Annotated in this window: 51 protein-coding genes and 4 tRNA genes (1 of these 55 running past the window's edge); 32 read left to right on the forward strand and 23 right to left on the reverse strand. The window is 60.8% G+C overall.

The genetic code is table 11. The features are described from left to right. Window positions 1–179: 179 nt before the first annotated feature. The 3 genes from HX790_RS01225 (at window position 180) to HX790_RS01235 (ending at window position 3,512) form a co-directional block, all read left to right on the forward strand. Entirely contained in the window at window positions 180–1,055 is an 876-nt protein-coding gene (locus tag HX790_RS01225) for an alpha/beta fold hydrolase (protein WP_099547890.1), read from the forward strand. A 96-nt stretch (window positions 1,056–1,151) separates the two neighbouring features. Continuing rightward, entirely contained in the window at window positions 1,152–2,456 is a 1,305-nt protein-coding gene (locus tag HX790_RS01230) for a dicarboxylate/amino acid:cation symporter (protein WP_099547889.1), read from the forward strand. A 141-nt stretch (window positions 2,457–2,597) separates the two neighbouring features. Further along, on the forward strand, window positions 2,598–3,512 hold the full coding sequence (locus tag HX790_RS01235) for a LysR substrate-binding domain-containing protein (protein ID WP_017136351.1): 915 nt from the start codon (window positions 2,598–2,600) through the stop codon (window positions 3,510–3,512). Here the strand turns inward: HX790_RS01235 and HX790_RS01240 are convergent. From HX790_RS01240 to leuC, 6 genes are all read right to left on the reverse strand, one after another. Further along, window positions 3,493–4,725: an MFS transporter gene (locus tag HX790_RS01240; RefSeq protein WP_176991148.1), complete on the reverse strand. Its 1,233-nt coding sequence runs from the start codon at window positions 4,723–4,725 to the stop codon at window positions 3,493–3,495. The two genes, HX790_RS01235 and HX790_RS01240, sit on opposite strands and share 20 nt — an antisense overlap. After that, window positions 4,722–5,462 (reverse strand): 2OG-Fe dioxygenase family protein, encoded by a 741-nt coding sequence (locus HX790_RS01245; protein WP_099547886.1) that lies wholly within the window; start codon window positions 5,460–5,462, stop codon window positions 4,722–4,724. Before HX790_RS01245 ends, HX790_RS01240 begins: the two co-directional genes overlap by 4 nt. A gap of 4 nt (window positions 5,463–5,466) precedes the next feature. Beyond that, window positions 5,467–6,831 (reverse strand): acetyl-CoA carboxylase biotin carboxylase subunit family protein, encoded by a 1,365-nt coding sequence (locus HX790_RS01250; RefSeq protein WP_225933041.1) that lies wholly within the window; start codon window positions 6,829–6,831, stop codon window positions 5,467–5,469. A gap of 26 nt (window positions 6,832–6,857) precedes the next feature. Next, window positions 6,858–8,012: a KamA family radical SAM protein gene (locus HX790_RS01255; protein WP_176991149.1), complete on the reverse strand. Its 1,155-nt coding sequence runs from the start codon at window positions 8,010–8,012 to the stop codon at window positions 6,858–6,860. Window positions 8,013–8,457: 445 nt separating this feature from the next. Continuing rightward, complete coding sequence (gene leuD / locus HX790_RS01260; RefSeq protein ID WP_176991150.1) at window positions 8,458–9,072, reverse strand: 3-isopropylmalate dehydratase small subunit; 615 nt, start codon at window positions 9,070–9,072, stop codon at window positions 8,458–8,460. After that, the gene (leuC, locus tag HX790_RS01265) at window positions 9,069–10,487 is read right to left on the reverse strand and encodes a 3-isopropylmalate dehydratase large subunit (protein WP_176991151.1); all 1,419 of its coding nucleotides are present in this window, start codon (window positions 10,485–10,487) and stop codon (window positions 9,069–9,071) included. The genes leuD and leuC overlap by 4 nt, the downstream gene beginning before the upstream one ends. A 268-nt stretch (window positions 10,488–10,755) precedes the next feature. On the opposite strand from leuC, the gene HX790_RS01270 reads away from it, so the two are divergent. From HX790_RS01270 to HX790_RS01305, 8 genes are read left to right on the forward strand one after another with little or no spacing between them, the layout of a single operon-like run. Then, a complete protein-coding gene (locus HX790_RS01270; protein WP_017136358.1) occupies window positions 10,756–11,955 on the forward strand; it encodes a PepSY domain-containing protein in 1,200 nt (399 codons plus the stop codon). Then, window positions 11,955–12,494 (forward strand): hypothetical protein, encoded by a 540-nt coding sequence (locus tag HX790_RS01275; protein WP_017136359.1) that lies wholly within the window; start codon window positions 11,955–11,957, stop codon window positions 12,492–12,494. The genes HX790_RS01270 and HX790_RS01275 overlap by 1 nt, the downstream gene beginning before the upstream one ends. Beyond that, on the forward strand, window positions 12,491–12,814 hold the full coding sequence (locus HX790_RS01280; RefSeq protein WP_099547881.1) for a hypothetical protein: 324 nt from the start codon (window positions 12,491–12,493) through the stop codon (window positions 12,812–12,814). The genes HX790_RS01275 and HX790_RS01280 overlap by 4 nt, the downstream gene beginning before the upstream one ends. Then, window positions 12,811–13,371, forward strand: coding sequence for a DUF6162 family protein (locus HX790_RS01285; protein ID WP_017136361.1), 561 nt, complete (start codon window positions 12,811–12,813; stop codon window positions 13,369–13,371). Before HX790_RS01280 ends, HX790_RS01285 begins: the two co-directional genes overlap by 4 nt. 19 nt (window positions 13,372–13,390) lie before the next feature. Further along, a complete protein-coding gene (locus HX790_RS01290; RefSeq protein WP_017136362.1) occupies window positions 13,391–14,311 on the forward strand; it encodes a metal ABC transporter substrate-binding protein in 921 nt (306 codons plus the stop codon). Beyond that, window positions 14,308–15,051 carry a metal ABC transporter ATP-binding protein gene (locus HX790_RS01295; protein ID WP_099547880.1) on the forward strand — a complete coding sequence of 248 codons (744 nt, stop codon included), beginning with the start codon at window positions 14,308–14,310 and terminating at the stop codon, window positions 15,049–15,051. The genes HX790_RS01290 and HX790_RS01295 overlap by 4 nt, the downstream gene beginning before the upstream one ends. Continuing rightward, complete coding sequence (locus HX790_RS01300; RefSeq protein WP_169985818.1) at window positions 15,051–15,950, forward strand: metal ABC transporter permease; 900 nt, start codon at window positions 15,051–15,053, stop codon at window positions 15,948–15,950. Before HX790_RS01295 ends, HX790_RS01300 begins: the two co-directional genes overlap by 1 nt. Continuing rightward, window positions 15,950–16,864 carry a metal ABC transporter solute-binding protein, Zn/Mn family gene (locus HX790_RS01305; protein WP_017136365.1) on the forward strand — a complete coding sequence of 305 codons (915 nt, stop codon included), beginning with the start codon at window positions 15,950–15,952 and terminating at the stop codon, window positions 16,862–16,864. Before HX790_RS01300 ends, HX790_RS01305 begins: the two co-directional genes overlap by 1 nt. Before the next feature lie 123 nt (window positions 16,865–16,987). Here the strand turns inward: HX790_RS01305 and HX790_RS01310 are convergent, their stop codons facing one another. Further along, window positions 16,988–17,701: a UTRA domain-containing protein gene (locus tag HX790_RS01310; protein ID WP_017136366.1), complete on the reverse strand. Its 714-nt coding sequence runs from the start codon at window positions 17,699–17,701 to the stop codon at window positions 16,988–16,990. 351 nt (window positions 17,702–18,052) lie between these two features. Between HX790_RS01310 and HX790_RS01315 the strand changes: the two genes are divergently transcribed. From HX790_RS01315 to HX790_RS01340, 6 genes are all read left to right on the forward strand, one after another. After that, complete coding sequence (locus HX790_RS01315) at window positions 18,053–19,120, forward strand: ABC transporter substrate-binding protein (protein ID WP_017136367.1); 1,068 nt, start codon at window positions 18,053–18,055, stop codon at window positions 19,118–19,120. Between the two features lie 142 nt (window positions 19,121–19,262). Continuing rightward, window positions 19,263–20,069, forward strand: coding sequence for an alkaline phosphatase family protein (locus HX790_RS01320; protein WP_176991152.1), 807 nt, complete (start codon window positions 19,263–19,265; stop codon window positions 20,067–20,069). Next, on the forward strand, window positions 20,048–20,911 hold the full coding sequence (locus HX790_RS01325; RefSeq protein ID WP_189660912.1) for an ABC transporter permease subunit: 864 nt from the start codon (window positions 20,048–20,050) through the stop codon (window positions 20,909–20,911). The genes HX790_RS01320 and HX790_RS01325 overlap by 22 nt, the downstream gene beginning before the upstream one ends. Beyond that, a complete protein-coding gene (locus tag HX790_RS01330; protein ID WP_169985813.1) occupies window positions 20,898–21,698 on the forward strand; it encodes an ABC transporter permease in 801 nt (266 codons plus the stop codon). Before HX790_RS01325 ends, HX790_RS01330 begins: the two co-directional genes overlap by 14 nt. Continuing rightward, complete coding sequence (locus HX790_RS01335) at window positions 21,695–22,684, forward strand: ABC transporter ATP-binding protein (RefSeq protein ID WP_010565203.1); 990 nt, start codon at window positions 21,695–21,697, stop codon at window positions 22,682–22,684. The genes HX790_RS01330 and HX790_RS01335 overlap by 4 nt, the downstream gene beginning before the upstream one ends. Before the next feature lie 30 nt (window positions 22,685–22,714). Further along, window positions 22,715–23,368, forward strand: a complete 654-nt coding sequence (locus HX790_RS01340) for an HAD family phosphatase (RefSeq protein ID WP_017136371.1) — start codon at window positions 22,715–22,717, stop codon at window positions 23,366–23,368. Between the two features lie 136 nt (window positions 23,369–23,504). Here HX790_RS01340 and HX790_RS01345 read toward each other — a convergent pair whose 3' ends face one another. Continuing rightward, complete coding sequence (locus tag HX790_RS01345; protein WP_169985809.1) at window positions 23,505–24,467, reverse strand: zinc-binding dehydrogenase; 963 nt, start codon at window positions 24,465–24,467, stop codon at window positions 23,505–23,507. Between the two features lie 105 nt (window positions 24,468–24,572). Here HX790_RS01345 and HX790_RS01350 point away from each other — a divergent pair, with 105 nt between their 5' ends. Both HX790_RS01350 and HX790_RS01355 read left to right on the forward strand, forming a co-directional pair. Then, entirely contained in the window at window positions 24,573–26,687 is a 2,115-nt protein-coding gene (locus tag HX790_RS01350) for a carboxy terminal-processing peptidase (protein WP_017136373.1), read from the forward strand. Between the two features lie 118 nt (window positions 26,688–26,805). Continuing rightward, window positions 26,806–28,569, forward strand: coding sequence for a bifunctional diguanylate cyclase/phosphodiesterase (locus tag HX790_RS01355; protein ID WP_176991153.1), 1,764 nt, complete (start codon window positions 26,806–26,808; stop codon window positions 28,567–28,569). Here the strand turns inward: HX790_RS01355 and HX790_RS01360 are convergent. The 4 genes from HX790_RS01360 to HX790_RS01375 all read right to left on the reverse strand — a co-directional run bounded on the left by HX790_RS01360 (window position 28,566) and on the right by HX790_RS01375 (window position 30,960). Further along, the gene (locus HX790_RS01360; RefSeq protein WP_005786715.1) at window positions 28,566–28,937 is read right to left on the reverse strand and encodes a hypothetical protein; all 372 of its coding nucleotides are present in this window, start codon (window positions 28,935–28,937) and stop codon (window positions 28,566–28,568) included. The two genes, HX790_RS01355 and HX790_RS01360, sit on opposite strands and share 4 nt — an antisense overlap. Continuing rightward, complete coding sequence (locus HX790_RS01365; RefSeq protein ID WP_026013635.1) at window positions 28,934–29,272, reverse strand: helix-turn-helix transcriptional regulator; 339 nt, start codon at window positions 29,270–29,272, stop codon at window positions 28,934–28,936. Before HX790_RS01365 ends, HX790_RS01360 begins: the two co-directional genes overlap by 4 nt. Before the next feature lie 96 nt (window positions 29,273–29,368). Continuing rightward, window positions 29,369–29,824 (reverse strand): YkvA family protein, encoded by a 456-nt coding sequence (locus HX790_RS01370; RefSeq protein ID WP_017136376.1) that lies wholly within the window; start codon window positions 29,822–29,824, stop codon window positions 29,369–29,371. A 395-nt stretch (window positions 29,825–30,219) separates the two neighbouring features. Next, window positions 30,220–30,960 (reverse strand): FKBP-type peptidyl-prolyl cis-trans isomerase, encoded by a 741-nt coding sequence (locus tag HX790_RS01375; RefSeq protein ID WP_017136377.1) that lies wholly within the window; start codon window positions 30,958–30,960, stop codon window positions 30,220–30,222. Window positions 30,961–31,218: 258 nt separating this feature from the next. Between HX790_RS01375 and HX790_RS01380 the strand changes: the two genes are divergently transcribed. The 8 genes from HX790_RS01380 to HX790_RS01415 all read left to right on the forward strand — a co-directional run bounded on the left by HX790_RS01380 (window position 31,219) and on the right by HX790_RS01415 (window position 42,866). After that, complete coding sequence (locus tag HX790_RS01380) at window positions 31,219–33,030, forward strand: di-heme-cytochrome C peroxidase (protein ID WP_170040017.1); 1,812 nt, start codon at window positions 31,219–31,221, stop codon at window positions 33,028–33,030. After that, complete coding sequence (locus tag HX790_RS01385; protein ID WP_138450455.1) at window positions 33,027–34,190, forward strand: catalase family protein; 1,164 nt, start codon at window positions 33,027–33,029, stop codon at window positions 34,188–34,190. Before HX790_RS01380 ends, HX790_RS01385 begins: the two co-directional genes overlap by 4 nt. Window positions 34,191–34,775: 585 nt before the next feature. Further along, window positions 34,776–34,850: a K(+)-transporting ATPase subunit F gene (gene kdpF, locus HX790_RS01390; protein ID WP_256666301.1), complete on the forward strand. Its 75-nt coding sequence runs from the start codon at window positions 34,776–34,778 to the stop codon at window positions 34,848–34,850. Between the two features lie 107 nt (window positions 34,851–34,957). Further along, complete coding sequence (gene kdpA, locus HX790_RS01395; RefSeq protein WP_099547873.1) at window positions 34,958–36,664, forward strand: potassium-transporting ATPase subunit KdpA; 1,707 nt, start codon at window positions 34,958–34,960, stop codon at window positions 36,662–36,664. Between the two features lie 10 nt (window positions 36,665–36,674). Beyond that, window positions 36,675–37,322: a potassium-transporting ATPase subunit KdpC gene (gene kdpC, locus HX790_RS01400; protein ID WP_099547872.1), complete on the forward strand. Its 648-nt coding sequence runs from the start codon at window positions 36,675–36,677 to the stop codon at window positions 37,320–37,322. An 11-nt stretch (window positions 37,323–37,333) separates the two neighbouring features. Beyond that, window positions 37,334–39,403, forward strand: a complete 2,070-nt coding sequence (kdpB, locus tag HX790_RS01405; RefSeq protein WP_176991154.1) for a potassium-transporting ATPase subunit KdpB — start codon at window positions 37,334–37,336, stop codon at window positions 39,401–39,403. Between the two features lie 122 nt (window positions 39,404–39,525). Next, window positions 39,526–42,177: a sensor histidine kinase KdpD gene (locus tag HX790_RS01410; protein WP_176991155.1), complete on the forward strand. Its 2,652-nt coding sequence runs from the start codon at window positions 39,526–39,528 to the stop codon at window positions 42,175–42,177. After that, window positions 42,174–42,866 carry a response regulator gene (locus HX790_RS01415; RefSeq protein ID WP_017136385.1) on the forward strand — a complete coding sequence of 231 codons (693 nt, stop codon included), beginning with the start codon at window positions 42,174–42,176 and terminating at the stop codon, window positions 42,864–42,866. The genes HX790_RS01410 and HX790_RS01415 overlap by 4 nt, the downstream gene beginning before the upstream one ends. Here HX790_RS01415 and HX790_RS01420 read toward each other — a convergent pair. Further along, on the reverse strand, window positions 42,826–43,749 hold the full coding sequence (locus HX790_RS01420) for a LysR family transcriptional regulator (RefSeq protein ID WP_169985802.1): 924 nt from the start codon (window positions 43,747–43,749) through the stop codon (window positions 42,826–42,828). The genes HX790_RS01415 and HX790_RS01420 overlap by 41 nt on opposite strands. Window positions 43,750–43,854: 105 nt before the next feature. Here HX790_RS01420 and HX790_RS01425 point away from each other — a divergent pair, with 105 nt between their 5' ends. Beyond that, a complete protein-coding gene (locus HX790_RS01425) occupies window positions 43,855–45,357 on the forward strand; it encodes an MFS transporter (protein WP_017136387.1) in 1,503 nt (500 codons plus the stop codon). A gap of 79 nt (window positions 45,358–45,436) precedes the next feature. Here the strand turns inward: HX790_RS01425 and HX790_RS01430 are convergent. From HX790_RS01430 to HX790_RS01445, 4 genes are all read right to left on the reverse strand, one after another. Beyond that, a tRNA-Asp gene (locus HX790_RS01430) sits at window positions 45,437–45,513 on the reverse strand. Between the two features lie 19 nt (window positions 45,514–45,532). Further along, window positions 45,533–45,608, reverse strand: a tRNA-Val gene (locus HX790_RS01435). Between the two features lie 373 nt (window positions 45,609–45,981). Then, a tRNA-Asp gene (locus HX790_RS01440) sits at window positions 45,982–46,058 on the reverse strand. 19 nt (window positions 46,059–46,077) lie between these two features. Continuing rightward, window positions 46,078–46,153, reverse strand: a tRNA-Val gene (locus HX790_RS01445). Between the two features lie 159 nt (window positions 46,154–46,312). Here HX790_RS01445 and rdgC point away from each other — a divergent pair. The 3 genes from rdgC to sugE all read left to right on the forward strand — a co-directional run bounded on the left by rdgC (window position 46,313) and on the right by sugE (window position 48,829). Next, entirely contained in the window at window positions 46,313–47,233 is a 921-nt protein-coding gene (gene rdgC, locus HX790_RS01450) for a recombination-associated protein RdgC (RefSeq protein WP_003172886.1), read from the forward strand. A gap of 209 nt (window positions 47,234–47,442) precedes the next feature. Next, the gene (locus HX790_RS01455) at window positions 47,443–48,402 is read left to right on the forward strand and encodes a bile acid:sodium symporter family protein (protein WP_017136388.1); all 960 of its coding nucleotides are present in this window, start codon (window positions 47,443–47,445) and stop codon (window positions 48,400–48,402) included. Window positions 48,403–48,514: 112 nt separating this feature from the next. Then, window positions 48,515–48,829 carry a quaternary ammonium compound efflux SMR transporter SugE gene (gene sugE / locus HX790_RS01460; RefSeq protein WP_017136389.1) on the forward strand — a complete coding sequence of 105 codons (315 nt, stop codon included), beginning with the start codon at window positions 48,515–48,517 and terminating at the stop codon, window positions 48,827–48,829. A gap of 107 nt (window positions 48,830–48,936) precedes the next feature. Here the strand turns inward: sugE and HX790_RS01465 are convergent, their stop codons facing one another. From HX790_RS01465 to HX790_RS01475, 3 genes are all read right to left on the reverse strand, one after another. Continuing rightward, window positions 48,937–50,811, reverse strand: coding sequence for an MFS transporter (locus HX790_RS01465; protein WP_176991156.1), 1,875 nt, complete (start codon window positions 50,809–50,811; stop codon window positions 48,937–48,939). Between the two features lie 65 nt (window positions 50,812–50,876). Then, on the reverse strand, window positions 50,877–52,055 hold the full coding sequence (locus tag HX790_RS01470; RefSeq protein WP_017136391.1) for a TDT family transporter: 1,179 nt from the start codon (window positions 52,053–52,055) through the stop codon (window positions 50,877–50,879). Window positions 52,056–52,164: 109 nt separating this feature from the next. Further along, window positions 52,165–53,355, reverse strand: a complete 1,191-nt coding sequence (locus tag HX790_RS01475; protein WP_017136392.1) for an MFS transporter — start codon at window positions 53,353–53,355, stop codon at window positions 52,165–52,167. A gap of 91 nt (window positions 53,356–53,446) precedes the next feature. Between HX790_RS01475 and HX790_RS01480 the strand changes: the two genes are divergently transcribed. Continuing rightward, window positions 53,447–53,986, forward strand: a complete 540-nt coding sequence (locus HX790_RS01480) for a TetR/AcrR family transcriptional regulator (RefSeq protein ID WP_017136393.1) — start codon at window positions 53,447–53,449, stop codon at window positions 53,984–53,986. A gap of 174 nt (window positions 53,987–54,160) precedes the next feature. Here HX790_RS01480 and HX790_RS01485 read toward each other — a convergent pair whose 3' ends face one another. The 3 genes from HX790_RS01485 to HX790_RS01495 all read right to left on the reverse strand — a co-directional run. Beyond that, on the reverse strand, window positions 54,161–54,940 hold the full coding sequence (locus tag HX790_RS01485) for an ABC transporter permease (RefSeq protein ID WP_017136394.1): 780 nt from the start codon (window positions 54,938–54,940) through the stop codon (window positions 54,161–54,163). Next, on the reverse strand, window positions 54,937–55,869 hold the full coding sequence (locus HX790_RS01490) for an ABC transporter ATP-binding protein (protein WP_017136395.1): 933 nt from the start codon (window positions 55,867–55,869) through the stop codon (window positions 54,937–54,939). Before HX790_RS01490 ends, HX790_RS01485 begins: the two co-directional genes overlap by 4 nt. A gap of 134 nt (window positions 55,870–56,003) precedes the next feature. Beyond that, a protein-coding gene (locus HX790_RS01495; protein WP_176991157.1) for a glutathione S-transferase family protein crosses the window boundary here: on the reverse strand, window positions 56,004–56,573 show its 3' portion. 48 nt of this gene lie beyond the right edge of the window; 570 of the gene's 618 nt are visible here — the last part of the coding sequence; the start codon falls outside the window, past its right edge — the gene reads right to left on this strand; the stop codon is at window positions 56,004–56,006.

The raw sequence follows: 56,573 nt of genomic DNA on the forward strand, positions 1-56,573 counted from the left end.
CGAACGCAGGCTTGAATCCGTGACCCGCCGTAAGGGCGGAACCCTAAGTAGCCGTTACCGCAGCAACGGATATGTACCCCGCTCCTACACACTTCATGAACAACCCCTCCACGCTTTCCCCCTTGCCCCAAACCCCGCGTGATTCCACGATGCAAGCACTTACAAAGAGGAGTCATTCCATGTTCGCCGGATTCCAAAAAGACCAGTGCCACGTCAACGGCGTGGACATCAGTTACCGCAAAGGCGGTACAGGTCCCGGTCTGCTCCTGCTGCACGGGCACCCGCAAACCCACGTCATCTGGCACAAAGTCGCCGAACAGTTAGCCGAACAATTCACCGTGGTCGCCGCCGACCTGCGCGGCTATGGCGACAGCAGCAAACCACCCGCCAACGACCACCACACCAACTACTCCAAACGCGAAATGGCCCGCGACGGCGTCAAGCTGATGCAAGCCCTGGGCTTTGACACCTTTTCGGTACTGGCCCACGACCGTGGCGCTCGTGTGGCCCACCGCCTGGCCCTGGACCACCCCGCCGCCGTTCAGCGCATGGTGCTGCTGGATATCGCGCCCACCTTGTCGATGTACGCCCAGACCGACGAAGCCTTCGCCCGCGCCTACTGGCACTGGTTCTTCCTGATCCGCCCGGCGCCGTTGCCCGAAGCGCTGATCGAGAGCAACCCCGAGCTGTACCTGCGCAGCGTCATGGGCAGCCGCAGCGCCGGGCTCAAGCCATTCACCGATGAAGCCTTCGCCGAATACCTGCGTTGCCTGCAACTGCCAGGCACCGCTCGCGGTATCTGCGAGGACTACCGCGCCGCCGCCGGTATAGACCTTGAGCACGACCAGGCCGACATCGACGCCGGCAACCACCTGAACCTGCCGTTGCTGGTGATGTGGGGCGCCGAAGGCACTGTTGGCCGCTGCTTCGAGCCACTCAAGGAATGGCAGAAAGTCGCCACCGACGTGCGTGGCAAAGCCCTGCCGGCTGGCCACTACATCGCCGAGGAAGCACCTGAGTTATTGCTTGGCGAAGTCCTGGCCTTCCTTCGCTGAGTGCACTGACACCGTGATCTGAAACACCCGCCTCGCAGGCTGCCAATGGCCTGCGACGGGTTCGCTTTGCCCAAAAAACATCCCGAGATAATAACAATGACAATCCGAAAACTGCTGGGAACCCTGTATATCCAGGTGCTCATCGCCATCGCGCTGGGTGTGTTGATCGGCCATGTCTGGCCGCAAATCGGTATCGACCTCAAGCCGCTGGGCGACGGGTTTATCAAGCTGATCAAGATGATCATCGGCCCGATCATCTTCTGCACGGTGGTGTCCGGCATCACCAGCATGCACGATGTGAAACAGGTGGGCCGGGTCGGCGGCAAGGCGCTGCTGTACTTCGAGATCGTTTCCACCATCGCCCTGCTGATCGGCCTCCTCGCCGCGCACCTGCTGCAACCGGGCGTGGGTTTCAACATTGACGTGAAGACCCTCGACAGCTCGGCCATCGCCGGTTTTGTCGGCCAGGCCGAACATGGCGAAGGCATCACCGGGTTCCTGCTGCACGTGATCCCCACCACGTTTTTTGATGCGTTCTCCAAGGGCGAAATCCTGCCGGTCCTGTTTGTCTCGGTACTGTTCGGTGTCGGCCTGGTGATGGTCGGGGAAAAAGGCCGGCCACTGGTGGGCGTGATCAACCAGGCCAGCGAAGTGTTCTTTCGCATCGTCGGCATCATCAGCCGCGTGGCGCCCATCGGCGCGTTTGGGGCGATTGCCTTCACCATCGGCAAATACGGCGTGGGTTCATTGCTGCCGCTGCTGAAGCTGGTGGGTACGTTTTACCTCACCGCGTTTTTCTTTGTGGCCGTGGTGCTGGGCAGCATCGCGCGCTACGCCGGCTTCAGCATTTTCAAGCTGATGGGCTATATCAAGTCGGAGCTGTTGATTGTGCTCGGCACCAGTTCGTCGGAGTCGGCGCTGCCGCAACTGATCCAGAAACTCGAAAGCCTGGGTGCGTCCAAAGGCGTGGTGGGCATCGTGGTGCCGACCGGCTACACCTTCAACCTCGACGGCACCAACATCTACATGACCCTGGCGGTGTTGTTCCTGGCGCAGGCCACCAATATCCACTTGCCGCTGGAGCAACAATTGACCTTGCTGGCGGTGGCCATGCTCACCTCCAAGGGCGCCGGTGCGGTGGTCGGTGCAGGTTTTGTGGCACTGGCCGCGAGCCTGGCGGTGGTGCCCACGGTGCCGGTGGCGGCGATGGTGCTGATCCTGGGTGTCGACCGTTTTATGGCCGAGTGCCGCTCGCTGACCAACATCATCGGCAATGCCGTCGCGGCATTGGTGGTAGCCGCATGGGAGGGTGAGTTGGACCGCGAAAAAATGGCCCCTATCGCCCTCAAGCATGGCCGCCATGCGCGGGCTGCCGCGCAGGCGAAGATCGCCGCCGAGTAAGCTTTAAAGACAATCACCTTGCTCCCGCTGGGCTGCGCAGCAGCCCCAGAATCCTGGGCACACCCACCAGGTCCAGCGGCAGCAAGCTCCCTCACCACACCGGTGCTATTCTGGCAGCTCATGCCGCCACATCTGTCGCTGATGACTCATAAGAAAGATACCGTGCCCCTACCCGAAGACCTGCGGGTGTTCCTCACCGTGATCCGCAAGGCCGGCTTCGCAGCCGCCGCCGATGAACTGGGGCTGTCGCCTGCGTATGTGAGCAAGCGCATTCAGATCCTCGAAACCACCCTGGCCACGCGCCTGCTGCACCGCACCAGCCGCCGCATCGCCCTGACCGAAGACGGCGAGCGAGTACAACGCTGGGCTGTGCGTATCCTCGAAGATTTCCAGCAACTGTCCGATGAACTCAGCGATGCCCACGACAGCCCGCGCGGGCATCTGCACCTGTGCAGCAGCTTCGGTTTCGGCCGCAATCATGTGGCGCCGGCCCTGTCGTTGCTGGCCGAGCAGTACCCGGACCTGGAAATCCGCCTGGACCTGTTCGACCGCGTGGTGGATATCGTCAGTGAAGGGTTTGACCTGGAGATTCGCGTCGGCGATGACATCCCCGGCCAGCACATCGGCAGGCGGCTGGTGAGCAATCGCCGCGTGCTGTGCGCGGCACCGGAATACCTGCAACGCAAAGGCACGCCGCAACAGTTGAGCGACCTGGAGCAGCACGACTGCCTGGTGCTCAAGGAGCGCGACAATGCGTTCGGTATCTGGAACCTGGAGCGTGACGGCGCGCCCGAAAGCGTGCGCGTGCGCGGGCCGCTGTCATCGAACAATGGCGAGATCGTGTTGCAGTGGGCGTTGGACGGGCGCGGTGTGTTATTGCGCTCGATGTGGGACGTAAAACCGCTGCTGGAACAGGGCAAGCTGGTGCAGGTGCTGCACACCTACACACAGAGTGCCAACGTGTGGGCGGTGTACCCGACACGTTTGGCCTACTCCGGTAAATTGCGCGCCTGCGTGGAGTTTTTGCAGGAGCACTTCAAGGGGTTGTCGATCTGACGCCCCGCGTGGCGCTGACACCCAGCCATACCGTCATGATCACCAGGGCGGTCAATGGCAACCCGTGGAACAGCACGATCACCTGGGCCGGCGTCCACGTCAGGTAGAACGGCCCCACCACCAGCATGCCCACGCCAAAGCCGGCCATCTGGATCAGCGTCAACAGGCTGAACAGCGGCAGGCGCAAGCTATCGGGTTCGCTTTGCGCACGGGAAACCAGCGCCACCTCGGAGATGCCATCGCCCAGCCCGGCCCACACCACCAGCAGCAGCGCCAGCCACAGTTCGGTTTGCTGGAAGGTCAGGATAAAGCCGCTGGACATCAGCGCCACACCCGCCATGAACCAGCGCTCCATGCCTTGGGTGCCACGGCCCTTGAGCAACGCACTGGCCAGGCGCGCGCCGATGAACTTGCCGCAGGCCCACACCGCCAGCAAGTAGCCCATGACGGTTTTCGCAGTGTCCGGCGAAATGTATTGCGACAACACCGGCCAGCCGACGTTATGTGCCGCGCTGCCGAGGGTGTCGAGCATGCTGATCAACAACATCGCCGCCAACACCGGTGCACCGCGCAGGCCTTTGGTCAACTCATGCCATTCGGCCGCAAGCCCACGATGCGCGGCAACGGCGACTGAATACAAGGCGCGCAACGGCAGGATCAGGCAAGCCGCCACCACGTAAGTGCCGATGTTGACGGCAAACACCGTCTCGAATCCGCCCGTGGCGATCAGCACACCGGAAAGCAAGCTGCCAAACACCGCACCGGTAGCCGCCGCCGAGGTGATCCAGGCATTGGTGCCCACCCGCTGTTCAAGCGCCACCCAGGTCGGCAACTGGCTGTTCAGGCCAATGGCAAACAGCGAATTGCACAGGCCGATGCCGAACGCGATAAACGGCAACACGTTGAGTTGATGCGCCGGGATCAGCACCAGCAGCGGCACCAGTAACAGCGCGCGGGCCAGGTCCAGCCCGGCCAAGGTACTGCGCCCCGGGAAGCGCCGGAAAAACGGGATGCCGAACAGGCTGGCGACAATCCCGCCGGTCACCCGGCACGCCAGGAACACACTGACAAACACCACGCTTTGGCTGAGCCAGTAAACGTAGGTGGAGAGCGCCACCATATTGAGGAATGCGCCAAAGTCCGAAACGCCCCGCGCAAAGATGATCAAGCGGGCGTTGCGGGTCGACAGGCCCAAGGGCTGAACGTCGCTCATGCCGGTTGTACCTCGTCTTCTACCCGTGCGTCATCAGCCGCCACGCCGCGCAGGCTCACCAGCAGCACATCGCGCCAGGCCGGTGCCGAATCGGCCTGCGCCCGCACGGCGCCGGCGCGGTGATATAGCCCACGGTCGTTGATCACGATGGTTTCCAGGAACTGCTCCATCGCCAGGTCCAGCACGCGGCTATGCTCCGCCTCACCGGTAAACACCTCGGACACCACCGGCACCGTGTTGCTCTGGCCAATGAAGTGCATGAACACCCAGTCCAGGCCATCCTGATGAATACCCGAGGTGGTGGGGCTGGCTGATGGCCCCTCTGCACGCACGCGAAACTGGTGGATATCAATGGTGTAGGCATGCGGGCCAAGGTGCGGTTCGAGCACCGCCAGGTCGGTGGCGAGCAATTTCTGCATCAGTGGGTGCTCGATAAAGCCCTCCTCGCTGTAGCTCAAGTGGTTGACGCCCTGGCGATAGTTGACCGCATAGGTGACCGGCGACTTGAACGCGCTATTGCGGTCGATCTGCAACTGCCGCGTCGGGGATAAACGATAGCGCAGGATCCGCCGTTCGCGATGCGTGTATGCCTTGAACGCCTCATCGCGCACCAGGTTCGCCCAGTAGGCGCGAAAGCTTTGCTCCTCGCCGGGCTCAACCTTGAGCAACTGGCCAAAGTCCCGACGGTGACAATAGTGGTGCTCGCGCAAGTACGCGCCAATCTGTGGGATATCCATATCGCTAACCCTTATTGTCGATAATCACGCGCAGATTGTGCCGTATTGCATCATGCACCGCATGGGCGTGGGCAGCATCGTCGACCCTGGCCCAGCACTTGAGCAAGTAATGCTCTTCGATATCGGCATCAATAGAGTGACCGGACTCCTGTTGGGCATATTCCAGCACCGCCGGCTGTTGAGCGAGCCATTCAAGGCCTTCAATACCCTTGAAGTGGCCACTGTGCTCCGGATAGATCGCCAGCATCGAGTAGTGTTGCGAGGCCTGCGCGACCTGGCGTGCGCCGGCGTCCAACTGCGCATTCACACCTGGCTCACCCAGCAGCAGCGACAGATACAGCTGGTACGGGTCAATGCCTGCCAAGTCACGGAACGCGGCATTGACGTACAGCCCGCCGACGCGTGGGTTGATTTCGATCACCACCGGCCCCGCGTCCGTCATGCGGAACTCGAAATGCACCACGGCATTGGTCAGGCCCACCGCGCGCAGGCACTCCACGGCGTACTGGCGGATCTGCTCACACTGGGCGTCGGTAAAGGACGTCGGCGGCGAAATCAGCAGGTTCTCCAGGACGGTGCCACTGCGCTCGGTCAACATCAGTTTTTCATTGATCAGCAGCGCATGAACCTGCTCGCCCGCCACCACACACTCCACACTGCCTTCAATACCTGGGATGAACCCTTCAAGCAAAAGGCTACGCCCCGGCAGGTATTCTCGTCGCTGCCCATCGTTCTCCGGCAACGTGTGGGCGCAGCCGTAGAAATCCGCATAGGCTGCGCTGGCATGATCTGCCAGGAAATGCGCGTAGTGGCTGCGCAACTGCGCCCAGTCAGAGCATTTCTTGATAAATGCCGACGCGCCACCAAAGGGTGGCTTGGCGATCAGCGGGTAACCGACTTGCTCGGCACCTTCGCGCAGTTGCTGTTCGTTGTTGCACAGCGCAAACGGCACCGAACGCACGCCGAGTTTTTTCAGCGCGCGGCGCATCAGGAACTTGTTGTTACACGCAGCAATGGCGAGTGGGTCGCTATGCACCAGGCCCAGCCGCCGAGAGGCCTGCGCCACGATGCAGCCGACTTCGCCCTGCGCAGACGGGTGGCCGGCCTGGCAGAAGATTGCGCGGATCTGGTACTGCCCATCCAGCCGCCCCACCAAATCCAGAATCGATTGTTCATTCAACGCGTCGAGCAGGAACACTGCATCACTGTCGTCCCGCAGCCGTTGCAGATGCTCGCGTCCGGCCACACCCGCCGTCAAGCAGGCCAGGCCTTGGGCACGGGCCACCGCGAAGTGCGGCTCGCGGTAGCAATAGCGAACAGAGGCACTGTCATCAACATCAATAAAAAGAATGGCATCTTGTTTCATCATTAATACCGCCTCATGCGTCAGTCACTTCAGGCATCCTGCCAACTGCACCACTGCCCTTCCCAATTACGGAAGCGGTAATGACGTTGCCCATCGCGCACTTCAAAGTGCGGCAAGTCGTGTGGCTTTTCAAAGTCCAGCAGCGGCACGGTAAACTTGCCCTGTGCATGCGGCAGCACATATTCCGGCATGGCTATATTGGACACGCGCCGCTTGAGGCGATCCATAATAGCGATGGCGTGGCTGATCGATGCTTTATATTCCGACGCCCCCGGAGAAAACGGCATGAAGTGGTACAAGTAATATGGCTTTACGCCCAACCGATAAAGATCAATAAACAGTTTATGCAAGGTGGCTTCATCATCATTCACGCCCCGCAACAGCGGCATGTTGGAGAACACAATCGGCACTACACTTTGGATACGTTTAACCGCCACGGCAAAGTCCGCACTCAGTTCCAGCGGGTGGCATACATGCACGCCAAACGCATTGACCTTGTACTTTTCCAGCATGGCCAATAACTCATCGGTGACGCGAAACGGGTTAAAGCTCAAGGCCCGTGTGTGCAGGCGAATCAGCAGGTCGTCGCGGATGCCACGCAGGGCGGCGAGGTTCTCTTCGAGCTTGCGGTCGGCGAGCATCAACGGGTCACCGCCGCTGAGAATCACCTCTTCGATGGCCGGGTTGTTGCGGATGTACTCGAGCGAGTCCTTGAACGAGTCGGCGCTGGCATTGGCCTTCTCGGTACCCACTTGCAGGGTGCGCAGCGCTTCGAAGCAGAACTGGCAATAGGCGTTGCAGGTGTTGGTCATGCGCAGGATCACGCGGTTGTCGTATTTGTGCTGGCAAATCGGCGTTTTCATTTCGTGGCCAAGTTCCCAGTTCTCCGAGGTGCCGTCGTAATCGCCAGCGACCTGTTCGCTCCAGTAGGGCACTACTTGGCGCCACAGCGGATGGTCCATCACCTCGCCATCGGTGAGAGAGCGCTTGATCAAGTCAATGTAATAAGGGGTTATCTGCAGCTTGCGGTCTTGCAAGTTGTGTTCGATATGCGCGCTGGTTTCCTCGCTCCAGCCACCGCAGGCAGCCCGCAATGCCGGTTCATCGCGGATGGCATTCTTCTGCTGCCAACGCCAATCCTGCCACTGTAACGAACGGTGGATCGCTTGATCAAAAATCGACATGAGTTTGAACTCTCTGTGTTCTGAACGAATGTTAAGGCATCGGCATACGTGCCTTTTCACACTGGAAAAGACCGTAATATCCGCAACAACGACAACTGATTGACAGGTGGCAGAAGTCGATCAAGTTACCCACTCGATCACCGGCACCAGAGAGATATAAATGACCACTAATTCACGGGGCATGGCATCAACTTCCTTTTCTTATAATGTGCGACTTTCCAAGTCAGCATCCACTTAAGCCGATGACCTACAAGGTGTCAACAAATACCCTTGTATTTTTTCAGGGCTTCATCCACTAACGCTACACCGCCCTTGCAATCACTGAGGTTACGCGGTGCAACCGGCGTTATTTGAAAAGTAAATAGCCCCCCAAAAAAACGCCCCCCCAATAACTGGAGGGCGTTTGCTCTACTTATATAACTACGTAGTTACCCCATTAAGGTTTTCAACCAAGCCAGGGGTTGGCCGCCAAATGCTGGCGCTCGAACGTTTTGATCTGCTCACTGCGCTGCAACGTGCTGCCAATTGCATCCAGGCCGAGCAACAACGCGGTCTTGCGCAAGGTGTCGATCTGGAACGAGATCACCTGGCCATCGGCCAAGCGAATCTGTTGCGCCTCAAGGTCCACGCTGATCTGCGCCTGCGCAGGCTGGCTGACCGTCTGCCCGAGTGTGTGCAGCACCGCCTCGTCCAAGGTGATCAACAACACCCCGTTGCGCTGGCAGTTGTCATAAAAGATCCCGGCAAAGCTGCTGCCGATCAGCGCGCGAATGCCCATCTGCTTCAAGCCCCACACCGCGTGTTCGCGGCTCGAACCACAGCCGAAGTTCGGCCCCACCACCATGAAACGTGCGCCCAGCCAGGCCGGCTGGTTCAATACGAATTCGGGGTTGGGTGCGCCATTGGGCAAAAAGCGCAGGTCGAAGAACAGCCCGCGATCGAGGCCGGCGCGGTCGATGCCTTTGAGAAATTGCTTGGGCATGATCACGTCAGTGTCGATATTCGCCGCCAGCATCGGCGCGGCCTGGCCGGTGACCTGGGTAAACGGTTGCAGGCTCATGGGCGGTCTCCAAAATGACGGATATCAGTGAGGCGGCCGGTGATGGCCGCGGCGGCGACCATCGCCGGGCTCATCAAGTGAGTGCGCGCCCCGGCGCCCTGGCGGCCTTCGAAGTTGCGGTTGGTGCTGGACGCGCAGCGATCACCGGGCGCCAGCACGTCATCGTTCATCGCCAGGCACATCGAGCAGCCTGACTGGCGCCATTCGAAGCCGGCGTCGATAAAGATCGCCGCCAGCCCTTCGGCTTCGGCCTGGTCGCGTACCTCGGTGGAGCCCGGCACGATCATCGCCCGCACATGCTCGGCCACCTGCCTGCCGCGCACCACACTGGCGGCGTCGCGCAGGTCTTCGATGCGCGCGTTGGTGCAAGAGCCGATAAACGCGTGGCTGATCACAATGTCGCTGAGCGGCATGCCGGCTTCCAGGCCCATGTAGTTGAGGGCGCGGCGCATGTCCTGGCGCAGGATCAGGTCGCTGACGTCTTGCGGGTCCGGCACGCGGGCGCCGATGGGCGCGGCCTGGTCGGGGCTGGTGCCCCAGGTAACCATAGGCTCCAGGGTGCTGGCGTCCAGCTGCACTTCCTGGTCGAACACCGCGTCGGCGTCGGTGTGCAACGTGCGCCATTGCACCAGGGCTTGTTCCCACAACTCGCCCTTGGGCGCACGCGGCTTGCCTTTGAGGTAGGCGAAGACTTTTTCGTCGGGTGCCATAAACGCGCCCCGCGCGCCAGCTTCCACCGCCATGTTGCAGATGGTCATGCGCGCTTCAACACTCAGCGCATCAATGGTGGCGCCGCGAAACTCGATGGAGTAACCGGTGGCCCCGGACGCGCCGATCTTGCCGATCAGCGCCATGATCACGTCCTTGGAGGTCAGGCCGTTGCCCAGGGTGCCCTCAACCGTCACGCGCATGCTTTTCAGGCGTTTGTACACCAGGGTCTGCGAGGCCAGCAGGTGCTCGATTTCCGAGGTGCCGATGCCAAAGCCGAAGGCGCCGAGGGCACCGTAGGTGGTGGTGTGGCTGTCGCCGGCGGCGATCACCATGCCCGGCAGGATAAAGCCCTGCTCCGGGGCAATCACGTGTTCGATGCCTTGGCGTTTGTCGAGGATGTCCAGCAGCTCGATACCGAAGTCCTGGCAGTTTTCCGCCAGGTACGAGACTTGCCGCGCGCCGCCTGCGTCAGGCATCGCGGCAATGCGCGTGGGCGTGGTGGGGTTTACGTGGTCGACCACCGCCAGCGCGGTGCCGGGGCGCCATACGCCACGCTTGGCCTCGCGCAGGCCGCTGAACGCCTGGGGGCTGGTGTATTCGTTGATCACCTGGCGGTCTATATAAAGCAGCACATGGCCCTGGTCATCCAGGGCGCACACCGTGTGGGAGTCGATGTGTTTGTCGTAGAGGGTTCTGGCAGTCATGTTTGTGGACTCACTTTTATAAGCGCTCGCTCAACGGTATGACCCCATCCTACGCAGCCCCCCGGCCCCATCAATGGCACCTGGGTGATGGCTTGGAACATGTTTCGTGTTCAATCCGGCAACGCTGAAACATTTTCTTTCATATCCCGCTTAGGGATTTCTCATTCTCATCCGTCTTAACTTAGATACAGCCCGTCGCGTCAGCAAAAGCTACGACTGGCCTTTTCCGGGCCTCCTTCGCCCTCCTCCGATCAAGACCCGCATTCACATGTCGAAGAAGTCACGCTCAAAACTCTGGTTTCTGGTTCATAGCTGGTTGGCGTTGCCCATCTGGTTTTTTGTACTGATCGTCTGCGTCACCGGCACCCTGGCGGTGGTCAGCCAGGAAATCGTCTGGCTGGCCAACCCGGACATCCGCGCCAGCAAGCCGTCGGACGATGCCGAACGGCTGAGTTACGACCAGGTCATCGGCGCCATCAAGCGCAACGAACCCCAGGCAATCGTGCAGTCGATCACCCGCCCGGACGAGTCGCACTTCGCGCTGAGTGTCGACCTCAGTTACCCCGACGGGCGCTCGGTGGAGGTCTACGTCAACCCGTATACCGGCGTGATCCAGGGCATCAGCCCAGCGTTCAACTTCCAGCAATTTACCCGTGCCTTGCACGGTTGGTGGCTGGTGCCGTTTACCAATGGCTACAGTTGGGGCTGGTACCTGGTGTCGGCGCTTGGCATACCGCTGCTGGCATCCCTGGTCACCGGGCTGGTGGTGTACAAGCGTTTCTGGAAAGGGTTTCTGCGCCCGACCCTGCGAATCCGCCATGGCGCGCGGATCTTCTGGGGTGACTTCCATCGTTTGAGCGGTATCTGGTCGATCTGGTTTATCGCGGTAATTTCCATCACCGGCATCTGGTTCCTGATCCGGGCAATTCTGGGCGACAACCAGATTTCCATCTCCAGTGAGCCCATCGTGCCGGTGATTGCCCGGGAGAAGGTGCCTGTGTCGGCACCGGGCGTACCGGCACCAATGATCCCGATCGATCGGGCCATCGAGATCGCCACGCAGCGCATTCCCGGGCTGGAGGCCAGTTTTGTGTTCCTGCCCAGCAACGCCTATAGCCACCTGCAGATCGGCGGGCGCGGCTGGTACCCGTTGATGTTCCAGACGGCGCAGCTCAACCCGTACGACGGTGAAATTGCCGTGTCGCACCTGCTGTCCGACCGCTCGACACTGGAGTTCGTCACCGAATCCATGCGTCCGCTGCACACCGGCGACTTTGGCGGCCTGTGGGTCAAACTGATCTGGGCATTCTTCGGCCTGATCATGAGCATGATGGTGTTGAGCGGTCTGCTGATCTGGACCAAACGCACCGCGCTGGCCACCCTCAACGCCTTCAAGCGCGAGGCCAAGACGCAACGCGCGCCGGCCCCCGCCACGGCCAGGCAGGCTGAAACCTCGGAGGCCAATTGATGAGCAAACGTGCGACCACCACACCACCTTCGCCGCTGCGGGCCTTTTGGCTCAAGTGGCGCTTCCACATCAATGTCCTGCTGTTGCTGGTGCCCCTGGGGTTCATGCCCAAGTACTTTGCCGACGCTGCACTGTTTCGCGGTGACAGCGGCATTGGCGAGCGCGTGGCCGGCGAAGTGCAGGTGGGGCCGTGGAGCCTGACCCTCGCAGAGTTTCGCAACGAAGGCCCGCGCCCGGACCCGGCCGGCCCGATGAAATTTTTCAACGCCGCCCTGTGCGACACCTGCGCCGAGCAGGTCAAGGCCACTTACCTGCGTATCGGCAAACCGCGCAGCCTGCGCGCGGCCGGGGTGATTTTCTTCGGCACGCCGTACCGCATGGGTGCGGTGTTGCCGGTGCCGGAACGCACACCCGTGGACGCCGAAGTATGGGTGACCATGGAAGGCTGGGACGGCTCCATGCACCAGGGTTCCATCCCGCTGAGCCAGGCTTCGCCTGCCACCATTGCCTGGTTGAACAAGCAAGGAGTTAAACCATGACGTTAATGCGCCTGACTCGCGCCGCTTTATTGCTCTGCGCCGGCTTCAGTGGCGTCGCCCTGGCCCATAACCCGATGTGCGAATGCAAGGAAATCCCCGGCGAACAGATCCAGTGCACCGGCGGTTTTTCCGACGGCAGCGGCGCGCCGGGCGTGACCCTGGATGTGATCGGCTACGACGAAACCATCCTGCTGCCGGGCAAGCTCGGTCAGGACTCGACCCTGACGTTCAAAAAGCCCTCGGCCGAGTTTTACGTACTGTTTGATGCAGGCCCCGGCCATGTGGTGGAAATCGACCAAGCGGATATCCAGCCCCAATGAGCACCACACAGGTTGTACGCCCTGCCGGGGCCGGCCATGAAACCCTTTACGTGTTGCTGCTGTGCCTGATCATCCTCGCGGTGGCTGGCACGGTGGTGGCGCTGCACGGTGAAACCCAGGAGGTCGCCGCCGTGCCCAGCCACCAACTGGACGCACGCCGTGACCTGAGCGCTGCCGAGCAAGGCATCTACGCCGACCTGCGCGTGACCCTGGATGAAATCCAGCTGTTGCAGCAGGAGCAAAACGCCCTGCCGACGCCCACGCAACTGGCCGAAGAAGGCTTCGCACCGTTTGCCCAGGACGCCAGTTCGGTGAGCCGTGGCGACCATCGCTGGCAGCTGCTTGAGCCTGTGGCCTACCTGGGCTTGAGCCAAGCGCCAAGCACCAGCGGCTCGGTGCTGATGCGCGTGCAAGGTGACGAGCCGGATGTGTGGCTCAACCGCCAGGCCAACCTCGCCGCCCCTGCCGACCTCACCGACGCGGCGCTGATCGCCGCCGGCTGGCGCCAGGTGGTCACGCAATTCGATGCCGGCGTGACCCGCCAGCACCGTCACTGAACCAGAAGACCGAGTGCCCATGTCTATTTCATCGCCCCTGTTACGCCTGTTGCTGGTTGGCCTGTTCAGCCTGATGCTCGCCCCGCTCGCGAATGCCGAAGCGGCCAAGCGCCTGCGCATCGGCATCACCCTGCACCCGTATTACAGCTACGTGGCCAATATCGTCGGCGACAAGGCCGAGGTGGTGCCGCTGATTCCCGCCGGTTTCAACCCCCACGCCTACGAACCGCGCGCCGAAGACATCAAGCGCATCGGCACCCTGGACGTGATCGTGCTCAATGGCGTCGGCCATGATGATTTTGCCGACCGCATGATCGCCACCAGCGAGCGCCCGGACATCCCGGTGATCGAAGCCAACGCCAACGTACCGCTGCTGGCCGCCACCGGTAACGCCGCGCGCGGTGCGGGCAAGGTGGTCAATCCGCACACCTTCCTGTCGATCAGTGCGTCGATTGCCCAGGTCAACAACATCGCCCGCGAACTGGGCAAGCTCGACCCGGACAACGCCAAGACTTACACCCAAAACGCCCGCGCCTACGGCAAGCGCCTGCGCCAGATGCGTGCCGATGCCCTCGCCAAGCTGACCAGCGCGCCGAACCCGGACCTGCGCGTTGCGACCGTGCACGCGGCCTACGACTACCTGCTGCGCGAATTCGGCCTGGAAGTCACCGCCGTGGTCGAGCCCGCCCATGGCATCGAGCCCAGCCCCAGCCAGTTGAAAAAGACCATCGATGAACTGCGCGCACTGGATGTGAAGGTGATCTTCTCGGAGATGGATTTCCCGTCTACCTACGTCGAGACCATCCAGCGTGAATCCGGGGTCAAGCTGTACCCGCTGTCGCATATTTCCTACGGCGAATACACGCCCGAGAAATACGAAGTGGAAATGACCGGCAACCTCAACACCGTGGTACGGGCGATTCAGGAGTCGGGGGCATGACGGCAGCGCAGCAATTGAAGGTGGCCAGCATTGGCCCGACCCTTGAGTTCGACACGGTCTCCCTGACCTTGGGCCGCACAGTGATTCTCGACGCGGTGAGTTTTGAGGTCGAACCGGGCAGCATCCACGCCCTGGTCGGCCCGAACGGCGGCGGCAAAAGCTCGCTGATCAAGACCTTGCTGGGGCAGACCCCGCACCAGGGCCAATTGCGCCTGCACTGGCCGAACACGCCAGGCACGGTCGGCTATGTGCCACAGGCGCTGGAATTCGATCGGGGCCTGCCGATGACCGTCGACGATTTCATGGCCGCCATGTGCCAGCGGCGCCCGGCATTTCTGGGCCTGTCCCGGCATTACGCCGCCTCGATTGGCGAAGCGCTGGAACGGGTCGGCATGCAGGACAAACGCAAGCGCCGCATGGGCGCGTTGTCCGGCGGTGAGCGTCAGCGCGTGCTGTTGGCCCAAGGCCTGATTCCGGCGCCGCAACTGCTGGTGCTGGATGAGCCAATGTCAGCGCTTGATGAGGCCGGTATCCAGGTGTTCGAACGGCTGCTCAATGACTGGCGCCTGGCCGGGATCACCGTGCTGTGGATCGAGCATGACCTGGAAGCTGTGGGCCGCCTGGCCGATCGCGTTACCGGCCTGAACCGTCGCGTGCTGTTCGACGCCACACCGAAAGAAGCGCTGACCCCGGACCGCCTGCTGAGCCTGTTTTCCACCCATCCTCGGAGCGCGGCGTAATGAGTTATGAAGCCTTTCGTTTGATGGTCCAGGGCTGGGCTTCATCCGGGTACCTGCCGGAAGCACTGGCCTATGGGTTTGTGGTCAACGCCTTGCTCGCCGGCTTGCTGATCGGCCCGGTGCTGGGCGGCCTGGGTACACTGGTGGTGGTCAAGCGCTTTGCGTTCTTCTCTGAAGCCGTCGGGCACGCCGCGTTGACCGGCGTGGCCGTGGGCATTCTGCTCGGCGAGCCCTATACCGGGCCTTACGGCAGCCTGTTCGGCTACTGCCTGTTGTTCGGCATCCTGCTCAATTACCTGCGCAACCGCACCGGCTTGGCGCCAGACACCCTGATCGGCGTGTTCCTCTCGGTGTCGCTGGCGTTGGGCGCGAGCCTGCTGTTGATTCTGGCAGGCAAGATCAACGTGCACATTCTGGAAAACGTATTGTTCGGCTCGGTGCTGACGGTGAACGGCAATGACCTGCTGGTGTTGGCGGTCGTCGGCTCACTGGTGATGGCCCTGGCGCTGCCGCTGTACAACCGCATCATGCTGGCCAGCTTCAACCCGCAATTGGCCGCTGTGCGTGGCGTGGCAGTGAAGACCCTGGATTACCTGTTCGTGATCCTGGTGACCTTGATCACCGTGGCGGCGGTCAAGGTGATCGGCGCCATTTTGGTCGGCGCCCTGCTGGTGATTCCGGCGGCGGCAGCGCGCCTGTTGAGCCAGTCGCTCAAGGGGTTTTTCTGGGTCTCGGTGGTGATCGCCACGCTCAGCACGCTGTGCGGCATTCTGCTGCCGATCATCTTCGACCTGCCCATCCCGTCCGGTGCCGCGATCATTCTGGTGGCCGGTATCGCCTTTGCCGTTGCCGCCATCGCGCGCGGCACCGTGCCCAGCCTCAAAGGGAATCTTGGATAATGCGCTCTGTTTTTCATCCGCTGGCCCTGGCCATTGCCTGTTTATTCACTGCGCCGTTGATGGCCGCTGAAGCCGCAAAACCTGCGGTTCACGCCGCCAAACCGGTGAAAGTGCTGGCCTCGCTGCCCATCACCTACGGCCTGGCCGAGGTGCTGCTCAAAGGCACCGATGTACAGCTTGAGCGCGCAGCACCGGCCAACCTGCCCGGTTCGCGGCAGGTGTCCTACTTCACCGGCCGGGGTGCGCCGGCCTTGGGCAGTTTGGCCCAGGACGCCGACGCGGCTATCGGCCTGCGCTCGCTGTGGGCGGATGACCCGCTCTACCCCGTGGCGCGGCGCAGCAATATCCGTATCGTCGAAGTGGACGCCGCGCGCCCGGTGGACGGCGGCTTGCCGGGTATTGCTGTGCAACCAGGCGGTGCCGATGGCCTGAACAGCCAGCCGTGGCAGTCGAGCAACAATATGGGGCGCATGGCCGATGTGATGGCGGCCGACCTGAGCCGCCTGGCGCCCGCAGCCAAACCCAGGATCGACGCCAACCTCGCGGCGCTCAAACAGCGCCTGCTCAAGCTCAGCGCCGACAGCGAAGCAAGACTGGCCAAGGCGGACAACCTGAGTGTGGTCAGCTTGAGTGATCACTTTGCTTATCTGGTCAGCAGCTTGAACCTGGAAGTGCTCAGCACCGATGCCCGGCCGGATGCGCAGTGGACGCCTGAGGCCTTGCACACCCTCAGTGCCGACTTGAAAAGCAACGACGTGGCCGTGGTGCTGCATCACCGCCAACCGAGTGAGGCCGTTAAAACGGCGGTGACGGCAGGCGGTGCGCAATTGCTGGTATTAAATGTCGACGGAGCTGACCCGGTGGCGGAGCTGGAAGGCAATGTGGATCAGGTGATCAAGGCACTGACGCCCTGAATGTGGGAGCTGGCTTGCCTGCGATGCGGGCAACTCGGTATCACTGTCAGATCGCGGTGATGCTATCGCAGGCAAGCCAGCTCCCACATTCAGTGTGTGGTGCATCCGTTGAATGTCCGGCGGTCAAACCACATCCACACCCACGTGAATCGCATCATGGCGCCAGAATTCCAGGTCGCAGTCGATCAAGCGCTCATGCTGGTCATAGTTGACCCGGGCGATCCGCAAGCCGGGGCTGCCCACCGACACACGTAATGCGCCAGCAGCCTCCACCGGCAGTGAAGTCGGCACAATCTCGAAACGCACGCGGCCGTAGTGCAGGTCGTACTTGCGTGCATACAACTCGGTCATCGACTGGTTAAGGTCGCACGCCAGAATCCCCGGAAAATATTGCGGGTTCAGGTAATGCTCCACATACAGCACCAACCGCCCATCGATCCGCCGGCCCCGGCAGATCTGGATCACACTCGACAACGCCGGCAACTGCAACCATGCACACACCGCTGCCGATGCCGGCTGCAGCCGCGCCGAAATCACTTCGGTCGAGGCTACGCGCCCTTGCTCACTGACCATCGCGTGAAAATGGCTGCGTTGCATCAGGTTATAAGCCAGGCGCGGCGGCGAGACGAACCAGCCACGCCGCTCCTCGCGATAGATCTGGCCCTGGGCCTCCAGTTGTAACAAGGCTTCCCGCACCGTAATACGCGTGGTACCAAACAACTCGCTGAGCTTGCGCTCGGCGGGCAGTTTGCTCGCGGGTGGCAACAGCCCGTGGCCGATCTGCTCTTGCAGTGCCAGGCCGATGGATGTCACCGCCTTGATTGCCTCATCACGCATCAACGTTACCTATCTGGACTAGACCAGCACCGTTCAGGTGCACAAACCGCGCTGTATTCGGGCGTCTGCCGTTACCTGCCAGCCTAGGCATTACAGATGACCGACAGATGACAGCCCGTGCCGCCGCCCCACTCCACACCCTGCAATACATCGGCCAAGTCCAGGGCCTGCGGGCGCTTGGGCATGGTCTACGCTGAGTCTGAAGTCAGCGACATAAACGATTTAAAAACGACATCGACATGAAACTGTCATCCACCGAGCCTAAATTGGCTCAGGTATTGCTGACCTAGACCAACACCACCGCAAACGTCGATAAAAACGCAGCGTTGAAAACGCCCAAAGGAGCTTCGGATGAAACAGCTTTTCCTGGCATCACTGTTAGGCTCGACCATTGCCATGTGCACCGCCGCCATGGCTGCTGATACCGATCTAAAAACTCTGGAAGCCGCCGCGAAAGCGGAAGGCGCCGTCAACAGCGTCGGCATGCCCGATGACTGGGCTAACTGGAAAGGCACCTGGGACGACCTGGCCAAGACCTACGGCCTCAAGCACATCGATACCGACATGAGCTCGGCCCAGGAAATCGCCAAGTTCGCCGCCGAAAAAGACAACGCCAGCGCCGATATCGGTGACGTCGGCGCTGCCTTCGGCCCGATTGCGGTGAAACAGGGCGTGGCACAGCCGTACAAACCGACCACTTGGGCACAAGTGCCGGATTGGGCCAAAGATAAAGACGGCAACTGGGCCCTGGCCTACACCGGCACCATCGCCTTTATCGTCAACAAAAAACTGCTGCACGGCTCTGAAGCGCCAAAAAGCTGGGCTGATCTTAAAACCGGCAAATACAAAGTCTCTATTGGTGATGTGAGCACCGCCGCCCAAGCCGCCAATGGCGTGCTGGCTGCCGCCCTGGCCAACGGTGGCGACGAGAAGAACATCCAGCCTGCACTGCTGATGTTCGCCGAGATCGCCAAGCAAGGCCGCCTGTCACTGGCCAACCCGACCATCGCCACCATGGAAAAAGGCGAAGTCGAAGTGGGCGTGGTCTGGGACTTCAACGGCCTGAGCTACAAAGCCAAAATGGCCAACCCGGATGACTACGTGGTGCTGATCCCGTCGGACGGCTCGGTAATTTCCGGCTACACCACCATCATCAACAAATACGCCAAGCACCCGAACGCCGCCAAGCTGACCCGTGAGTACATTTTCAGCGACGCCGGCCAGACCAACCTGGCACGTGGCAACGCACGTCCAATCCGCGCCGAGCACCTGACCTTGCCGGCCGATGTACAGGCCAAGCTGCTGCCGAACGAGCAGTACAAGAAGGTCACGCCGATCAAAGATGCCGACGCTTGGGAGAAGACCTCCAAGGCACTGCCGCAGAAGTGGCAGGAAGAAGTCATCATCAATATGCAGTAAGGCTCCCGGGTCTTATTTAGACCCAGAGCTGTGAAAGCGGTCAGTGTGGGAGCCAGCTCCCACACAATCCCGCTCCCACAGTTTTGACCCCGTTCCCCAAGTGAAATTGAGTCAAGCCTATCGTCGCGGAGCGTCTCCCCCTATGAAGCACAACGTCATCCTTGTGGTGCTCGACGGCCTGAACTACGAGGTTGCCCGACATGCCATGGGGCATCTCCAGGCCTATATCGGCGCAGGACGCGCAGCGCTTTACAAACTGGAATGTGAACTGCCGGCCCTGTCCCGGCCCTTGTATGAATGCATCCTCACCGGCGTGCCCCCGATCGACAGCGGCATTGTCCACAACCATGTCTCGCGCCTGTCCAACCAGCGCAGCATTTTCCATTACGCCACCGACGCAGGCCTCACCACCGCGGCGGCGGCTTACCACTGGGTCAGCGAGTTGTATAACCGCACGCCCTTTGTCGCCGCGCGTGATCGTCATACCGACGACAAGGCGCTGGCGATCCAGCACGGGCATTTCTACTGGAATGACCACTACCCGGATTCCCATCTGTTCGCCGACGCCGAAAGCCTGCGCCGCAAACACGCGCCGAATTTCCTGGTGGTACACCCGATGAACATTGATGACGCCGGCCACAAGCATGGCCTGGATACCGCGCAATACCGCAACAGCGCGCGCTCGGCCGACATCATCCTCGCCGACTACCTGCAAACCTGGCTCGACGCCGGCTACCAGGTGTTGGTGACTGCCGATCACGGCATGAATAACGACCGCTCGCATAACGGTGTGCTGCCGGAAGAGCGCGAAGTGCCGTTGTTCGTAATGGGCTCGGCCTTCACCTTTGACCCAGGCACCATCCCGAAGCAAACCGACCTGTGCGGCACCGTCTGCGAACTGCTCGGTGTGCCCCACGACAAACCTGTATGCCGGGAGCTGCTCAAGTGAACGCCATAACCCGTGGCAAATGGCTGGCGATCCTGTGCCTGGTGCCGTTTGCGCTGTTCTTTATCGTGTTTGAAATCGCCCCGCTGCTGTGGGTAATGATCAACAGCCTGCAGTCGGAGGAGTTCGGCTGGGGCCTGGCCAACTTCACCAAAATCTTCAGTTCGAAGTTCTACCTGCAAGCCATCCAGTACAGCCTGGAGATCAGCTTCTACTCCAGCGTGTTCGGGATCATCATCTCGGTGCTCGGCAGCTACTCATTGCGCCGTGTGGATGGGCCACTGCGTAACTTCGTGACGGCTTTCGCCAACATGACCAGCAACTTTGCCGGCGTGCCCCTGGCCTTCGCGTTCATCATTTTGCTGGGCTTTAACGGCAGCATCACCATCATGCTCAAGCAGGCGGGGATCATTCAGGACTTCAACCTGTACTCCAAGACTGGCCTGATCATTCTGTACACCTACTTCCAGATTCCGCTGGGTGTGCTGCTGCTCTACCCGGCCTTCGACGCCTTGCGCGAAGACTGGCGCGAATCGGCCTCGCTGCTCGGCGCCAGCAGCTGGCAGTTCTGGCGGCACATCGGCCTGCCGGTGCTCACTCCGGCCCTGCTGGGCACTTTTGTGATCCTGCTGGCCAACGCCCTCGGCGCCTATGCCACGGTGTATGCATTGACCACCGGCAACTTCAACGTGCTGCCCATTCGTATCGCGGCAATGGTTTCCGGCGACATCTCGCTGGACCCGAACATGGCCAGCGCCCTGGCCGTGGTGCTGGTGGCGCTGATGACGGTGGTCACCGTCGTCCATCAACTGCTGCTCAAGAGGAGCTATCATGTCTCGCGCTGAAGCTGGCTCGGCCTCCCTCTACCATCGGGCAGTGGTGTACCTGTTGTTTGCGATCCTGGTATTGCCGCTGGTGGGCACCTTTGTCTACTCCATTGCCAGCAGTTGGTCGGCCACCATCCTGCCCGCCGGTTTTACCCTGAAGTGGTACGTGCAGCTGTGGAGTGACCCGCGCTTTCTGGCCGCCTTCGGTCAGTCATTGCTGGTGTGCGTGGGTGCGCTGATCCTGTCGGTGGTGCTGATTCTGCCGCTGCTGTTCGTGGTGCATTACCACTTTCCCAAGCTCGACGCGCTGATGAACATCCTGATCCTGCTGCCCTTCGCGGTGCCGCCGGTGGTGTCATCGGTGGGCTTGTTGCAACTCTACGGCTCCGGGCCATTTGCGATGGTGGGCACGCCGTGGATCCTGATCGGCTGCTACTTCACCGTGGCCTTGCCGTTCATGTACCGCGCGATCACCAACAACCTGCAAGCGATCAACCTTCGCGACCTGATGGACGCCTCGCAGCTGCTGGGCGCCAGCACCTGGCAGGCCGCAATTTTTGTCGTGCTGCCGAACCTGCGCAAAGGCCTGATGGTGGCGCTGTTGCTGTCGTTCTCGTTCCTGTTCGGTGAGTTCGTGTTCGCCAACATCCTCGTGGGCACTCGCTACGAGACCCTGCAGGTGTACCTGAACAACATGCGCAACACGAGCGGCCACTTCACCAGTGCCATCGTCATTTCCTATTTCTTCTTTGTGCTGGTGCTGACCTGGGCCGCCAATATCTTGAACAAGGACAAAAGCCAATGAGCTTCGTCAGCGTCCAACACCTGCAAAAAGGCTACGCCGGCACGCCGGTATTCAGTGACATCAACTGCGAAATCGCCAAGGGTGAATTCGTCACCCTGCTCGGCCCGTCGGGTTGCGGCAAGTCGACCCTGCTGCGCTGCATCGCCGGGCTGACCTCGGTGGACAGCGGCAAGATCCTGCTGGATGGCCAGGACATCGTGCCCTTGAGCCCGCAGAAACGGCACATCGGCATGGTGTTCCAGAGCTACGCCCTGTTCCCCAACATGACCGTGGAACAGAACGTCGCCTTCGGCCTGCGCATGCAAAAGGTCAACGCCGACGACAGCCACAAGCGCGTGCAGGAAGTGCTGCAACTGGTGGAGCTCAAAGAACTCGCCGGCCGCTACCCGCACCAGATGTCCGGCGGCCAGTGCCAGCGTGTGGCCCTCGCCCGCTCGCTGGTGACGCGTCCGCGCCTGCTGTTGCTGGATGAGCCGCTGTCGGCGCTGGATGCACGGATTCGCAAGCACCTGCGCGAGCAGATCCGCCAGATCCAGCGCGAACTGGGCCTGACCACGATTTTCGTGACCCATGACCAGGAAGAAGCGCTGACCATGTCAGACCGCATTTTCCTCATGAACCAGGGCAAAATCGTACAAAGCGGTGATGCCGAGACCCTTTACACTGCGCCCGTGGATGTATTTGCCGCCGGCTTTATCGGCAACTACAACCTGCTTGACGCCGACAAGGCCAGCCAGTTGCTGCAACGGCCTATCAGCGGGCGCATCGCGATTCGCCCGGAAGCCATCGAACTGAGTCGCAGCGGCGAACTCGACGCGCTGGTACGCAGCCACAGTTTGTTGGGCAACGTGATCCGCTATCGCATCGAAGCGCGTGGCGTGGAATTGGTGGTGGACGTGCTCAACCGCTCGGCCGACGATCTGCACCCGGATGGTCAGCGCCTGGCACTTTCCATCGACCCCAGTGCGTTGTGTGAAGTAGCCTGACGCAACGATTGATTTGAGAGAGCGTGACAGATGGCATTGGTAATTTTTGATCTGGACGACACCCTGATCCACGGCGACTGCGCCACCTTGTGGAGCGAACAGATGGGCCGCCTGGGCTGGGTTGACCCAGAGTCGTTCATGCGCCAGAACGACGAACTCATGGCCGCCTACAGCCGCGGCGAGCTGGCCATGGAAGACTTCATGGACTTCAGCCTGGAGCCGATGATCGGGCGCACGCCGGAAGAGATCGCGCATCTGGTCGAACCGTGGGTAGAAGGCATCATCGAGCCGCTGATCTACAGCGACGCCACCAAGACCATCGCCCGCCACCGCGCGAAGGGTGACCGGATCCTGGTGATCTCTGCCTCGGGCACGCACCTGGTCACGCCGATTGCGGCACGTATCGGGATTGATGAAGTGCTGGGCATTGACCTGGACCTCAGCCATGGTGTGTACAGCGGCAAGACCGTGGGTGTGCTGACTTACCGTGAAGGCAAGATCACGCGGTTGCTGGAATGGTTGAAGCAGGAAGGTGAAAGCCTGGAGGGCGCGTATTTCTACTCGGATTCGCGCAATGATTTGCCGCTGTTGCTGAAGGTGGATCATCCACAGGTGGTGAACCCGGATCCGGTGTTGCGCGAGCACGCTGAAAAGGCTGGCTGGCCGATTCATCATTGGGTCTGACAGTTTGAATTGAAACCCAATCAACGGTGGGAGCTGGCTTGCCTGCGATAGCGGTGTATCAGATGAAACATTCTTCATTGATGCACCGCTATCGCAGGCAAGCCAGCTCCCACAGTGGCTGTATTTCAACTTGAGATCAGATCAGGGTCTCGTCTATCACCAACACCAACTTGCCGGAAATCCGGTTGGTCGCCAGCTCAGCAAATGCTGCCTCGGCATCCTTGATCGCAAACGTCCTGGCCAGTTGCGGGCTCAGGCGACCTTCAACAAACAGCGGCCACACATGCTGGCTCAAGTCGCTGAACAGGTCGGCCTTGAACTGATCGCTGCGGCTGCGCAGGGTCGAGCCCAGCAGCTGGATGCGCTTGCCCAGCACCTGCGCCAGGTCCAGTTGCGCATCACGGCCGCCCATCAAGCCGATCAATACCCAACGCCCATCGAGGGCCAGCAGCTTCAGATCCATCGCCGCATAATTGCCGCCGACCGGGTCGAGGATCACGTCGAACGGCCCGAAATCGCGCAGCCCTTCAATGCCGTCGGTACGCACCACGCCGCCCTGGGCGCCGAGTGCTTCGCAGTAAGCCAGGCGTTCTGCCGAGCCGACGCTGACCCAGCACGGGCTGCCAAACGCCTTGCACAACTGGATCGCTGCCGAGCCCACGCCGCTGGCGCCGGCATGCAGCAAGACTTTTTCGCCGGGCTTGAGGCCCGCCAACTGGAACAGATTCAGCCACGCAGTGCCGTACACCTCGGGCAACGCCGCCGCTTCGGTCAACGTCAAACCTTCAGGCACCGACAGCACATGGCGGGCATCCACCACCACTTCCTCGGCCATGCCGCCCCCGGCCAGCAGCGCACAGACGCGGTCGCCGACTTGCCAGGAAGAACCCGCGCCTACCTCGCTGATCACCCCGGAACACTCCAGGCCCAGCACTTGGCTGGCGCCAGGAGGTGGCGGATAGAGCCCCGCACGTTGTAATAAATCGGCGCGATTAAGGCCCGCTGCCGCCACCCGAATGCGAACTTGGCCTACATCGCAAGTAGGACTGGGTTCTTCCATCCACTCCACATGACCTTCAACGCCTTGCAATGCTTTCACAGTGCCTCCATAGTGAGTCTGGACTGAGCCCGTAGCTGTAGCGCCGGGCTTTTTGCATTATGCGACCGGATCATATGGAACCGGCTCCCTCAAAGACGGCCTAATATGCGTTATCAATTGCCCCCGCGTCGAATCAGCATGAAGCATTTGTTCCCCAGTACCGCCCTCGCTTTTTTCATTGGTCTCGGCTTTGCGTCGATGTCGACCAATACGTTCGCAGCCAATAGCTGGGACAATCTTCAGCCTGATCGCGATGAGGTGATTGCCAGCCTTAACGTCGTCGAGTTGCTCAAGCGCCATCACTACAGCAAGCCGCCGCTGGACGACGCGCGCTCGGTGATCATCTACGACAGCTACCTCAAGCTGCTGGACCCGTCGCGCAGCTACTTCATGGCCAGCGATATCGCTGAGTTCGACAAGTGGAAGACCCAGTTCGACGACTTCCTCAAGAGCGGCGACCTGCAGCCTGCGTTCACCATCTACAAGCGCTACCTGGATCGCGTCAAAGCGCGTCTGGACTTCGCCTTGGGTGAGCTGAACAAAGGCGTCGACAAACTCGACTTCACTCAGAAGGAAACCCTTCTGGTGGATCGCAAGGACGCGCCTTGGCTGACCAGTACCGCCGCCCTCGACGACCTGTGGCGCAAACGCGTCAAGGACGAAGTGCTGCGCCTGAAGATCGCTGGCAAAGAGCCCAAGGCCATTCAAGAGCTGTTGACCAAGCGCTACAAGAATCAGTTGGCACGTCTGGATCAGACCCGCGCCGAAGATATCTTCCAGGCCTACATCAACACCTTCGCGATGTCCTACGACCCGCACACCAATTATCTGTCGCCAGATAACGCCGAGAACTTTGATATCAACATGAGTCTGTCGCTGGAAGGCATCGGTGCCGTCCTGCAAAGCGACAATGACCAGGTCAAGATCGTGCGTCTGGTGCCGGCAGGTCCGGCCGACAAGACCAAGCAGGTCGCACCGGCCGACAAGATCATCGGCGTCGCCCAGGGTGACAAAGAGATGGTCGACGTGGTCGGCTGGCGCCTGGACGAAGTGGTCAAGCTGATCCGTGGGCCGAAAGGCAGCGTGGTGCGCCTGGAAGTGATTCCGCACACCAATGCGCCGAACGACCAGACCAGCAAGATCGTGTCCATCACCCGTGAAGCGGTGAAGCTCGAAGACCAGGCCGTGCAGAAGCAAGTCCTCAACCTCAAGCAGGATGGCAAGGACTACAAACTGGGCGTGGTGGTGATTCCTGCGTTCTACCTGGACTTCAAAGCGTTCCGCGCCGGTGACCCGGACTACAAGTCCACCACCCGTGACGTGAAGAAAATCCTGACAGAACTGCAGAAAGAGAAAGTCGACGGCGTGGTCATTGACCTGCGCAACAACGGCGGCGGTTCCCTGCAGGAAGCCACCGAGCTGACCAGCCTGTTTATCGACAAAGGCCCAACCGTGTTGGTCCGCAACGCGGACGGCCGTGTCGACGTGCTCGAAGACGAGAACCCGGGCGCGTTCTACAAAGGCCCGATGGCGCTGCTGGTCAACCGCCTCTCGGCCTCGGCTTCGGAGATTTTCGCCGGCGCCATGCAGGACTACCACCGCGCGTTGATCGTTGGCGGCCAGACCTTCGGTAAAGGCACCGTGCAGACCATTCAGCCGCTGAACCATGGCGAACTGAAGCTGACCATTGCCAAGTTCTACCGGGTTTCCGGGCAGAGCACCCAGCACCAGGGCGTATTGCCGGATGTGGACTTCCCGTCGATCATCGACACCAAGGAAATCGGCGAAAGCGCGCTGCCTGAGGCGATGCCATGGGACACCATCCGCCCTGCGATCAAACCGGCTTCGGACCCGTTCAAGCCGTACCTGACGCAGTTGAAGGCTGACCACGAGACGCGCTCCGCCAAGGATGCCGAGTTCGTGTTTATCCGCGACAAACTGGCCCTGGCCAAGAAGCTGATGGAAGAAAAAACCGTCAGCCTCAACGAAGTCGATCGTCGTGCGCAGCACACCAGCATCGAAAATCAGCAGCTTGTACTGGAAAACGCTCGCCGCAAGGCCAAAGGCGAAGACCCGCTCAAAGAACTGAAGAAAGAAGATGAAGATGCGCTGCCGGCCGAGCCGGAAAAAACCAAGCCGGAAGACGACGCCTATCTGTCCGAGACAGGCCGGGTTCTGCTGGACTACCTGAAAATCAGCAAGCAGGTGGCCAAGCAGTAAATGATGGCAATTTAATGTGAGCGCTCCACGGAGTGTCATCATATAGACATCATTCTGTCGTGAAATAAAGGGACCGCTGGCGTTAGCCTGCGGTCCTTTTTTTTCGATCGAGATCGCCATGACCATGACCGAACAGCTGAATGCATTGGGCTCAATCCTGGCTCAAGGCAGTTTACACAGCCTGTTCCAACCGATCATTTGCCTGTCCGAGCGACGAATCCTCGGCTACGAAGCGCTCAGCCGTGGCCCGTCCAATAGCCCCTTGCACTCCCCCGTCGCCCTGTTCAGCGTGGCCAGCCATGCCGGGCGCCTCAGCGAACTGGAAATGGCCTGCCGCGAAAGTGCCTGCCGACGCTTCAGCGAGCAAAAGTTGCCGGGCAAGCTGTTCCTGAACATCTCGCCGGAGTCCTTGATGGAGACAGCGCATCAACCGGGCCGCACCTTGCAGTTGTTGCGCGACTTCGGCATCCCGCCGAGCCAGGTGGTGATCGAACTCACCGAGCAAACGCCCACCGACGACTTCGACCTGCTGCAAACCGCGCTGCATCATTACCGCGACATGGGTTTTGCCATCGCTCTGGATGACTTGGGCGCCGGGTATTCCAGCCTGCGTTTATGGTCTGAGCTGCGCCCGGACTACGTGAAAATCGACCGGCACTTTATCGACGGTATCCATCAGGATGCGCTCAAGCGCGAGTTCGTCGGCTCCATCCTGCAAATCGCCAAGGCATCCCGCGCCCAGGTGATTGCCGAAGGTATCGAGCTGCCGGAGGAGTTGGCGGTGTTGACGGAAATGGGCGTTGACCTGGTCCAGGGCTACCTGCTTTGCCGCCCCCAGGAACAACCGCCCCAGGAAGCGCGGTTGATGTTGCCCAAGCAGGACCACACCAACATCACCCTCAACGAAGAAGGCAGCGACCTCAGCGCCTTGCTCAACGAGCAACCGGCGGTGGATCAGGACACCGCCACCGCCCAGGTGCTCGAATCCTTCCGCCGTCAGGCCAACCTCAACTCGCTGGCCGTGCTGGATGGGCGCGGTCACCCGGTCGGCATCGTGCACCGGCATTCGTTGTCGGATGCGCTGCTCAAACCGTTCGCCACCGACCTGTTCGCGCGCAAACCCATCAGCCGCTTGATGAGCGATGACTTCCTGGCGGTGGAGTTGAGCCAGTCCCTGCAACAGGTCAGCCGCCTGCTCACCAGCCGCGCGCGGCAACGGATCGAGGAAGACTTCATCATCACCCTCAACGGTGACTACCTGGGCCTGGGTCGGGTGATCGATGTGCTCAAGTTGATCACCGAGCTGAAGATCCAGCAGGCACGCTATGCCAACCCACTGACGCTGCTGCCGGGCAATGTGCCGATCCAGCAATGCCTGACGCGGTTGCTGCAGCAACAACGCGAGTCGGTGATCTGCTACGTGGATATCGACAGCTTCAAGCCGTTCAACGATATCTACGGCTACGGGCGTGGGGATGAGGTGTTGTTGTGCCTGGCGCAGTGCCTGAACGATCGGGTTGACCCTAGCCGCGATTTTGTCGGGCATATCGGCGGTGATGATTTTTTGCTGGTGCTCGGCCCGCAGGATTGGCGCAAGCGGCTCAACCAGTTACTGGATGACTTCCACACCCAATGCCGACGCTTCTATCGTGCCGAGCACTTGGACGCCGGTTGCTTCGTGGCCTTGAACCGTCAGGGCGTGCGTCAGGAATTCGCTTTGCTGTCGTTGTCGATCGGCGTGGTGCATTTATATCCACAGGCCGGTGCACAACTGGATGCCAGCCAGTTAGCGGAGCTGGCCTCGCAAGCCAAGCACCACGCCAAAGACATCGCCGGCTACAGCATCCATGTGATCGACAGCATGGACAACCTGCCCGCTTAGGCCTCGGCGGACTCCGGGTACTCGTACTCGAACACCCGCACCACTTCCGAAGCATGCCAGGACGCAGCAGCCACACCATCGGACGGCCCGCTGAAACGCCCCAGGCGCTCCACACACTCAAAGAAACCGGTACGCGGCAAGCGGCTGGCGCCCTGGCTGATCACCAGGGAGCTGCGCAACGGCTGCTCGGCCTTGGCGTCCAACGCGGCCAGGTGCTCAAGGGCAGCGGCCAGGGTTTGCATGGCCGGCGTGGGAAATTGCAGGCGCTCCAGCAGCGCGCGGTAGGTGAGCAAATGGCGCTGGCGGCGCGCCTGGTCCAGTTCGTTGAGTAACCCATCCCAGTGTTGACGACTGATTCGTAGACTCAAGATTCATCCCTCCAACCTGCAACGCCCAATTCCCAGGCCAGGCTGCGGCGGATGGCGGCATCCGGCTGGCGTTCACCACTTTCAATCAATCCGAGGTACGAAGGGCTGATGCCCACGGTGCGGGCCAGGCTTTCAATAGCCAAGCCCTTGGCCTCACGCAGGCCGCGCAGGTCCGCGAGCGGGCGTAAAGCCTGATCGGGCGCGACCTGAGCGGTAGAAGAAGGAGTGGCGACAGGCTGTTGCTGACCGGCTGCTTTTAGTAGCGCCTGGTACTGGTCCCATGGCAGCACCGCATACTCGGGTGCGCCATCGCGTGAAATTATCTGAATATCCATGACTGCCCCGTAGGATAACAACACTTACTAAGTAAGTTCTTTCCTTAGAAGTGTAATCCTAACAGCCACAAAGGTCGCAGGGGGATATAAGCGTGTTCAGTTTTTTTGCGGGTTTTCCTGGGCCAACAGCGCAGGCGTCGCAGGCAGCCGCTCAACCACCGCGAGTTTTTCCGGGCGCTGGGCGTCGCGCCAGGCGCGAAACGCGCTCAGTTCGCCGTCCAGGGTCTTCATGACCCATGCCAGCACGGCAATGTCATCGAGCATGCCGAACACCGGGATAAAGTCCGGGATCGCGTCAATCGGGCTGAGGAAGTACATCAGCCCCGCCACTACCGAGATCAGCGCCTTGGGGCTTATGGCGCGATACTCACCGCGCCAGTAAGCCAGGCACAAGGCCTGGAGCAATTTGAGATCATCCTTGAGTTTACCCAGCCGATTGCCCTGGCTTGAGCCTTTGGCGGCCACGGCGAACAGCAGGGTCGGCAACCGGCCACGACCAAGCAAGCGTGCGGCCATGGGCAGGAAACGGGTGAAATTGAAGGGTGGTTTCATCGGTCACTCCAGTTCCAGGCGACATAAAAGGTTATCCACACAAATTGTGGATAACCTTGTGAACAGAGCCTGTTTTATCGGCTGAAAGCCGCGATTTACAAGGCTTGCAGTCAGATCGGGCGTTTTTTGCGCACATAAAAAAAACCCAAGAATTCATTGACTTGGCATTGATGTGCGGCTACCCGTGCTCGAGTCTTATATCAGACTGTGACAGTTTCCAGGGGTTCGGTCGGATTTGCGATCCTTACCACGCTCTGGGTGGGAATGCCGCCCCAAGGCACATGTGACGCAGAGCGTCACCGGATGTGTTCCCACGCAGAGCGTGGGAACAATCATGCAAACGCCAGAAACAACAACGCCCCGTAAAAACGGGGCGTTGTGTGTTCAGGTGCCGATTACTTCTTGGCAGCTGGCGCCGCAGGTGCGTCAGGGGCTTCAGCCTTGGCTGGGTCCTTGATGGCCAGCAGTTCCAGGTCGAATACCAGCACGGAGTTGGCTGGAATCGCCGGGCTCGGGCTCTGTGCGCCGTAGGCCAGGTCGGACGGGATGTACAACTCGACCTTCTCGCCCACGTGCATCAGTTGCAGGCCTTCGACCCAACCCGGGATCACGCCGCTGACCGGCAGGTCAATCGGGCTGCCGCGATCTACGGAGCTGTCAAAGGTGGTGCCGTTGGTGAGCTTGCCGGTGTAGTGAACAGTCACTACGTCGGTCGGCTTAGGCTGAGCGCCGTCGGCCTTCTTCACGATCTTGTATTGCAGACCGGAAGCGGTAGTGACTACGCCGTCTTTCTTGGCGTTGTCTTCGAGGAATTTCTTGCCGGCGGCTGCCGACTCTTCGCTCATTTTGGTCATGCGTTCTTCAGCACGCTTTTGCAGTGCGGCAAACGCTTCAACCAGTTCGTCGTCCTTCAGCTTCTGTTCTTTCTTGCCGACGGCATCTTCGATGCCTTGGGCTACCGCTTTGGAGTCCAGGTCATCCATGCCTTCTTGAGCAAGGCTTTTGCCCATGTTCAGGCCGATGCCGTAGGAAGCTTTCTGCGCCGGGGTTTTCAGCTCTACGCTGGTCTGCGAATCACAACCCGCAAGTACCAGGCTAACCAGGGCCACCGCCGCCGCCAACCGATGCTGTTTCATGCTATTTCCTTGTTCGTGCGCCAAAAGGGCATTCGAGTAAAGTCGCGAGCTTATCAGGCGGCCACGACCAATGGCTACCGGCATGTGAGCAGGAAACTTCTGATAAGTTCACGTGTTTAAAAGCATTTTCATTCATTATGGAGGCCCGCGAAGGATCGCGGGACCATTCGCAACCAGGCTGCTGGCCACTTGCCGCACCTGTGACGCAATGGCATAAGAACGCTACAACTCGACAAGGCCGAGACAAGGATAGCCATCTTGCGCATTTTTTCCCGTGTTTTACTTCTGATATTGCTCGCCCTGGGTTTGCTGCTGGGCGTGGTCCTCTATTACACCCTCAACCCCAAGCTGCCGGACTACGTGCCCGTGGAGCAGGTGCACTATCAGCAACAATGGAGCGAAGCCGATCGCCAGACCTACTACTTCACGCCCCAGGGCACCCAGGTAAAAGGCCTGCATTACGACTGGTTCACCGCCCTCGAACTGCCCTTTTCGGACCGGCGTTTTGCCACACCCGACTACCTCGCGCGCTTCGGCTTTCTGGTCGATCCCAAGCAGGTGCCCAGCGCACAAAACCCCGGCAACCTGCCGGTGGGTTTCGCCCGGCACCAGAACGCCGGCAGCCAGGTGCAGTACCTGGACATCACCTGCGCCGCCTGCCACACCGGCGAGCTGCACTTCAAAAACCAGGCGCTGCGCATCGACGGCGGTTCGGCCCAGCATGTGCTGCCGTCCAGCGTACCGACCCTGCGCGGAGGCAGCTTCGGCCAGGCGCTGGTGGCCAGCCTCGCCGCCACCTATTACCTGCCCTGGAAGTTCGATCGCTTCGCCCACAACGTGCTCGGCCACGACTATGACGATCACAACAAGCAACAACTGCGTCAGGACTTCAAGCAGTCGCTGAACCAGTTCCTTAAAGTTGCCTGGAACGACACGCACCGTGGCCTCTACCCCACCGAAGAAGGCCCGGGCCGCACTGACGCATTTGGCCGCATCGCCAATGCCAGCTTCGGCGACGCTATCTCGCCGGCTAACTACCGGGTCGCCAATGCGCCGGTGGACTACCCGCACCTGTGGGATATCTGGACCTTCGACTGGGTGCAATGGAACGGTTCGGCCCAGCAGCCCATGGCACGTAACATCGGCGAGGCCTTGGGCGTGGGTGCGACCCTGGCCTTTTTCGACGCGGCCGGCCAACCCCTCCAGGGCGATGCCCGTTACCCTTCCAGCGTGCGCGTGCGCGACCTCAACCGGATCGAAGAAACCCTGCAACGCCTCAAGCCGCCGACCTGGCCGCAAGACCTGTTCGGCGCCATCGACAAGCCCCTCGCCGCCCAAGGCCGCGCGCTGTTCGCCGAGAACTGCGCCGGTTGCCATGTGCCTGCAGTCACGCAGGAAAACGGCCGCCCGGTGCAGCAACTGAAGATGTTGCCCGTGGACTACATCGGTACCGACCCAGGCACGGCCAATAACATCGCCGACCAGCGCTATGACCTCAGCGCCCTGCAGTGGGACCCGGAGGAACTGGCCAGGCTCAATGTCGAGCTGCACCCCACGCCCACCGCACCGCTGGACCTGCACAACCTGTCGGTGGCCCAAGGCCTGGCCTACGTCACTGCCTTCGTCGAAGCACACGCCTACCGCGCCGCCGGTGTAACCCCGGCCGAACGCCCAGGCCTGGATGGTTTTGGCCTGCCCATCGGTGTGCGTGAATTGCGCGCCTATAAGGCCCGACCGCTGGCCGGCGTATGGGCCACACCACCATTCCTGCACAACGGCTCGGTGCCGACGATCTATCAATTGCTCTCGCCCCAGGACGAGCGCAGCACCACCTTCTACAAAGGCACGTTCAATTACGACCCGCGTCACCTGGGCTTTGAAACGGGTGCGTTCAAAAACGCCTTTTTGTTCGATACCAAAATAACCGGCAACCACAACAGCGGTCACGAATTCCGTGATGGCAAACGTGGCAATGGCGTGATCGGCCGTGGCTTGCTGCCGCAGGAACGCTGGGCGCTGCTGGAATACCTCAAAGTGCTGGGCGGCCCGCTGGAGCAACCACTGCCATGATTATCCGATCTCAATACAACCAACGTTCGCTGCTCGCACGCCTCTGGCTACGCCTGGGCGCCTTTCTCGGTAAAACCCTGCTGTGGCTGTTGGGTTTGGGGCTGCTGGGCTGGCTGTTCGCCACGGCCTGGTTCGCCTGGCAACACAGCGGCCCGGTGTCGCCGGATGAACAGATCCCGCCCGGCGAAACAGCCATGACCCAAGGCATCATCCAGACGGCAGTGCGCATCGTCGATCAGCATCGCGAAGGCACGCGCTACCTGCGTGACGCGCATGCCAAGGCCCACGGCTGCGTTAAGTCCGAAGTCAGCGTGCTGACGGACCTCGACCCGGCGCTGCGCCAAGGCGTATTCGCTGAACCTGGCAAGACCTGGCAGGCGCAGATGCGCCTGTCCAACGGCAACGCCTACCCGCAGTTCGACAGCATCCGCGATGCGCGAGGCATGGCGATCAAGCTGCTGGATGTGCCAGGCAAACAGTTGATGGCCGACCAACAAACGCGCACCGAACAAGACTTTGTGATGTTCAGCCACCCGAACTTTTTTGTCAGTGATGTGGCCGAATACGCGCAGAACATCGGTGCCCAGGCTGACGGCAAAAAGGTGTTGGCGTTCTTCCCTAAAGCCGACCCGCGCAGTTGGCAAGTGCGCCACCTGTTTATCGCCCTGGCCACCCTGGCGCCCGCTCCGGCGAGCCCGACGCAGACGACGTACTTTTCGGTTTCCCCCTACAAATTTGGCGCGGCAAATGCCAAGTTTCGTGTAGCACCCGACCCGCAGAGTTGCCCGGAATATGTGTTGCCCAAGCAGAATCAGGACCTGCCGAACTTTCTGCGCAGCGCACTGAACCAGCAACTGTCCACCGACCGTGTACCGGCGTGTTTTGTGTTGCAGATTCAGCGGCAAAATCCGCAGAAATTCATGCCGATCGAAGACACCAGCATCGAATGGAAGGAAAGTGATGCGCCCTATGAGACAGTGGCCAAGGTGCGGATTCCTGCGCAGGACTTTGATACGCCCGCGTTGAATCTTGCCTGTGATAACCAGTCGTTCAACCCGTGGTTCGGGCTGGAGGCGCATCGGCCGATTGGTGGGATCAACCGGTTGCGCAAGGCGGTGTATGAGGCGGTGAGCGACTATCGGCATAGTCGGAATTTGTGAGGTTATGATCGTTCCCACGCTCCGCGTGGGAATGCCGTCTTGGACGCTCTGCGTCCGCAGTTAAGGGGCGTGACGCGGAGCGTCACAGGATGCATTCCCACGCAAAGCGTGGGAACGATCGAACAGAAAAGCCAATCACCGTAAAGAATCCGTATAAATCCGAAGTTCCCCATAACGATTACGTCGCCTCTATTGAACAACTAAGCCCTAAACTCTACCGTCACTTCCTACCTCCAAAACCCGTAGGAAGTCATCGTGGAAAGTTCAACTTTAGGCATGGTCGTCCTGTCAATGATTGCGCTCTTCGGCACCGCCGCGTTTTGCTTCGAACACCTCGCCACCCGCAGCGAGAAGAAAAAGAAAGCCAAATAAGCTGGTCAACGAAATCAGCAGAACCCCAGACTTTCAAGGGATCAGCCACCCGCGGGCTATCCCTTGTTTTCGTGTGCCCAGCCTAAAATCTTCTATATACCGTCTTAATACCGCCCGCCGTAATCAGTGCCCGAGCTTGATACAAGAGCGCCTAACCTCCCCGGCTTACTCAACAAGGGGAGTTACACCGTGCTGACACTAACGTTCATTTATGTGGCCAGCGGCGTTTGCGCCGTGGGGCTGTTCGCTTACTTGGGCTATGCCCTCATTCGCGCCGAAAAGTTCTAGGGAGCCCGCCATGTACGACGTGATGTTTATGGGCCTCTCCCTGGTGTTTTTTGTTGCGACTGCCATGGCCATTGTCGCCATGGGCAAGCTTTGAACGGAGCCACGACATGCTAAGCACTTTGCTGGAATTTGCGCTGGTCCTGGGGTTGATGACCGCGCTTGCCGTGCTCATGGGCAAGTGGCTGACCCGGGTATTCACCGGGAACCGCCATGCCCTGCCGGAACGTTTTACCTACCGCCTGCTGGGCATCAACCCATTGGAAACCATGAGCTGGGGCCGCTACGGTTCAGCGCTGTTGCTGTCGAACGCGGCGATGATGCTGCTGGGCTACAGCATCCTGCGCCTGCAGGCGGTAACGCCGATCAACCCCCTGGGGTTGGCTGCGCAAACCCCGGACCTGGCGTTCAACACCGCCGTGTCCTTTATCACCAACACCAACTGGCAGGCGTATTCGGGCGAAACCAGCCTGTCGAACTTCAGCCAGATGGCGGTCATTACCTTTTTGATGTTTGTCGGTGCCACCTCCGGCGTGGTGGCGGCCGCCGGTTTTATACGTGGCTTGAGCCGCTCAAGCGCGGCCGATATCGGCAATTTCTGGGTCGACTTCACCCGCACCCTCTACCGCGTGATGCTGCCGCTGTGCGTGGGCATGGCGCTGGTGTATGTATGGCAAGGCATGCCGCAAACCTTAGCCTCCCAAGCCCTGGCGACAACATTGGAAGGCGCGCAACAACAGCTGATCGTCGGCGCGGTTGCGAGCTTTGAATCGATCAAGCACATCGGCACCAACGGCGGCGGTTTCTTCAGCATGAACGCCGCGCACCCGTTCGAAAACCCGACGCCGCTGACCAACATCCTGCACATCCTCAGCATGCTGTTGATCCCCTCGGCGCTGACCTACACCTTTGGCAGCATGCTGTTGCAACGTCGTCAGGGCTGGGTGTTTTTCGGCACCTTCCTGGTGATGTTTATCGGCTTTCTTGCGCTTGTGTATGGCGCCGAGCAAACCGGCAACCCGTTGCTGACCCAGGCCGGCGCCAACCAGGTGCTGTCGATCGAGCAAAGCGGCGGCAACATGGAAGGCAAGGAACTGCGTTTCGGCATTGCCGACAGCAGCTTGTTTATCGCCACCACCACGGCAGCCACCACCGGCTCGGTCAATACCATGCACGACTCGCTGACGCCCATGGGCGGCTTCGTGCCCCTGGCGCAGATGATGCTCAACTGCGTGTTCGGCGGTGACGGCGTGGGCTTTATCAACCTGATCCAGTACGCGCTGCTCACGGTGTTTCTGGTGGGCATGATGATCGGCCGCAGCCCGGAATTTCTTGGCAAGAAAATCGAGGCCCGCGAGATGAAACTGGTGATGCTCTCGGTGCTCGCGCACCCGGTCAGTATCCTGGGTTTCACCGCCCTCGCCGCCCTGTGGCCAGACACCCTGGCCAGTCTCAACAACCTTGGCCCGCACGGTTTCAGCGAGGTGCTGTACGCCTACACCTCCGGCACCGCCAACAACGGTTCGGCGTTCGCCGGGCTGAATGCCAATACACCGTTTTTTAACACCACCATTGGCCTTGCGATGCTGATCGGGCGCTTCTTCACGATGCTGCCGATGCTCGCCGTGGCCGGTTCCCTGGCGATGAAAAAAACCGTGCCGGCCGGCGCAGGCACCATTCCTACCGCGACCCCGCTGTTCATGTTGCTCGTGGTGTTCGTGGTGCTGGTGGTCGGTGGCCTGACCTTCTTGCCCGCGCTCGCGCTTGGCCCGCTGGTGGAGCAACTGCAGTTGCTGTCCGGCCAGACCTACAACTAAGGACATGTTGATGACCACTCAATCGATCTTCAAAGGGCTGCTGCGCCCGGTGCTGGTGTCGGCGGTGTTTTTCATGCTGCTGACCGGGCTGGCTTACCCGGCGTTCACCACCGTGGCCGCGCAATGGCTGTTCCCGTTTCAGGCTCAAGGTTCGCTGATTGAACGCGATGGGCGGGTGATCGGCTCGGTGCTGATCGGCCAGAATTTCACCAAGCCGGAGTACTTCCAGGGCCGCCCCAGCATGACCCTCGGCGCTGATCCGCAAGACCCGAGCAAAAGCGTGCCGCAGCCCTACAACGCAGGCGCAAGCGGCGCCAGCAACCTCGGCCCCACCAGCCAAAAACTGCTCGACCAGGTGGCTGCCCGCGCCAAAGCCTATCGCCAGGATAACGGCCTGGCCGCTGACGCCCCGGTGCCGGTGGACGCAGTCACCGCCTCAGCCTCTGGCCTCGACCCGCATATCTCGGTGGCCAACGCCCGGCTGCAGTTGGCACGGGTGGCGCGCTTGCGGCACATCGCCGAACCCGAACTGCTGCAACTGCTCAACGACCACACCGCCGCACGCACCTTCGGCCTGCTCGGCGAGCCCCGGGTGAATGTGCTGCAACTCAACGTGGCGCTGGATGCGCGTCAGCCCTCTATTGCGCTCAGTGAGTAAGAGATTCCTTCATGAAAAATGCTCGTTTACCTCTGTTTGACCGGCGCATCGTGCTGACTGCCGGCGTCGATGCACTGAAGAAATTGCTGCCCCAGGCCCAGTGGAAAAACCCGGTGATGTTCGTGGTGTACCTGGGCAGCATTCTCACCACCTTGCTGTGGTTCCAGTCCCTGGGCGGCAAGGGTGAAGCGCCCAGCGGTTTTATCCTCAGCATCACCTTGTGGCTGTGGTTTACCGTGCTGTTCGCCAACTTCGCCGAAGCCCTGGCCGAAGGGCGCAGCCGTGCCCAGGCCGCGAGCCTGCGTGGCATGAAACGCCAGACCCTGGCCAAATTGCTGCAGCAACCGCGCCACGGCGCAGCGTGGCTGCCGTTGGAGGCGAGCCTGCTGCGCAAGGACAACGTAGTGTTGATCGAAGCCGGTGATCTGGTGCCGCTCGACGGCGTGGTGATTGAAGGCGTGGCGTCGGTGGATGAAAGCGCAATTACCGGCGAATCGGCGCCGGTGATTCGCGAGGCCGGTGGCGACTTTTCGTCGGTCACCGGCGGCACGCGGGTGCTGTCGGACTGGCTGGTGGTGCGCATCAGCGTCAACCCCGGCGAATCGTTCCTGGACCGCATGATCTCGATGGTCGAATCGGCCAAGCGCCAGAAGACGCCGAATGAAGTCGCGCTGACGATTCTGCTGGTGGGCCTGACCCTGTTATTCCTGCTGGTGATCGCCACGCTGAGCCCCTACTCGATCTTCGCCGTGGCCATGAGCGGCAATGGCAGCGTGATCAGCGCCACGGTGTTGGTGGCGTTGCTGGTGTGCCTGATCCCCACCACCATCGGCGGCCTGCTCTCGGCCATCGGCGTGGCGGGCATGAGCCGCATGATGTCGGCCAATGTGATTGCCACCTCCGGCCGTGCCGTCGAGGCGGCGGGTGATGTCGACGTGTTGCTGCTGGACAAGACCGGCACCATCACCTTGGGCAATCGCCAGGCAAGCAGCTTTTTGCCGGCACCCGGCGTGAAGGAAGCCGAACTGGCTGACGCCGCGCAACTCGCCTCACTGGCAGACGAAACCCCGGAAGGCCGCAGCATTGTGGTACTGGCCAAGCAAAAATTCGACATCCGTGCGCGGGACATCAACGCCCTGGGCGCACGCTTTGTGCACTTCACCGCGCAAACCCGCATGAGCGGCGTCGACCTGGCCGAAGGCCGGGCGATTCGCAAAGGCGCGGCGGATGCGATTCGCAGCCATATCGAAACCCTGGGCGGGAGTTTCCCGGCGGCATTGCAGGCCAAGGTCGATGAAGTCTCGCGGCGCGGCAGCACACCGCTGGTGGTCAGCGACGGTGCCAAGGCCTTGGGCGTGGTTGAGCTTAAGGACGTGGTGAAAGGCGGCATCAAGGAGCGCTTCGCCGAGTTGCGGCGCATGGGCATCAAGACCGTGATGATCACCGGCGACAACCGCCTGACCGCCGCTGCGATTGCGGTGGAAGCCGGTGTCGATGACTTCCTCGCCGAAGCCCGCCCGGAAGACAAGCTGCAACTGATCCGCGACTACCAGGCCCAGGGCAAGCTGGTAGCCATGACCGGCGACGGCACCAACGACGCACCTGCGCTGGCCCAGGCCGACGTGGCCGTGGCGATGAACAGCGGCACCCAGGCGGCCAAAGAGGCCGGCAACATGGTCGACCTCGACAGCAACCCGACCAAGCTGATCGAAGTGGTCGAGGTCGGCAAACAGATGCTCATGACCCGTGGCGCGCTCACCACGTTCAGCGTGGCCAATGATGTAGCCAAGTACTTCGCAATCATCCCGGCGGCGTTTGTCGCCACCTACCCACAGCTGGGCGCCTTGAACGTGATGCACCTGAGCAGCCCCAATTCGGCAATTTTGAGCGCGGTGATTTTTAACGCGCTGATCATTGTCGCGTTGATTCCGCTGGCCTTGCGCGGTGTGAAGTACCGGGCCATCGGCGCGGCGGCGTTGCTTAACCGCAACCTGTTGATCTACGGCCTGGGCGGCGTGCTGGTGCCGTTTGCGGGGATCAAGGTGATCGACATGCTGCTGAGTGGATTGGGCTTGGTGTAACACCACAAACCCAATGTGGGAGCTGGCTTTTTGGGGGTGCTTCGCACCCCAGCGCAAGCAAGCTTGCTCGCCACAACAAGCCAGCTCCCACAGTTAATCGTGTTGTATTCAACAGGAAGAACATGCCCGCACTCAACCACGAACGCCCCGACCCCGACGCCTTGCTCGCGCGGGTACAGCTCGAAGAACAGGCCGCCTTGCGCGGCAAATTGCGTATTTACTTCGGCTCAAATGCCGGGGTGGGCAAGACCTGCGCCATGCTCGCGGCGGCGCAACGCGAAGTCGCCCTGGGCCGTGATGTGCTTGCCGGCGTAGTAGAAACCCACGGCCGCACGGAGACTGCCGAGCGGCTCGACGGCCTGGAGCAACTGCCCCGCGCTGCCTTGCTGCACCACGATTTTGCGCTCAGCGAATTCGACCTCGACGCCGCGTTGCGCAGGCAGCCCGCCGTATTGCTGGTGGACGAGCTGGCCCACAGCAACGCGCCTGGCTCGCGGCATCCCAAACGCTGGCAAGACGTTGAAGAACTGCTCAGCGCCGGTATCGATGTATGGACCACGCTCAACGTCCAGCACCTGGAAAGCCTGAATGATCTGGTCAGCGGCATCATCGGCATTCGCGTGCGCGAAACCGTACCGGACCACGTGTTTGATAACGCCCATGACGTGGTGGTGATCGACCTGCCGCCCGACGATTTGCTGCAACGCTTGAAGGACGGCAAGGTCTATCTCGGCCCGCAAGCGGAGCGCGCCGCACAGCATTTTTTCCGCAAGGGCAACCTGTTGGCCCTGCGCGAGCTGGCGCTGCGGCGTACGGCGGATCGGGTCGACGCGCAAATGCGCGTGTACCGTCGCGAACAGTCGATCAAAGCCTTGTGGCCAGCCCGCGAACGCTTGCTGGTGGGTGTAGCGGGCGACGCCGGTGATGAACGTCTGGTGCGCGAAGCTGCACGATTGGCGCAAAAGCTCGAAGCTGACTGGATCGTCGTGCATGTCGCAACGGCCCAAGGCAACGGCGCCAAGCGTTACCTCACGGCGATGAAAACCCTGAGCCTGGCCAGCGAATTCGGCGCTGATACCGCGACGCTGCCGGGCATGGACGTGGCTGAAGCCCTAGCCGCCTGCGCCCGCGAACACAACGCCAATCGCCTGGTGCTCGGCCATCATCCGCGCCAGGCGTGGCGCTTCTGGCATCAGTCGGTCAGCGACCGGATCAGCCGACATCACCCGCAGATCGATCAGATCGTGATCGCTCACAGCGTCTTGCCCGGGCCTGCGCCTACCCTCGAAAAACCCTCGCTGCCCCCCGGCCGCGCCTTGGCCTACCTGTGGGCCACGCTTGCCTGTTTCAGTGCCAGCGCCGTCGCTGCATTGCTGCTGCAAGTGTTCGACCTGGCCAACGTGGTCATGCTGTTTTTGCTCACCGTGGTGCTGGTGGCCTTGCGTTATGGGCGCGGCCCCGGTGTGTGGGCGGCAATGCTGGCGGTGCTGTGTTTCGACTTCTTTTTCGTACAGCCGCGCTACTCGTTCACCGTCAATGACACTCAGTATTTCTTCACCTTTGCGCTGATGCTCGGCATTGCCTTGATCACCGGGCAACTCACCGCCCGCCTGCGCCATGAAGCACGCACGGCGGCCGCGCGCGAACGGCGCGCTACCTCTTTGGCGCGGCTGGCTCGCGACTTGTCGGCGGCACTGACCGTAGAGCACATCAGCGAAGTCGCGCTGCGCACCTTCAGTGGCGTGTTCGAAGCACGGGTCGGCCTGGCGTTGCCGGACGCCGCCGATGGCGTGCACAGCGTGAGTGCCAGCGGCTTGCCGATTGACGAAAGCATCGCCCAATGGACTTACGACCATGGCCAAGCCGCAGGTCATGGCACCGACACCTTGTCAGCAGCCAAAGGTTGTTACTTACCGCTCAAAGCGCCGATGCGCGTGCGCGGCGTGCTGGTACTGGAACTGGCCCAGAGCGAGCGCCTGAACGACCCGCAGGAGCGCCGTCTGCTGGAAGCCTGCATGAGCCAATTGGCGATTGCGCTGGAGCGCGTGCATTTCGTCGAAGTGGCGCAAAGCACGCTTGTGCAGATGGAAGGCGAGAAGATGCGCAACACCCTGCTCGCCGCTATTTCCCACGACTTGCGCACGCCCCTGACCACCCTGATCGGCGCCGCCGACACCGCCCTGCCCCATGCCCCGCCAGGTCCGCTGACCGAATTGCTGCACGGCATCCATGAACAAGCTACATCGATGCAGCGGCTGATCGAAAACCTGCTGGACATGGCGCGCATGCAAGAGCGCGGCGTGCGCCTGAACCGGCAGTGGCATTCGCTGGAAGAAATCCTCGGCAGCGCCCTGCGCCAGTTGCGTGAGCCGTTGGCACACCACCGCGTGCAAACCCTGTTGGATTCACAGTTGCCGCTGGTGGATATCGACGCCCTGCTGATCGAGCGGGTGCTGGTCAACCTGCTGGATAACGCCGCCAAATACACGCCGGCGGGCACCCTCATTACCGTCACTGGCAGCAAAGTTTCGGACAGCATCGTGCTGGAAGTCAGCGACAACGGCCCGGGCAAGGCTCCCGCCAACCTGTTCGAACCTTTCGCACGTGGCCAGCAGGAATCTTCCGTCACGGGCATCGGCCTGGGCCTGGCGCTGGCCAAACGCATCGTTGAAGCCCATGGCGGGCATATCCACACCCACCCGCTTGAGACGTGCGGCATGCACTTCATCATCACCTTACCGGCCGGCACCCCGCCGGCCATGGAAAACCTATGAGCACTGCACGCATTTTGATTGTTGAAGACGAAGCCAATATCCGCCGCTTTGTCGGGATCGCCCTGCAAGATGAAGGCTTTCAGGTGTTCGAAGCCGACAGCGTCAAACGTGCGCTGATTCATGCCGCCAGCCGTCAACCGGACCTGGTGATCGTCGACCTCGGCTTGCCCGATGGCGATGGCAAGCAACTGATCAGTGAGTTGCGTGGTTGGCTGGCGGTGCCGATTCTGGTGTTGTCGGCGCGTGATCGCGAAGAAGAGAAAGTCGCCGCTTTGGACGCAGGGGCCGATGATTACCTGACCAAGCCGTTCGGCGTGCCCGAATTGCTCGCTCGCATCCGCGCACAACTGCGCCGGCACGGGCAGACGGGCGCTGTGGCGGCGACCAGCAAGGTGGCGTTTGGCGAAATTGAAGTCGACCTGTCGACCCACGAAGTGTGGCGCCAGAGCCAGCCGGTGCACCTCACACCCATCGAGTACCGCCTGCTCTGCGCAATGATTCGCGGCCAGAGCCGGGTGCTGACACATCGGCAGTTATTGCTCGAAGTGTGGGGGCTGGACTACGTCGACCGCCCGCACTATCTGCGTGTACACATGGCGCACTTGCGGCAAAAGCTGGAGGCGGATCCGGCGCAGCCACAGCATTTTATTACCGAGTTGCAGGTGGGGTATCGTTTGATGGGGCTGTGAACAGGCGTTCAGCAACAAAGTCCACAAACACCCGGATCTTTGGCGACAGGTGCCGGCTGGAAGGCCACAGCGCCCAGAATTGGCCTTGGTCATCAGAGTGCCCGTCCAACACGGTTTCCAACTGCGCCTGGGCCAGCGCCTCACGGGCCAGGAAGTCCGGCACGTAAGCGATGCCATGGCCATCGATTGCGGCCCGAAGCATCGCTTCCATATTGTTCAACGTCAGCGCCGTGGGCAGCCGTAATTGGGTGATCGCCGGGTTGGCGGATAAGGTCCACTCCATGATTTTGCCGGTGGTGGCGAAGCGATAACGCAGGCATTGGTGGCGCTCAAGGTCACTGAGGGTTGCTGGCCGACCGTTCGCACGCAGGTACTCAGGCGATGCACACAACACAAAGCGAAATGGCCCGAGTCGGCGCGCCATCAAGGTCGAATCGGCCAGACCGCCGCTGCGGATCACCACGTCGAAGCCTTCCTCGATCACATCCACCAGGTGGTCGTTGAAATCCAGCTCCAACTCAATTTCCGGGTAGGCCCGCCTGAAGGCGACCATATGCGCAAATAGAAACCTGTAACCGATGGTGGGCAGGCTGACCCGCAACTTGCCGCGGGGGGCCTGCATGGCATGGGAGAGCATGGCGCGGGCGTCCTGCAGGTCATCGAGAATTTTCCGACAGCGCTCGTAGAACAACTGGCCTTCAGCAGTCAGGCTGACTTTGCGCGTGCTGCGGTGCAACAACCGCACATTCAACGACGCTTCCAGCTTGACCACATTTTTGCCCACCGCCGAGGCGGAAATGCCCATCGCCCGCGCCGCGCCTGTGAAGCTGAGCGCTTCAGCGGTTTTCACGAAGGCGATAACACCGCTGAGATTGTCGCTCATACCAATGCATCCAATTTGTCCGTTATGTGTGGAATGTAGGCCCATTTATCCGCCATTACATCCTGATTAGAGTCTTTATCTTTACAGGTCCACAGGAATCTCCCGATGAACACAGCCGACTCCGCCCATGGCCGCTATGCCATTCTTGCCGCGATCTGCCTGGCGGCTCTGGTGTTGCCCATGAGCTTTACCGGTGGCGCCGTAGCGACGCCCTTTATCGGCCACGCATTTGCTGCGCACCCCACACAGTTGGCGTGGATCACCAACGCGTTCATGCTTAGTTTCGGCAGCCTGCTGATGGCCGCCGGCACCCTTGCCGATCGGTATGGTCGCAAGCGTTTGTTCCTGTGGGGCATGGCGCTGTTTACAGGTGTCTCGCTGCTGCTGACCGTGGCGCCGGGCATACTCTGGCTGGATGTACTGCGCGGTGTACAGGGTGTTGCGGCGGCTACCGCATTGGCCAGCGGCTGCGCAGCGTTGGCGCAGGAGTTCGACGGCCATGCCAGGACACGCGCCTTCAGCTTGCTGGGCACCACCTTTGGCGCAGGCCTGGCTTTCGGGCCGCTGCTGTCTGGGTGGCTGATTGAACTGTGGGGCTGGCGTGCGATTTTCTTCACCACCGCATTGCTGGCGGGCCTGTCGTTGCTGTGCGCCGCACCCACAATGCGAGAGAGCCGCGACCCGCAAGCGCTGCAGTTGGACCTGCCTGGCGTACTGACGTTTTCGGCAATGCTGGTGAGCTTGACCACGGCGATCATTCTCGCGCCGCAGTTGGGTTGGGCTTCGGTGACGACCGGTTGTCTGCTTGCGGCGGCTGCGGCTTTCTTGCTGGTGTTTATCCTGGTTGAACAGCGTGCGAGCCAACCGATGCTGGATCTGCGCCTGTTTCGCTTTGCGCGTTTTATCGGCGTGCAATTGTTGCCGATTGGCACCTGCTACTGCTACATCGTGCTGGTGGTGTTGCTGCCGCTGCGGTTTATTGGGGTCGAAGGCGCCAGCGCGTCAGAGGCGGGCTTGATGATGCTGGCGCTGTCTGCGCCGATGCTGGTGGTGCCGTTACTGGCCGCAACGCTGACACGCTGGCTGTCGGCGGGGCTGTTGTGTGCCCTTGGCCTGTTGATCGCGGCGTCGGGGTTGTATGGGCTGAGCCTGGCCCAGCCCGGCCAGCCATTGCCGACTGTCGTGGCAATGTTGGTGATCGGGATGGGGACGGGCTTGCCGTGGGGCTTGATGGATGGCCTGGCGATCAGCGTGGTGCCCACAGAGCGTGCGGGCATGGCCGCAGGCATTTTCAATACGACCCGGGTTGCCAGTGAAGGTGTGGCGCTGGCCATCACCGTGGCGGTGTTGAGTGCGCTGGTTGCCCATCATCTGCCCGCAGACAGTTCGCAGGACATTGCTGGGGTTGCCCAGCAGTTGGTCATGGGCGACACCCGTGCAAACCTCCCGCTGGAATTGCTGCGCACGGCCTACCTCGCGGGCTTCAATACGTTGCTGCAATGGCTGGCCGGGCTCACCCTGTTTACGGCGGTGGTGGTGTTTGTGTTTCTGAGCCGACGTGAGATTGCACCCGCGCCTGTGGCGCTCGCCGCCGAAGCGCAAAGCTGAATCGCAGGCAAAAAAAAGCCCGCTCAATGAGCGGGCTTCTTGTGGTGACCTGGCGTTCAGTGTTCCAGGTTACCGAATATGGCGCAGCGGACGGGACTCGAACCCGCGACCCCCGGCGTGACAGGCCGGTATTCTAACCGACTGAACTACCGCTGCGCGTAACACTTGAAACGAATGGTGGGTGATGACGGGATCGAACCGCCGACATTCTGCTTGTAAGGCAGACGCTCTCCCAGCTGAGCTAATCACCCTTCGCTTCGGTGTGGGCGGCATAATACACCAAAAATCTGCAATGTCTTGATTTAAATGCAATTTATTTAAAATAATTTCTCTGGTGTCCTCCGCGCCCCGGAAAACGGGGCCTCAAGCCCCAAATGTGAGTCTATTGCGTTTATACGTTGCTTGGCGGCACTGTTAAAAACCATTATCAATGACACCTGAGCCGCGCAACGTGATGGTGACAACGCGTTGGGATTTCTGATCAGCCCATAAAAAAACGCCGCCAATCATCGGAAATGATCGGCGGCGTTTTTTTGGTTTTACAAACCCCGGACAGCAAAAAGCCCGCTCAATGAGCGGGCTTTCTGTGGTGACCTGGCGTTCAGTGTTCCAGGTTACCGAATATGGCGCAGCGGACGGGACTCGAACCCGCGACCCCCGGCGTGACAGGCCGGTATTCTAACCGACTGAACTACCGCTGCGCGTAACACTTGAAACGAATGGTGGGTGATGACGGGATCGAACCGCCGACATTCTGCTTGTAAGGCAGACGCTCTCCCAGCTGAGCTAATCACCCTTCGCTTCGGTGTGGCGCGCATTCTACGGAGCGACCTTAAGTCTGGCAAGCACTTTCTTAAATCTTTTTTTTCAGCCCTTCCAATGGCTTAGGCAGGGTTGGCCTCAGCCCGGATCAAGAGAATAATGCCCCCCTTTGTATAAAGGAGAGACTCACCCCATGTGGTTCAAGAACCTGCTTATCTATCGCCTGACCCAAGATCTGCCTGTTGATGCCGAGGCGTTGGAAGCGGCCATGGCCACCAAACTGGCGCGCCCGTGTGCAAGCCAGGAGTTGACCACTTACGGTTTCGTCGCACCTTTTGGTAAAGGTGAAGACGCTCCCCTGGTGCATGTCAGCGGTGACTTCCTGCTGATCGCTGCACGCAAGGAAGAACGCATCCTGCCGGGTAGCGTGGTGCGTGACGCGCTTAAAGAGAAAGTCGAAGAGATCGAGGCCGAGCAAATGCGCAAGGTCTATAAGAAGGAACGCGACCAGATCAAGGATGAAATCATCCAGGCCTTCCTGCCGCGCGCCTTTATCCGTCGCTCGTCGACTTTCGCCGCCATTGCGCCGAAACAGGGCCTGATCCTGGTCAACTCGGCGAGCCCGAAACGCGCCGAAGACCTGCTGTCGACCCTGCGCGAAGTAATCGGCACCCTGCCGGTACGCCCGCTGACGGTTAAAACCGCACCAACGGCGATCATGACCGACTGGGTCACCACGCAGAAGCCGGCCGATGACTTCTTCGTCCTCGACGAATGCGAACTGCGCGACACCCACGAAGACGGCGGCATCGTGCGCTGCAAGCGCCAGGACCTGACCGGCGAAGAGATCCAACTGCACCTGACTACCGGCAAAGTCGTGACGCAATTGTCCCTGGCCTGGCAGGACAAGTTGTCCTTCATGCTCGACGACAAAATGACCGTCAAGCGCCTGAAGTTCGAAGACCTGCTGCAAGACCAGGCTGAACAGGACGGCGGCGACGAGGCATTGGGCCAGCTGGATGCCAGCTTTACCCTGATGATGCTGACGTTTGGTGAGTTCCTGCCGGCGTTGGTTGAGGCACTGGGCGGCGAAGAAACCCCGCAGGGCATCTAAGCCATGTGAAGATCAAAATGTGGGAGCTGGCTTGTGTGGGAGCTGGCTTGCCTGCGATAGCATCAACTCGATCCAGCTGAAGACCGAGGTGCCTGCATCGCGGGCAAGCCCGGCTCCCACACAAGCCAGTCCTCACACAAACATCTCCCACACAAGCCCCACATTTGATTGCAGTTACACCCTCGAACTCTAATAACAAGGACTTCCCCATGCGCGCACTCGCCGCCTTGAGCCGCTTCGTTGGCAATACCTTCGCCTACTGGGTGTTGATTTTCGCGGTGCTCGCCTTCCTTGAGCCCGGCTGGTTCATTGGCCTCAAAGGCGCCATCGTGCCGCTGCTGGGCCTGGTGATGTTCGGCATGGGGCTGACCTTGAAACTGGAAGACTTCGCCGAAGTCGCCCGCCATCCCTGGCGCGTGGCCCTCGGCGTGGTTGCGCATTTTGTGATCATGCCGGGCGTGGCCTGGCTGCTGTGCCAGGCGTTCCACTTGCCGCCGGAAATCGCCGTCGGCGTGATCCTGGTCGGGTGCTGCCCAAGCGGCACGTCGTCCAACGTCATGACCTGGCTGGCCCGGGGCGACCTCGCGCTGTCGGTAGCCATCGCTGCCGTCACTACCCTCCTCGCCCCGCTGCTGACGCCCGCATTGATCTGGCTGCTGGCCTCGGCCTGGCTGCCGGTGTCATTCATGGAGCTGTTCTGGTCGATCCTGCAAGTGGTGTTGCTGCCGATCGTGCTGGGCGTGGTGGCGCAACGCGTGCTGGGCGACCGGGTGCGCCATGCCGTGGAGGTATTGCCGCTGGTCTCAGTGGTAAGCATCGTAATCATCGTCGCTGCAGTCGTTGCAGCGAGCCAGGCGAAGATCGCCGAGTCCGGCCTGTTGATCATGGCCGTGGTGATGCTGCACAACAGCTTCGGTTATCTGCTCGGTTACTTCACCGGCCGCCTGTTCAAACTGCCGTTGGCGCAGCGTAAATCCCTGGCGCTGGAAGTGGGCATGCAGAACTCCGGGCTGGGCGCCGCGCTGGCCAGTGCGCACTTTTCGCCCTTGGCGGCGGTGCCGAGCGCGCTGTTCAGCGTGTGGCACAATATTTCCGGGGCATTGCTGTCGACTTACTTTCGCAGAATGAGCGAAAAAGAAGACCATCGCGCCCTGGAGAGCGCGCCGTAAACTTGATCACCTGATCAATTTTCGGCAAGCTACCGGGCTTCGCGGGGACGACCTCGCGACGCTCTCAAGCGCTTAATCCGGGGACGACCCCAGCTATAGAGGGGAGATCAACATGTCCTGGATCATTCTGTTTTTTGCCGGGCTGTTTGAGGTCGGCTGGGCGGTCGGCCTGAAGTACACCGACGGTTTCAGCAAGCCGCTGCCGACAGCACTGACGATCGCCGCCATGGCCATCAGCCTCGGCCTGCTGGGCCTGGCCATGAAGGAGCTGCCGCTGGGCACCGCCTATGCCATCTGGACCGGTGTGGGTGCGGTAGGCACGGTGATCGCCGGGATTATCCTGTTTGGGGAGTCCATGGCGCTGTTCAGGTTGGCGAGTGTGGCGTTGATTATTTGCGGGCTGGTTGGGCTCAAGATCAGCGCCTGAGCCACTACCGCTATCGCAGGCAAGCCAGCTCCCACATTGGACGGTGTTCAGCGTTCAAATGTGGGAGCTGGCTTGCCTGCGATGAGGCCCTTACAGCCAGCAAATAACTACCTGACACTCCCGCGCAACACCCCTACCCGCGCCTGCAACTGCTCAGGCGTCGCGGCCTCCACCGCAACCGGCTCACCCGCCACCAACACCACCCGCGACCAGATCCGATGAAAGATGCCCTTGTTCGGATCGCGACTGAAAAAGCTCCCCCACAACCCCTGCAACGCCATCGGAATCACCGGCACCGGGGTTTCCTCCAGAATCCGCGTCAACCCGCTACGGAACTCATTGATCTCGCCATCGGCGGTCAGCTTGCCTTCCGGGAAGATGCACACCAACTCCCCTTCCTTCAGGTACTGGGCAATTCGCATGAAGGCCTTTTCGTAGATCTGGATATCTTCATGGCGCCCGGCAATCGGAATCGCCCCGGCCGTGCGGAAGATAAAGTTCAGCACCGGCAAACGGTAGATCTTGTAGTACATCACAAAGCGAATCGGCCGACGTACCGCGCCGCCAATCAACAGTGCATCGACAAACGACACGTGGTTGCACACCAGCAGCGCCGCGCCTTCATCCGGAATCAGCTCAAGGTTGCGATGCTCCACGCGGTACATGGAATGGCTGAGCAGCCAGATCATGAAGCGCATGGTGAACTCGGGGACGATTTTGAAGATGTAAGTGTTGACCGCAATGTTGAGCAGCGACACCACCAGGAACAACTCGGGGATCGACAGCTTGGCCACGCTCAGCAGCAGGATCGAAACGATGGCCGAAACCACCATGAACAACGCATTGAGAATATTGTTGGCCGCAATGACCCGCGCGCGCTCGTTCTCGGCCGTGCGCGACTGGATCAGCGCGTAGAGCGGCACGATATAGAAACCACCGAACACACCCAGGCCAAGGATATCGAACAACACCCACCACGCCTGACCGTAGCTGAGTACCGCCAGCCAACTATGTTCCTGGGCCGATTGCGGAAAGCCGCCCGAGTGCCACCACAGCAGCAGGCCGAAGACCGTCAGGCCAAACGAGCCAAACGGCACCAGGCCGATCTCGACCTTACGGCCCGAGAGCTTTTCGCAGAGCATCGAGCCAACGGCGATGCCCACCGAAAACACCGTAAGGATCAGCGTCACCACAGTTTCGTCGCCGTACAACCATTCCTTGGCGTAGGCCGGGATTTGCGTGAGGTAGATCGCACCGACAAACCAGAACCACGAGTTGCCGACAATCGAGCGCGACACTGCCGGCGTCTGCCCCAGGCCCAGGCGCAAGGTGGCCCAGGATTCGCTGAAGATATTCCAGTTCAGGCGCAGCTCGGGCGTGGACGCCGCCGCCCGCGGAATGCTGCGGCTGGCCAGGTAGCCGAGCACCGCCACGCCGACAATCGCCACCGCCACCAGTGGCGCGTAATTGCTCGACGACATGATGATCCCGGCGCCAATGGTACCGGCCAGGATCGCCAGAAACGTGCCCATTTCCACCAGCCCGTTACCGCCCACCAGCTCATCGTCGTGCAGCGCCTGGGGCATGATCGAGTACTTCACCGGGCCAAACAGCGCCGAATGCGTGCCCATTGCAAACAGCGCCAGCAGCATCAGTTCCAGGTGGTTGAACAGAAAGCCCGTGGCGCCCACGGCCATGATCACGATCTCGCCGATCTTGATCGCACGGATCAGCGCGTCCTTGTTGAATTTCTCGCCAAACTGCCCGGCCAGCGCCGAGAACAGGAAGAACGGCAGGATAAACAACAAGGCGCACAGGTTGACCCAGATGGAGCGGTCGCCCTCGATGGTGAGCTTGTAGAGAATCGCCAGGATCAGCGATTGCTTGAAGATGTTGTCGTTGAATGCGCCCAGTAACTGGGTGATGAAAAACGGCAGAAAGCGCCGTGTGCGCAGCAAGGTGAATTGTGAGGGGTGGCTCATCGTCCGTGTTCCTGCGTGGCCTGAAGGCGTGTAGTTTCTCAGGCCACGACTTTACCTAATCGCGCTTACTTATTCGCTAGTCCTGCAATGCATGGCGAAACAAAAAGCTCACCTTTATAGGCGCCCTGCACGGTGCGCTTGGCCACGATCAGCCACATCAGCGCCAATGCCAGCACCAGCACGCTGCCAAAGATGCTGAAAAAGCTCAGGTGCAGCAGACTCGCCAGCTTCAGCGTGGCTAACGCGTAAACCCCCAGCGGGAAGGTAAACCCCCACCAGCCGAGGTTGAACGGAATGCCGGCGCGCAGGTAACGCAGGGTGATCAGCACCGCGATCAACATCCACCACAAACCGAAGCCCCACAAGGTGATGCCGGCCACCACGCCCAGGCCATTGGCCATTTCACCCACACCCGGCAACCCATTGGCGGCGAAAATCGCCGGTGCGTCACCGCCCAACAGCAACATGCCCAGCGCACCAGTGCCGATGGGGCCAAGGGCCAACCAGCTCGATGCGGCCATATTGGCAGGCGGCAGTTTATGCAGGGCCATGCGCAACATCAGGATGGTCAGGATGCTGAACGCCACCGGCAGGGAAAACGCCCACAGCACGTAGCTGGTCACCAGCATCACCAGTTGCGCATGGGCGTCGGCCAAGTGCGGCGCCAGCAAGCCACCGCTGGCGGCAGCGACTTCGGCGGCAACCACCGGCAACAGCCAGACGGCGGTCATCTGGTCGATGCTGTGTTCCTGGCGGGTGAACATCATGAACGGGATCAACACACCGCAGGCCAGGGCCATCGCCACGTCCAGCCACCATAAGGCTTCAGCCAGCGGGATCACCTCACTGCCCCAGCGCGGCAGGCCGAACAGCAGCAGGCCATTGAGAATGGTGGCCAGGCCCATGGGAATGGTGCCGAAGAACATCGACACCGTGGAGTGCCCGAAGATGCGTCGCGCTTCGTGGAAGAACATCACCCAACGCGCCGCGTACAACAGGCTGAACAGCACAAACAGGCCAATGGTGAACAGCCACAGCCCTTCGGCAATGGCGTGCAAACCTGGCAGGTTGAACGGCAGTTGAGCCAAGGCCAGGGCCAGCACGCCGGTACCCATGGTCGCGGCGAACCAGTTGGGGGTGAACTGGCGAATCACTTCCCGTGGGCGGGTCAGATGGCTCAAGGGCTTATAGCTGGGGGTTTTGCAGCCTGGGGGCGTGCAACTGGGAGTCGTCGTGCAGGTCATGATGGCAATCCTCTTCCTCGTATGAGGTTGAAGCCATCATAGAACCTGATCGAATATCTATATAACGGGTAATATCTCTATAAGTTATCTACTTTACCAATATACAGCATCACTCTACTGCCGCCTTGGCCCGCACCGAGTTCTGCAGCATTAAACCGACCAAGGCACTCAGGGCCAGCAGTATCAGCGCCGCACCATAGCCTTCAGTCGTGACGATAAGGCCGTAAACCTGGCACAAGTAACCCGCCAACAGCGCTGGCAGGCAAAACGCCAAGTAGCTCAAGACATAGAACGCCGACATCAAACCGGCCCGCTCATGGGGCAACGCCAGTCCGACAATGCTGCGCACACTGCCCATGAAGCCGCCGCCAAAACCAAAACCTGCAATCACACTGGCGACAAAGAACAGCCACAAAATACCCATGTGGACGGCCACCAGCAGCAACGCGACGCCCACGGCCAACAGCCCTGCCGACAGCCGCATGATTTTATCGGCCGGGCGCTCGCGCACGCTGTAGATCATCACCGCGCCACTCAAGGTCACGACCGCCACCAGGCCGCCACCGATCAGGTGCGAAGTGGAACCGGTGGCAGCCTTGATCAGCGACGGCGCCAGGGATGAGAAGAACCCGCCCAGCGCCCACACCGCCACATTCAGCGGCATCACCAACCATAAAGCCCGGCGCGCTTGCTGCGGCACATGCAGGGTCGGCGCCAGCGACTTCAAGGCCCCCGGAATACGACTGACGGTTTCCGCCAGGCGCCACACATACACAGCCTGCAACACCATCAACCCCAACAGCGTGAAGTAAATCAATTGGGTAGGACGCGGCGCGAACTCCACCAGTAGGCCACTGCCCAGCCCGCCGCTGGCCATGCCCAACAGCGGCGCCAGGCTATTGAGCATCGGGCCGCGCTGGCGGTCGGTGTCGAGCAAGGTCGCACTCAGCACCGCCGTGGCCATGCCGGTGGCGAAACCTTGCAGCGCGCGGGCGGCAATCAGGTGCGCGGTGCTGTCGGCGTTGATAAACAGCAGCATCGCCGCAATATTGAGCAGCAATGCGACGAAAATCACCGGCTTGCGCCCCAGGTGATCCGACAGTGAACCCACGGTCAGCAACGCTGCCAACAGGCTGACGGCGTATACGCCGAAAATCACCGTGAGCATTGTCGCGGAGAAATGCAGGTTTTCCTGATACACCTGATACAACGGCGTCGGCGCGCTGGACGCGGCGAGGAAGGTCAACACCGTGATGACCAGGAACGCCAGGCTGGACCGCTGGGAAATAACGCGAGACATGGGCACACTCCACTAAAGCTAATACTTTGCTTTTGCGCAGTGTGCTACCGGCGCGCGCTTAAAGCAAATTCTTTGTGTTAAGGTTTTACGCATGGCGATAAAAGAAGGCCTTCGCCCGGGAGGCCGCAGTGCCCGGGTCCAAGAATCGGTGCATTCGGCAGTGCGTGAGCTGTTGGAAGCCCATGAGCGCTCCAGCGTTACCGTACCGATGATTGCGACGCGCGCAGGCGTCACGCCCTCGACCATTTACCGGCGCTGGGGCGACTTATCCGTGCTGTTGGCCGATGTGGCCCTGGCCCGCATGCGCCCCGACTGTGAGCCGGCGAATACCGGCAGCCTGCGCGGTGATCTGCAGGCCTGGGCCGAGCAATACCTGGATGAAATGAGCTCCGAGCCAGGGCGCAACATGATGCGTGACCTGCAGAGCATGATCACACCGGGTTATTGCGTGAGCATTCTGAGTGGGCAGCTTCAGACGATTATCGATCGCTACCCACAGAGTACGCCGCCGAGCGTGGACCATTTGATCAACCTGCTGGCGGCGCCGACGGTGTTTCGCATTTTGTTCTCGACCGAACCGCTGACGGTGCAAGAGCTGCACGGACTGATCGAGCTGGCACTTAAAGGTTAAACCTCTGCACAAAACCAAAGGTGGAGCTGGCTTGCCTGCGATGGCGGTCTGTCAGTTAAACAATGGCTGCCTGACCCATCGCTATCGCAGGCAAGCCAGCTCCCACATTGACCCTGCCTGCAGTCAATAAAAAACGGCCTCACTTGGAGGCCGTTTTTTATTGCAGCTAACGGCTTAGGTACGCATCCCGCGCCCACTCACCAGCAACCGCGCACAGCCGACATACAGCACCACGGTCGCCACCAGCATAAAGGTGATCGCCACGCTGATCTTGATATCCGACACGCCCAGGATGCCGTAGCGGAAGGCGTTAACCATGTGCAACACCGGGTTGGCCAGCGACACGGTCTGCCAGAACGGCGGCAGCAAGGTAATGGAGTAGAACACCCCGCCCAGGTAGGTCAGCGGCGTCAGCACGAACGTCGGGATGATCGAAATATCATCGAAGTTGCGGGCAAACACGGCGTTGATGAACCCCAGCAGCGAGAAGATCGTCGCCGTCAGTACCACCACCAGCAGGGTGACCCCAAGGTGATGCACTTGCAGATGGGTGAAGAACAGCGACAGCAAGGTCACGATCACCCCGACCATCAAGCCGCGCAGCACGCCACCCAGGGTGTAGCCGATCAGGATGGTGTGCGGCGACACCGGCGAGACCATCAGTTCTTCGATCGAGCGCTGGAACTTGCTGCCGAAAAAGCTCGAGACCACGTTGCCGTAGGAGTTGGTGATCACCGACATCATGATCAGGCCCGGCACGATGTACTCCATGTAGGTGAAGCCACCCATGTCGCCGATCTGGCGGCCGATGAGGTTACCGAAGATCACGAAGTACAAGACCATGGTGATCGCCGGCGGCAGCAGGGTCTGCGGCCAGATCCGGGTAAAGCGCTTCACTTCGCGGTAAACGATGGTCTGCAGTGCGACGAGGTTGGGTTGCAGTTCGGAACTCATACCGCCACCTTCGCCAGATTTTTCTCCACCAGGGACACGAACAACTCCTCAAGGCGATTGGTTTTGTTACGCAGGCTCAGCACTTCGATGCTCTGGGCCGCCAACTGGGTGAACAACGCGGTGATGCCCATGGCCTTGTCCACCTGCACTTCCAGGGTGTGGTCATCGACCAGGCGGCTTGGGTAGCCGAGCAGTTGCGGCGCCACCGACAGGTTGTTTTTCAGGTCCAGCAAGAAGGTTTCCACATGCAACTGGCCCAGCAGGTTGCGCATGCTGGTGTTCTCGACAATGGTGCCGTGGTCGATGATGCCGATGTTGCGGCACAGCTGCTCAGCCTCTTCCAGGTAATGGGTGGTGAGGATGATGGTGATGCCCTTCTCGTTCAGCTCGGTGAGGAAGGTCCACATCGAACGGCGCAGCTCGATATCCACACCGGCGGTCGGCTCATCGAGGATCAACAGGCGCGGTTCATGCACCAGCGCGCGGGCGATCATCAGGCGGCGCTTCATACCGCCGGACAGCGAACGCGAAGGCACGTCGCGCTTGTCCCACAGGCCCAACTGAGTCAGGTACTGCTCGGCGCGTTCCTTGGCGATTTTCGCCGGGATGCCGTAATAGCCGGCCTGGGTCACGACGATGTCGAAGGTCTTTTCAAACTGGTTGAAGTTGAATTCCTGGGGCACCACGCCGATGGAGCGCTTGAGCGCCGCCGGGGATTTGTCCAGGTCATGGCCAAAGATATTCACCGAGCCACTGGTTTTGTTGACCAGGGTCGAGAGGATGCCGATGGTGGTGGATTTGCCAGCACCGTTGGGGCCGAGCAAGGCGAAGAAGTCACCTTCGGCAACGTCCAGATCGATACCACTCAGGGCCTGGAAACCGTTGCCGTAGGTTTTGGTTAGCTGCCGGATGGACAGAGCGGAACTCATATCGGATTACGCACCAGAGAAGGGAATAGAAAGAGTAGATGAGCGCGCAGCGCATGTAGTTCAACGGCGGCGCATGACAAGCATGGTGCTTGCCCGCGCCGCACAAGTACAGTCACCTGTATTAATAGTCAGTATTAAGTCAACGCGGTCATCACGGCCTTGCGGTAGGCCGGGCGATCTCTGAGGCGCTGGTACCAGGCCTCTAGATGGGGCATTGCCGGGCGCTCGATGGGCATCTCGAACCAGGCGTAGGCAAAGCAGCCCAAGGGGATATCGCCCATGCCGAAATGCTGGCCGCTGAGGTAGGGTTGCTCGGCGAGGGCCTGGTCAACGGTGTTAAGCGCATCGATACAGGCTTGGCGCCCGGCATTGATGCTGTCCCAGTTCTGTTTTTCCGCCGGGGTACGCAGGATGCCCCAGAACACCGCCTTGAACGGATCGGCGAGCGTCGACGTGGTCCAGTCCATCCACTTCTCGGCGCTGGCCCGGGCTTGCAGGTCGCTCGGGTAAAAATCCGACGCGCTCTTGGCGCACAGATAACGCACGATGGTGTTGGATTCCCACAACACAAAGTCGCCGTCTTCGATCATCGGCACCCGGCCATTGGGGTTCAAGGCCCGGTATTGCGGCGTGTCGACCACACCAAAAGCCCCGCCCGCATCAATTGCCTCATAGTCCAGGCCGAGTTCCTCGGCGCACCACAG

Source organism: Pseudomonas sp. IPO3747, assembly GCF_013385245.1.
GTDB lineage: Bacteria > Pseudomonadota > Gammaproteobacteria > Pseudomonadales > Pseudomonadaceae > Aquipseudomonas > Aquipseudomonas edaphica.

Bases quoted from the DNA above. Each gene is read 5' to 3' on its own strand.
- HX790_RS01225 (WP_099547890.1), top strand. From the start codon at position 180: ATGTTCGCCGGATTCCAAAAAGACCAGTGCCACGTCAACGGCGTGGAC.
- HX790_RS01230 (WP_099547889.1), top strand. From the start codon at position 1,152: ATGACAATCCGAAAACTGCTGGGAACCCTGTATATCCAGGTGCTCATC.
- HX790_RS01235 (WP_017136351.1), top strand. From the start codon at position 2,598: ATGACTCATAAGAAAGATACCGTGCCCCTACCCGAAGACCTGCGGGTG.
- HX790_RS01240 (WP_176991148.1), bottom strand. From the start codon at position 4,725: ATGAGCGACGTTCAGCCCTTGGGCCTGTCGACCCGCAACGCCCGCTTG.
- HX790_RS01245 (WP_099547886.1), bottom strand. From the start codon at position 5,462: ATGGATATCCCACAGATTGGCGCGTACTTGCGCGAGCACCACTATTGT.
- HX790_RS01250 (WP_225933041.1), bottom strand. From the start codon at position 6,831: ATGATGAAACAAGATGCCATTCTTTTTATTGATGTTGATGACAGTGCC.
- HX790_RS01255 (WP_176991149.1), bottom strand. From the start codon at position 8,012: ATGTCGATTTTTGATCAAGCGATCCACCGTTCGTTACAGTGGCAGGAT.
- leuD (WP_176991150.1), bottom strand. From the start codon at position 9,072: ATGAGCCTGCAACCGTTTACCCAGGTCACCGGCCAGGCCGCGCCGATG.
- leuC (WP_176991151.1), bottom strand. From the start codon at position 10,487: ATGACTGCCAGAACCCTCTACGACAAACACATCGACTCCCACACGGTG.
- HX790_RS01270 (WP_017136358.1), top strand. From the start codon at position 10,756: ATGTCGAAGAAGTCACGCTCAAAACTCTGGTTTCTGGTTCATAGCTGG.
- HX790_RS01275 (WP_017136359.1), top strand. From the start codon at position 11,955: ATGAGCAAACGTGCGACCACCACACCACCTTCGCCGCTGCGGGCCTTT.
- HX790_RS01280 (WP_099547881.1), top strand. From the start codon at position 12,491: ATGACGTTAATGCGCCTGACTCGCGCCGCTTTATTGCTCTGCGCCGGC.
- HX790_RS01285 (WP_017136361.1), top strand. From the start codon at position 12,811: ATGAGCACCACACAGGTTGTACGCCCTGCCGGGGCCGGCCATGAAACC.
- HX790_RS01290 (WP_017136362.1), top strand. From the start codon at position 13,391: ATGTCTATTTCATCGCCCCTGTTACGCCTGTTGCTGGTTGGCCTGTTC.
- HX790_RS01295 (WP_099547880.1), top strand. From the start codon at position 14,308: ATGACGGCAGCGCAGCAATTGAAGGTGGCCAGCATTGGCCCGACCCTT.
- HX790_RS01300 (WP_169985818.1), top strand. From the start codon at position 15,051: ATGAGTTATGAAGCCTTTCGTTTGATGGTCCAGGGCTGGGCTTCATCC.
- HX790_RS01305 (WP_017136365.1), top strand. From the start codon at position 15,950: ATGCGCTCTGTTTTTCATCCGCTGGCCCTGGCCATTGCCTGTTTATTC.
- HX790_RS01310 (WP_017136366.1), bottom strand. From the start codon at position 17,701: ATGCGTGATGAGGCAATCAAGGCGGTGACATCCATCGGCCTGGCACTG.
- HX790_RS01315 (WP_017136367.1), top strand. From the start codon at position 18,053: ATGAAACAGCTTTTCCTGGCATCACTGTTAGGCTCGACCATTGCCATG.
- HX790_RS01320 (WP_176991152.1), top strand. From the start codon at position 19,263: ATGAAGCACAACGTCATCCTTGTGGTGCTCGACGGCCTGAACTACGAG.
- HX790_RS01325 (WP_189660912.1), top strand. From the start codon at position 20,048: ATGCCGGGAGCTGCTCAAGTGAACGCCATAACCCGTGGCAAATGGCTG.
- HX790_RS01330 (WP_169985813.1), top strand. From the start codon at position 20,898: ATGTCTCGCGCTGAAGCTGGCTCGGCCTCCCTCTACCATCGGGCAGTG.
- HX790_RS01335 (WP_010565203.1), top strand. From the start codon at position 21,695: ATGAGCTTCGTCAGCGTCCAACACCTGCAAAAAGGCTACGCCGGCACG.
- HX790_RS01340 (WP_017136371.1), top strand. From the start codon at position 22,715: ATGGCATTGGTAATTTTTGATCTGGACGACACCCTGATCCACGGCGAC.
- HX790_RS01350 (WP_017136373.1), top strand. From the start codon at position 24,573: ATGCGTTATCAATTGCCCCCGCGTCGAATCAGCATGAAGCATTTGTTC.
- HX790_RS01355 (WP_176991153.1), top strand. From the start codon at position 26,806: ATGACCATGACCGAACAGCTGAATGCATTGGGCTCAATCCTGGCTCAA.
- HX790_RS01365 (WP_026013635.1), bottom strand. From the start codon at position 29,272: ATGGATATTCAGATAATTTCACGCGATGGCGCACCCGAGTATGCGGTG.
- HX790_RS01370 (WP_017136376.1), bottom strand. From the start codon at position 29,824: ATGAAACCACCCTTCAATTTCACCCGTTTCCTGCCCATGGCCGCACGC.
- HX790_RS01375 (WP_017136377.1), bottom strand. From the start codon at position 30,960: ATGAAACAGCATCGGTTGGCGGCGGCGGTGGCCCTGGTTAGCCTGGTA.
- HX790_RS01385 (WP_138450455.1), top strand. From the start codon at position 33,027: ATGATTATCCGATCTCAATACAACCAACGTTCGCTGCTCGCACGCCTC.
- kdpA (WP_099547873.1), top strand. From the start codon at position 34,958: ATGCTAAGCACTTTGCTGGAATTTGCGCTGGTCCTGGGGTTGATGACC.
- kdpC (WP_099547872.1), top strand. From the start codon at position 36,675: ATGACCACTCAATCGATCTTCAAAGGGCTGCTGCGCCCGGTGCTGGTG.
- kdpB (WP_176991154.1), top strand. From the start codon at position 37,334: ATGAAAAATGCTCGTTTACCTCTGTTTGACCGGCGCATCGTGCTGACT.
- HX790_RS01410 (WP_176991155.1), top strand. From the start codon at position 39,526: ATGCCCGCACTCAACCACGAACGCCCCGACCCCGACGCCTTGCTCGCG.
- HX790_RS01415 (WP_017136385.1), top strand. From the start codon at position 42,174: ATGAGCACTGCACGCATTTTGATTGTTGAAGACGAAGCCAATATCCGC.
- HX790_RS01420 (WP_169985802.1), bottom strand. From the start codon at position 43,749: ATGAGCGACAATCTCAGCGGTGTTATCGCCTTCGTGAAAACCGCTGAA.
- HX790_RS01425 (WP_017136387.1), top strand. From the start codon at position 43,855: ATGAACACAGCCGACTCCGCCCATGGCCGCTATGCCATTCTTGCCGCG.
- rdgC (WP_003172886.1), top strand. From the start codon at position 46,313: ATGTGGTTCAAGAACCTGCTTATCTATCGCCTGACCCAAGATCTGCCT.
- HX790_RS01455 (WP_017136388.1), top strand. From the start codon at position 47,443: ATGCGCGCACTCGCCGCCTTGAGCCGCTTCGTTGGCAATACCTTCGCC.
- sugE (WP_017136389.1), top strand. From the start codon at position 48,515: ATGTCCTGGATCATTCTGTTTTTTGCCGGGCTGTTTGAGGTCGGCTGG.
- HX790_RS01465 (WP_176991156.1), bottom strand. From the start codon at position 50,811: ATGAGCCACCCCTCACAATTCACCTTGCTGCGCACACGGCGCTTTCTG.
- HX790_RS01470 (WP_017136391.1), bottom strand. From the start codon at position 52,055: ATGACCTGCACGACGACTCCCAGTTGCACGCCCCCAGGCTGCAAAACC.
- HX790_RS01475 (WP_017136392.1), bottom strand. From the start codon at position 53,355: ATGTCTCGCGTTATTTCCCAGCGGTCCAGCCTGGCGTTCCTGGTCATC.
- HX790_RS01480 (WP_017136393.1), top strand. From the start codon at position 53,447: ATGGCGATAAAAGAAGGCCTTCGCCCGGGAGGCCGCAGTGCCCGGGTC.
- HX790_RS01485 (WP_017136394.1), bottom strand. From the start codon at position 54,940: ATGAGTTCCGAACTGCAACCCAACCTCGTCGCACTGCAGACCATCGTT.
- HX790_RS01490 (WP_017136395.1), bottom strand. From the start codon at position 55,869: ATGAGTTCCGCTCTGTCCATCCGGCAGCTAACCAAAACCTACGGCAAC.